Source organism: Pantoea sp. Morm (genome assembly GCF_016643525.1).
GTDB lineage: Bacteria > Pseudomonadota > Gammaproteobacteria > Enterobacterales > Enterobacteriaceae > Pantoea > Pantoea dispersa.
On record NZ_VOQX01000016.1, the window covers coordinates 1 to 55,987 of the forward strand.

Genomic DNA, 55,987 nt, shown 5'->3' on the forward strand with positions numbered 1-55,987 from the left:
CGGCGTGGCCTGGGCAGTCAACGTGTGCGTAGTGACGGGTCGGGGTTTCATATTCAACGTGAGAGGTGTTGATGGTGATACCACGAGCCTTCTCTTCTGGCGCGTTATCGATCTGATCGAATGCACGAGCCTGGCCGCCGTAGGTTTTAGCCAGAACGGTGGTGATGGCTGCAGTCAGAGTGGTTTTACCGTGGTCAACGTGACCGATGGTGCCCACGTTTACGTGCAGTTTGTTACGTTGAAATTGCTCTTTCGCCATGGCGATAATCCTTACGTTATGCCTTCATCAGTGATGAAGGCATCAGTTCACAATTTTTAAACCGTAGCCTTATTTGCTACGAGCTTCAATAACGGCCTGAGCGACGTTGTTCGGCGCATCATCGTACTTCAGGAACTCCATGGAGTAAGAAGCACGGCCTTTGGTCAGGGAACGCAACTGAGTCGCGTATCCGAACATTTCAGACAGCGGAACTTCAGCGTGAATCTGAACGCCAGTCGCGTTAGATTCCTGACCTTTCAGCATACCACGACGGCGGCTCAGGTCACCGATAACGTCACCGGTGTTCTCTTCTGGGGTTTCTACTTCAACCTTCATGATTGGCTCAAGCAGAACCGGCTGTGCTTTCTTAAAGCCATCTTTGAAGGCGATAGAAGCGGCCAGTTTAAACGCCAGCTCAGAGGAGTCAACGTCATGGTAAGAACCGAAGTGCAGACGCACGCCCAGATCAACTACCGGGTAACCGGCCAGTGGACCAGACTTCAGCTGCTCCTGGATACCTTTATCAACCGCAGGGATGTATTCACCAGGAATCACACCACCTTTGATATCGTTGACAAATTCGTAGCCTTTCGGATTCGAACCCGGCTCCAGTGGGTACATGTCGATAACAACATGACCGTACTGACCACGACCACCAGACTGCTTGGCGTGTTTACCTTCGATATCGGTAACTTTAGAGCGAATCGCTTCGCGGTAAGCAACCTGAGGTTTACCGACGTTCGCTTCAACGTTGAATTCACGCTTCATGCGGTCAACGATGATGTCGAGGTGCAGCTCACCCATACCAGCGATGATGGTCTGGTTAGACTCTTCGTCAGTCCATACGCGGAATGACGGGTCTTCTTTCGCCAGACGACCCAGAGCCAGACCCATTTTTTCCTGGTCAGCTTTGGTTTTCGGCTCAACGGCGATAGAAATTACCGGCTCAGGGAATTCCATACGCTCCAGAATGATCGGGTTAGAGGGATCACACAGGGTATCACCGGTGATCACGTCTTTCAGACCGATTGCTGCAGCGATGTCGCCTGCGCGAACTTCGCTGATCTCTTCACGTTTGTTGGCGTGCATCTGAACGATACGACCGAAACGCTCACGTGCAGATTTCACGGAGTTCAGTACGGTATCGCCCGAGTTAACCACACCCGAGTAAACGCGGAAGAAGGTCAGGTTACCTACGAACGGGTCGTTGGCAATTTTGAACGCCAGCGCAGAGAACGGCTCGTCGTCAGTTGCGTGACGCTCAGCCGGGGTATCTTTACCGTCGTCCAGGATACCGTTGATCGCCGGAACGTCAGTTGGTGCTGGCAGATATTCAACGACTGCATCCAGCATCGCCTGAACACCTTTGTTCTTAAATGCAGAACCACAGGTCACGAGGATGATCTCGTTGTTCAGTACGCGCTTACGCAGAGCAGATTTGATCTCTTCTTCAGACAGTTCTTCACCGCTAAAGAATTTCTCCATCAGCTCTTCAGAAGCTTCAGCAGCTGCTTCAATCAGCTTGCCACGCCACTCTTCAGCCAGTTCCTGCAACTCAGCACGGATATCTTCGTAAACGAAGGTAGTGCCCTGATCGGCGTCGTTCCAGTTGATCTCTTTCATCTTGATCAGGTCAACAACACCGGTGAAGTTCTCTTCTGCGCCGATAGCCAGCTGCAGTGGAACCGGAGTTGCGCCCAGACGTGATTCGATCTGACCAACTACTTTCAGGAAGTTCGCACCCATACGGTCCATTTTGTTAACGAACGCGATACGTGGAACTTTATATTTGTTTGCCTGACGCCATACGGTTTCAGACTGCGGCTGCACGCCACCTACTGCACAGTAAACCATTACTGCGCCGTCGAGCACACGCATAGAACGTTCTACTTCGATGGTGAAGTCAACGTGTCCTGGGGTGTCGATGATGTTGATGCGGTGCGGCTCAAACTGCTTCGCCATACCTGACCAGAACGCAGTGGTCGCTGCAGAGGTGATGGTAATACCACGCTCCTGCTCCTGCGCCATCCAGTCCATGGTTGCAGCGCCATCATGCACTTCACCGATTTTGTGGTTAACACCGGTGTAGAACAGGATACGCTCGGTGGTAGTGGTTTTACCGGCGTCAATGTGTGCGCTGATACCGATGTTACGGTAGCGCGCAATGGGTGTTGTACGAGCCATTTGATTCCTCTGATTCTCGGACGTTCAATGTAAGTCGACCCCAGCGGGTTGGCTGAATGAGCGCCCGCTGGTTTAACAACAACTACGTGGCGATTACCAGCGGTAGTGTGCGAACGCCTTGTTGGCTTCAGCCATACGGTGAACGTCTTCACGTTTCTTCACTGCAGTACCTTTGTTTTCTGCAGCGTCAGAAAGTTCGTTCGCCAGGCGGAGAGCCATCGATTTATCACCGCGTTTACGAGCAGCTTCTACGATCCAACGCATTGCCAGGGCATTACGACGAACCGGACGGACTTCAACTGGAACCTGGTAGGTTGAACCACCAACGCGACGTGACTTAACTTCGACAGTCGGACGTACGTTTTCGAGTGCAACTTCGAAAGCTTCCAGACCATCTTTACCAGCACGTTGAGCCAGGGTATCAAGTGCGGTATAGACGATTGATTCAGCAGTAGATTTTTTACCATCTACCATCAGGATATTTACAAATTTAGCCAGCAGCTCTGATCCGAACTTAGGATCCGGCAGAATTTTACGCTGACCAATGACGCGACGACGTGGCATGGAAATACTCCGTTGTTAATTCAGGATTGTCCAAAACTCTACGAGTTTATTTTGACATTAAAGTTAAAACGTTTGGCCTTACTTAACGGAGAACCATTAAGCCTTTGGCTTCTTCACGCCGTACTTGGAGCGAGCCTGCTTACGGTCTTTAACACCTGAGCAGTCCAGCGCGCCACGAACGGTGTGGTAACGCACACCTGGCAGGTCTTTTACACGACCGCCACGGATCAGGATCACGGAGTGCTCCTGCAGGTTATGACCTTCACCGCCGATGTAGGAGGTGACTTCAAAACCGTTAGTCAAACGCACACGGCAGACTTTACGCAGTGCGGAGTTTGGTTTTTTCGGGGTAGTGGTGTAAACACGAGTACAAACACCACGTTTTTGCGGGCAAGCTTCCAGCGCCGGCACGTTGCTTTTAGCAACCTGACGAACGCGTGGTTTGCGAACCAGCTGGTTAACTGTTGCCATTAAATAGCTCCTGGATTTAGCTTTTGCTTCGTAAACACGTAATAAATCGCCTCGTATTACTACGAGGAGGCAGAATTTTAGGGCTGTGCCCATAGGGTGTCAAGAAATAACCAGGTTTTACCCTTCACCAGGCCACTTGTTGTGGGTGCTTCGTCGTCAGCGTAACGAAACCAGTATAGTTCAGACGCGACACATTGGTCGAAATTTGCGCAGTCAGCCCGCGCGCCATCACGTCTTCTTCTAATACCCACAGCGTGGCAGGCGACGCCAGCAGCTGCTGCAGCTTCTGACTGCCTGCCAGCGCGGCCGTCACACCATCCTGTAACAGCAGCACGTCATCGCCCTCCTGTAACAGCAGCAGCAGGCTATCGAAATCGCATTGCCAGGGAGAGTGCAGCAGGGTGTAGAGCATGGTCAGTTCTCAGAAACGGAGGATACGGTCATAAGTTGCCAGCGTCTGGCGCAGCGCGGCAGGTTCCAGCAGCTGCGCATCCAGCACGCGCGCTGCCGTGAGACTCTGGCCACGTGCCAGCAGAGACGCCTGACAGATATAGCAGCGTTCGATGTCGTATAGCGCCAGCACGCCAAAGGTCGCAATATAGTCACGCGCCAGAATCTGCGCCGGCTGCTGATCGCGGTTGAGCTGCAGCACGCCGTCGCCAATAAAGAACAGGCCGATATCCTCACTCAGCGCGCCGGTCGCCAGCACAGCATCCAGCCCTTCCCGGCCAGCACTGCTGCCGTGCGGAGCCTGCGTAAACAGAAACGCCACACGGTTCATCAGAACTGCACCAGTCGATCGCAGCTCAGGGCGGCTTCCGCCAGCGCGCCCAGGCCGCTAAGGGTAAATCCGGGCTGCAGATTGCTGGCCGCCAGCTGCAGGCGCGCTGCCTCCTGCGCATCGGTCACGCCGCGCCGCAACGCGGCTGCCACACAGATATTCAGCGCCGCGCCACTGTCGTCGCGCAGCTGCTGCCAGGCGCGCACCATGTCCACTTCATCGCTGGCCGGCGCGCTGAGCTGGTTAGCATTCAGCACGCCCTCGCGGTAAAAGAACACGCTTTCCAGCTGATGTCCCTGTGCCAGCAGCGCACGGGCAAACAGCAGCGCGCTACTGGCGTGCTGTGTGCCGTAAGCCGGCCCGGTCACCAGCAGCGTGTAGCGCATTAGCGATCCTGCCCCTGCAGATCGCCACTCTTAAACTGGCGGATATACAGATACACGGTGTGCTTAGAAATATTGAGGCGATCGGCCACCTGGTTAATGGCGTCCTTAATATCGAAAATGCCCTTCTCGTACAGATTGAGGACGATCTGGCGATTCTTGGCGTTATTCGACACGTTGCGGTCGGCGCTCACCTCTTCAATAGTGAACTCCAGCGTCTGGGTGACCAGATCCTCTACCGAGCTGGCAAAGTTGACGTTGGAATCCACCTGCTGCGTTTCCGGCGGCATGAACGTCGACATAATCTGCGAAAACGGTACGTCCAGGTTCATATTGATGCACAGCAGGCCAATCACCCGCTGCTGCCGGTTACGAATCGCAATGGTTACCGACTTCATCAGTACACCACTTTTGGCCCGCGTGAAGTAGGCGCGCGACACATTGCTCTCCGCGCCGTGCATATCATGCAGCATGCGCAGCGCCAGATCGGTAATCGGGGAACCCACTTTGCGGCCGGTATGTTCGCCGTTGGCGATACGCACGGCGGAGCATTTAAGATCTTCCAGAGAGTGCAGCACGATTTCGCAGTGCGAGCCAATCAGCATCGCCAGACCGTCGACCACCGCTTCGTAGGATTTAAGAATATCGTAGTCTGCTTGTTCGAACGGACGCTGCTCCAGTAAATCGAAGTCAGTCAGTTCGCCGGGATTGAATGGATTAGACATCGAAGACATTACCCTAAATGGCTGGAGCCTGTCTCGACAGCATTGGGGCAGACTCATCTTATGATCATTGTGCAGGCGCTAGTCTGGCAAATGTCGCCGTTTTTAGCCAGAGCTTTACTCATCGCGCCGCAAATTCAGGATGAGCGAAAACAAAACCGCCGCCCGAAGGCGGCGGTGCAAGTCAGCTTACTGCGCTTTCTTGTCAGCAGCGGCCGGAGCCTGCGCTTTCTCATCGGCTTTCGGCGCCGGCTTGATGTCGAGCAGCTCAACATCGAACACCAGCGTTGAGTTGGCCGGAATACCCGGTACGCCGTTTTTGCCGTAAGCCAGGTTCGGTGGGATCACCAGCTTGATCTTACCGCCTTTCTTCACGTGCTTCAGACCTTCGGTCCAGCCCGGGATTACGCCGTCCAGACGGAACGACAGCGGCTCGCCGCGCGTGTAAGAGTTGTCGAACTCGGTGCCGTCAATCAGCGTACCTTTGTAGTTAACCACCACGGTATCGCTGTCTTTCGGGGTTTCACCGCTGCCCTCTTTCTCTACCTGATACAGCAGGCCAGATTCGGTTTTCTTCACGCCCTTCTCTTTGGCGAACTTGTCCGCGTAAGCGGTGCCTTTGTCGGCATTCTCTTTCGCGTCTTTTTCCATCTTCGCCTGAGCGGCCCCTTTCACGCGGCCTTCAAACGCCTGCAGCGTCTGCTCAATCTCTTCGTCAGACAGCTTGCTCTTGCCGCCAAACGCATCCTGAACACCGGCAATCAGCTGGTCTTTGTCCAGTTTGATACCCAGTTTCTCCTGCTCCTTCAGAGAGTTGTCCATGTAGCGACCCAGGGAGGCGCCCAGCGCATAGGCTGACTGCTGGTCTTCGTTTTTGAAGGCAGCATTTTTCGGCGCCTGTGGCGCAGCCTGCGCTGCGTCAGCCGGTGCCGCAGTGGTTTCTGCTGCCATTGCCAGCGGTGCATTCAGCGCGACGGCCATGGTGGTAGCTAACAATGTGACTTTAAACAGTGATTTCATCCTTTCTCCAAAACCGAAGCTTCAAAACCTCGGGAATCATTGCGGACAGTGGCCCACACTATAACTTTACGTGGCAGTGGCGAACACTCCCACAGTGTAATTACCCGGTCAACCTCCGACCTTTTTTGCTTCAGGAAGTTTCATCAGAGATATAGGCGCAACGCGGGAATTCAATGCATACGCCAGACCGAAGGTGAAATATCAGGTGATTCTGACACGAAAGACCGTAGAATCACGCCCGACAAGATCAACGCGCAGCACCGTGACAGGAGGAGTGATGATGCAACAACCAGAATGGGATCAACGCCTTGAGGCGCTGGAGAGCAAGCTGGCTTTCCAGGAACATACCATTGAGCAGCTCAATCAGACGGTGGTTCAGCACGAGCTGGAAATGAGTAAACTGCGTGAGCAGGTGCGTCTGCTGGTGGATAAAGTGAAGGCCGCCGCCCCGTCCATGGTCGCTTCGCAAGCGGAAGAGACCCCGCCGCCGCACTATTAATATCGCGTGCTTTGCTGCCCAATAAAAAGGCCACCCGCAGGTGGCCTTTTTACGCTTAGTGGTTGCAGCCACAACCACCGTGGCCGCCGCAGCCGCCGTGACCGTGCTCATGATCGTGACCATGGTCGTGGTCATGATCGTGATGATGGCCGTCAGCGCCATGAACGTGGCCGTGAGCGATCTCTTCTTCCGTGGCTTCACGGATAGCAACCACTTCTACATTGAAGTTCAGGTTCTGACCCGCCAGCATGTGGTTACCGTCAACCACCACGTGCTCATCTTCCACTTCGGTGATCTCGACCGGCACCGGGCCCTGGTCGGTTTCTGCCAGGAAGCGCATGCCAACCTGCAGCTCGTCAACGCCCATGAACACGTCTTTCGGTACACGCTGCACCAGGTTGTCATCGTACTGGCCGTACGCGTCGTTTGCCGGGATATGCACGTCAAACTTGTCGCCGACCGCGTGATTTTCCAGCGCTTTTTCCAGACCAGAAATCAGGGAACCATGACCGTGCAGATAATCCAACGGCGCACTCACCGGTGACTCGTCAACCAACACACCGTCTTCGGTACGAACCTGATACGCCAGGCTCACCACCAGGTCTTTTGCTACTTTCATGATATCTCCTAACCGTTGAGAACAAAGAATCCCGTCTCATTGGTCTATTCTCGCGTGCAATAACCAACCAGAAAGGTTCAGTACTGAGGATGCCAACAGTGCTGTTGGACCATACTGCTCAGCGTTAATGGCGCCGATTGTAGCGGAATTCAATACCGCTGTAAGGCTAAGCTTAAAAAAAGCTGCGCCATCGCGCTACTCCGGATGAAAAATGCCAATCACTTGCTCAGTGCTGCGAACCTGATCGCGCGCCTGCTTGTCCGCCTCACGCATCTGGTGGCCGCACTTCACGCACTCCACCACATCGACATTGTTTTCACGCCACATCGCCAGCGTGTCTTTCTCCTGACAGTGCGGACAAACCGCACCGGCAATAAAACGTTTACGCATAGTCTTTCCTGCCCGTCATCAGAACGGATACGTTAAGTGTAGCCTTACTCATCATCCCAGCCGTCAAACTGCCGTTTTTCATGCTGCATTTCACGCTGGAAAATGTCCTCCAGCTCGCGTCGCGCCTCACGCACGCGTGAAACCTGCACGCTGTCGTCGTGGCTCGGCACCAGCTCACGCAGCATGCGCATATCCAGCCGGCGGAAGTGCTGCTGCGCGCGCTGCGCCTGATGCGGATGCATGCCCAGCGATATCAGCGCTTTGCGGCCTAACTCCAGCGCGCTGGAGAAGGTTTCACGCGAGAACAGCGTGACGCCCGCCTGCAGCAGCTCATGCGCCTCGACACGACCGCGCGCCCGCGCCAGGATCTCCAGCTGCGGGAAGTGCTGCTGGCACAAGTGCACGATGGTCATCGAATCTTCCGGATCGTTACAGGTGATGACAATCGACTGCGCATTCTCCGCCCCGGCGGCACGCAGTAGCTCGAGCTCAGTGGCATCGCCATAGTAAACCTTGTAGCCATATTTGCGCATCAGGCTGACCGCCGAGATATCGCGCTCCAGCACGGTGATGCGCTTGTTGTTGGCCATCAGCAAACGCCCGACCACCTGACCAAAACGGCCAAAGCCCACCACAATCACCTGAGGCTGATCGTCCTCGACAAACGGCTTTTCGCCGTCCTCTTCCGGTTCGTTAAAGCGGCGCGCCAGAATCTTATCCACGCCCTGCATCAGCAGCGGCGTGGTCATCATCGACAGCGTCACCGTGACCAGCAGCAGCGGCAGCTGATCGCCGCTGAACAGTTTTGCCGACGACGCCGCCGAAAACAGCACGAAGGCGAATTCACCGCCCTGACTCAGCACGCCGGCAAACTGCAGACGCTCCGAACTGCGCAGGCCATAAATGCGCGCCAGCACATAGAGCACCAGCGTTTTCACCGCCACCAGCAGCACCACGCCGATCAGAATTTCGAGGATGTGGGTATAAAGCACGCCGAGGTTGAGCGCCATGCCCACCGAAATAAAGAACAGCCCGAGCAGCAGCCCTTTAAACGGCTCAATAGCGACTTCCAGTTCGTGGCGATACTCACTCTCTGCCAGCAGAATACCGGCGATGAACGTCCCCAGCGCCATCGACAGGCCCAGCGCATCCATAAACAGCGCCGAACCGAGCACCAGCAGCAGCGAGGCGGCGGTAAACACTTCCCGCACGCCGGACGCGGCGATGAAACGGAAAATCGGCCGCAGCAGATAGCGTCCGCCCACCAGCATGCCGGCGAATGCCAGCACCTTCATGCCCACCTTGAGCCAGTCGACGTGGCCACTGTCGCTGCCGGCCAGCAGCGGCACCAGCGCCAGCGCCGGGATCACCGCCAGGTCCTGGAACAGCAGCACTGAGAAGCCCAGCTGCCCCGCTTCGCTACGGTTCATGCCTTTGTCGCGCATCAGCTGCAGCGCCATGGCGGTCGAGGACATCGCCAGGCCAATACCGCCAATCACCGCGGCCTGCCAGCTGAAGTCGGTCAGCCACAGCAGCACGCCGAGAATCGCTGCCGATACCAGCACCTGCGCGGCACCGACGCCAAAAATAGAGCGCCGCAGCGCCCACAGCTTGGCCGGGTTCAGCTCCAGTCCGATGATGAACATCAGGAACACCACGCCAAGCTCCGAGAAGTGCAGAATCTCGTCCACATCGCTGATGAAGCCCAGCCCCCACGGACCGATGGCGATACCGGCCAGCAGATAGCCCAGCACCGCACCAATGCCGATCCGGGCGGCAATCGGCACCACCAGCACCGCCGCCACCAGATAAATCACGCCAGCGGTGAGTAACGTTTCGCCTTGCATCACACTCCTCCGTTCGGCAGTGGTGACGCCAGCCAGTCGCCATAGGCGCGCGCAAAGTTGCGCAGCACCTCGGGTGTCTGACGACGCGCCCAGTAAATCACCATCGGCGTCAGCCAGTGCATGCGACACATCTGCGCCGTCAGCTCAAACGGTCGCATAATGTCGCTCATCGGGTAGCGATTGAGGCCGCTGTGGTGATACGCCGTCTCCGGCTCACCGGTGGTCACCACGCTGCGCCAGTATTTGCCTTCCAGCGCATTACCGTCCTGGCCGCTGGCAAAGCCGCGCGACAGCACGCGATCCAGCCACTCTTTCAGCAGTGCCGGACAGCTATAGGTATAAAGTGGATGCTGAAACACCACGATTTGATGGTCGCGCAGCAGTTGCTGCTCATAATGAATATCAATAAAGAAATCCGGATAGTGGGCGTATAAATCGTGCACCGTGACGTGGTCCAGTTCCATAGCCGACTGCAGCAAAACCCGATTAGCAATCGAATCCTGTGATTCCGGATGGGCGTAAAGCAGCAATATTTTGGGCGGCTGCGACATCGTTCCCCTCCAAAGCGTCGTCACCGCGGCGGAATTCCGCTACCATGCTCGACGCAACAAACATTATCGAATTATGTTGCCGATAAATTAACATATTCTGACGATACGGCGCTTATGATTGTCTTTTCCGCATTACAAATCCGTCGCGGCACCAATGTGCTGCTGGATAACGCAACGGCCACCATTAACCCGGGGCAAAAAGTCGGCCTGGTGGGTAAAAACGGCTGCGGTAAATCCACGCTGCTGTCACTGCTGAAGGGTGAAATCAGCAGCGATGCCGGCAACGTCACCTTTCCCGGCAACTGGGCGCTGGCATGGGTGAATCAGGAAACCCCGGCGCTGAGTAAAGCCGCGCTGGAATATGTTATCGACGGCGACCGCGAATATCGTCAGCTCGAATCCGAATTAGCGGCAGCTAATGCGCGCGACGATGGCAACGCCATTGCGCTGCTGCACGGCAAGCTGGACGCTATCCAGGCGTGGAGCATACACGCACGCGCCGCCAGTCTGCTGCACGGATTGGGCTTCAGCCAGGAACAATTAATGCGGCCGGTGAGCGATTTCTCCGGCGGTTGGCGTATGCGTCTCAACCTTGCTCAGGCGCTGGTATGCCGTTCCGACCTGCTGCTGCTCGATGAACCGACCAACCACCTCGATCTCGACGCGGTGATCTGGCTGGAGCGCTGGCTGAAGAGTTATACCGGCACGCTGATCCTGATCTCGCACGACCGCGACTTCCTCGACCCGGTGGTGGACAAAATCATCCATATCGAACAGCAGACGATGTTCGAATACACCGGCAACTACAGCTCGTTCGAGCGTCAGCGTGTGGCCAAACTGGCGCAGCAGCAGGCGCTGTACCAGAGCCAGCAGGAAAAAGTCACGCACCTGCAAAAGTACATCGATCGCTTCCGCGCGCAGGCCACCAAAGCCAAACAGGCGCAGAGCCGCATCAAGATGCTGGAGCGTATGGAGCTGATTGCCCCGGCGCACGTCGATAACCCGTTCAGCTTCAGCTTCCGCGCGCCAGAAAGCCTGCCTAACCCGATCCTGAAAATGGAGCAGGTTTCGGCGGGTTACGGTGAGCGCGTAATTCTGGATGCCATCAAACTCAACCTGGTGCCGGGTTCACGCATCGGCCTGCTGGGGCGTAACGGTGCCGGTAAATCCACGCTGATCAAACTGCTGGCGGGCGAGCTGGAGCCGCTGGCGGGCAAAGTGGGTCTGGCGAAAGGGATCAAGCTGGGTTACTTCGCGCAGCATCAGCTTGAGTATCTGCGCGCCGATGAGTCGCCGCTGCAGCATCTGGCGCGCATCGCCCCGAAAACGCTGGAGCAGCAGCTGCGTGACTACCTGGGTGGCTTTGGTTTTCAGGGCGATAAAGTCAGCGAAGCCACCGAGCGTTTCTCCGGCGGCGAGAAAGCGCGGCTGGTGCTGGCGCTGATCGTCTGGCAGCGGCCGAATCTGCTGCTGCTCGACGAACCGACCAACCACCTCGATTTGGATATGCGCCAGGCGCTGACCGAAGCGCTGATCGACTTTGAAGGCGCACTGGTGGTGGTGTCGCACGATCGTCATCTTCTGCGTTCAACCACCGACGATCTTTACCTGGTGCACGACCGCAAAGTGGATGTATTCGAGGGCGATCTGGATGATTATCAGCAGTGGCTGAGCGACCTGCAGAAGCAGGAAACGCAGCAGGATGCCGCGCCGAAGCAGGACAACGCCAACAGCGCGCAGTCCCGCAAAGATCAGAAGCGCCGCGACGCCGAGCTGCGCGCGCAGACGCAGCCGCTGCGCAAAGAGATCGAAAAGCTGGAGAAGCAGATGGCCAAATGGCAGACGCAGCTCAGCGAAGCCGAAGCACAGCTGGCCGACAGCGCCATTTACGAGCAAAACCGTAAGGCCGATTTAACCGCCGCCCTGCAGCGCCAGGCGGAGAGCAAATCGGCGCTGGAAGAGGTCGAAATGGCGTGGCTGGAGGCGCAGGAGCAGCTGGAGCAGATGCTCGCGGGGTAAAGGTGCGCGATGAGGTCATAGAGGGTGCGCGATGATGCCCTCACCCTGACCCTCTCCCATAGGGAGAGGGAATAAACCTTACTCCCGCGCTGGAACAGCCTCCTCCCACAGGAGAGGGAACAAACCTTAATCCGCCTTACCTGCTACGCACGGTCGGCCCCCTCTCCCGCTGGCGGGAGAGGGTTGGGGTGAGGGCAATCAACGCTCCGAAATCACACCGGCACATCCCCTAACACCGTCGCGCGATGCATCACGCGCCGCGCCGGATAATAATCCGCATTGGCATAATGCTGCGTCACGCGGTTATCCCAGATTGCCACGTCGTTCGGCTGCCAGCGCCAGCGCACCTGAAACTCCGGTTTGGTGGCGTGCGCAAACAGATAGCCCAGCAGCGCCTCGCTCTCCTTCTCGCTTACGCCCAGCAGCCTGGTGGTAAAACCTTCATTAACAAACAGCGCTTTGCGTCCGCTCACCGGATGGGTGCGGATCACCGGATGCTGCACCGGCGGATGCTTCGCCACGGCCTGCTGCCAGCGCTGATGCTCCTCTTCCGTCTTACGGTACTTATACTCCTGGAACGATTTCTTAAAGTCGTGCTCCGCCTGCAGGCCACTCAGCAGCTGTTTGAACGGCTCTGACAGCGCCTCGTAAGCGGCAATCCCGCTGGTCCACAGCGTATCGCCACCGCTCTCCGGCAGCAGCTTTGAGGCCAGAATGGCGATCGCCGGCGGCGTCTGAATAAAGGTGACGTCGGTATGCCAGTTATCGTTGTCAGGCGGATTATCCTGATGCGTATCCAGCACGATAATCTCTTCCACGCCTTCGGCATGCGGATAAACCGGATGAATGTGCAGATCGCCGAAGCGGATCGCCAGCGCGCGCTGCTGCTCCGGCGTAATGCGCTGATCGCGCAGAAACAGCACCTGGTGACGCAACAGACCATGGTAAAGCTGCTCAAACTGCGCATCACTCAGCGGACGGCTGAGATCGACATCGCTGACCTGCGCCCCGATATACGGACCCAGCGCGGTAAAATTCACTCGTTCGTTCATTGCTGTTCTCCATTCCAGGGCGTCAGCCGGCGCTGTAGCGCACGTAAACCCAGTTCTAAACTAAAGGCAATCAGGGCGATCACCGCGATGCCCGCCAGCACCACATCGGTGGCGAGAAACTCCCCAGCCGACTGCACCATAAAGCCCAGTCCGCGCGTCGCGGCAATCAGTTCGGCCGCCACCAGCGTGGACCAGCCCACGCCAAGACCAATGCGCAGGCCGGTGAGAATCTCCGGCAACGCACCGGGCAGAATGACAAAACGCAGCAGCTGCCAGCGCGTCGCCCCCAGCGCCTGAGCGGCACGGATCCGCACCTGCTGCGTATTCTTCACGCCAGCCAGGGTGGATAAAGTCACCGGCGCGAAAATTGCCAGATAAATCAGTAAAATCTTTGAGGTTTCGCCAATGCCAAACCAAATCACCATCAGCGGCAAATAGGCCAGCGGCGGTACCGGTCGATAGAGTTCAATCAGCGGATCGAGCAGCCCGCGCACCGCCGGGCTAAGCCCCATGGCAATGCCCACCGGAATGCCGATCAGCGCGGCAAAGAACAGCGCCACCAGCATGCGCGTCAGGCTGGCACCAAGGTGCTGCCATAGCGTGGCATCCATAAAGCCCTGCGGACCGGCAATAACCAGCAGCTTATGCAGCACCTGCTGCGGCGGCGGCAGAAACAAGGGCGCAATCAGCCCCAGCGCGGTCACGCCCCACCACAGCAGCAGCAGCACGGCTACGCTCAGCAGGCTCAGCGACAGCTGGTGGGAAAAGGGCCAGCGCAGGCGACGAACGCTGGACGTCCGGCGCTTGTCATCAATAACGGCACTCATACAAACGCCTCCCGCTGCGCGAACACCTGGTTCAGGACATACTCACGTCGTTCGATAAATGCCGGATCGGATTTGATGCTGCGGCACGGCTCGCCTGCGGCGAAGCGCTGGCCAAAGTCGAGCTTCAGGCGTTCCACTACGCGACCCGGACCCGGCGACAGCAGCACCAGTTCGCTGGCGAGAAAGACGGCTTCTTCGATGTCATGGGTGATCAGCAGAATCTGCTTGCCGGTATCGCGCCATAACGTCAGCAGCAGAGTCTGCATCTGCTCGCGCGTGAAGGCATCCAGCGCACCGAACGGCTCATCTAACAGCAACAGCTGCGGATCAGCGGCCAGCGCACGGGCAATCCCCACGCGCTGACGCTGCCCCCCAGAGAGCTGCCAGATAAAACGCTTTTCTGCGCCCTCGAGCCCGACCTTACGGATCAGACGGCGGGCGATCGCGTGCCGTTCAGCTTTTGCCATGCCCGCCAGCTGCAGGCCGAACGCCACGTTATCGATGACGTTACGCCACGGCAGTAGCCCTTCGTTCTGAAAGACCACGCCGCGCTCTGCGCCCGGTCCGCGTACCGGCTTGCCATCCAGCGTGATACTGCCGGACTCCAGCGGCAGAAAGCCGGCTATCAAGTTCAGCAGCGTGGTTTTGCCACAGCCGGACGGCCCCAGCACCACCAGCAATTCGCGGCTGGCCAGCTGCAGATTGATATCCTGCAGCGCCGGTTGCCCGGCGTAACGTGCGTTGAGATGGGTGATGCTGAGCATAAGGCCTCCGTTATTTGGCTAAGGGGGCAACAAAGCGCGTGGTGACAAAGCTGCTGTAGTCACTGGCGGCATCCGGCACTTTGCCCTGCTCTTTCAGAAACTGTGCGGTATCGACAATCGCCTTGTTGACCGGTTTGCCCAGCTGTTCCAACTGCTGCTGCGCCGTCAGGTAGGTATTGCCTTTCACCAGTCCAGGGACGTCACTTTCCGGCACGCCGCTCAGGCGCGACAGCTTGCTGAGGTTATCCGGCTGCTGCAGCCACTGTTCCGGGTTGGCGATATAAGCCTGCTGGGCGGCAATCGCGCTACGGGCGAAAGCGGTGACTACTTCAGGATGCTGCCGGGCAAAATCCTTGCGCACTACCCAGACGTCGAGCGTCGGTGAGCCCCACTGCCCGACCTGCGACGAGTCGGTCAGCACCTTGCCGTCTTTCTCCAGTTCATTGACGGCGGGCGCCCAGACGTAAGCGCCGTCGATATCACCACGCTGCCAGGCAGCAATGATCGCCGGCGGCTGCAGATTGACCAGTTGCACCTGGTTGGGTTTGATGCCCCAGTGTTTCAGCGCGGCCAGCAGGCTGTAATGGGTGGTGGAGATGAAGGGAACGGCAATGCGTTTGCCGATCAAATCTTTGGGCGAGCTGATGTCTTTTTTCACCACCAGCGCTTCAGAATTGCCCAGCTGTGAAGCCAGCAGGAAAGCTTCAATCGGCAGCTGCTGCGTGGCGGCCACCGCCAGCGGGCTGGAACCGATGTTGCCAATTTGCACATCGCCCGAGGCTAACGCACGCAGGACGCTGGCGCCGCTGTCGAATTTGCGCCAGTCAACCGTGGCACCGCTCTCTTTGGCAAAGGTATTGTCAGCCTGCGCCACTTTGGCCGGTTCCGCCGACGTCTGATAAGCCACGGTCACATTGACCGCCTGCGCCTGAAAGGTCATCAGCGCTAACGCAGCTGCTACCGCGCTTATTGTTTTGGTTACTGCCATCATCATGCACCCCAATGTTGAGTCGTGACGGCAGTGTCGCCAGCAGCAATGATTTCATAAAGGAATTAAAAATTATCCCTAATAAAAATCGGTTCTTAGATCAACATCGGGTAACGCTATGCAAAAAGTGCAAATACAAAACCGCTGGTGTGGAAGAAATATGTCAGGCGCTCACATGCCGACTGTGGTATTGATCTCGTCTTGATTTTTTCCCCCTTTTACAGCGGTACTGGCCTCCATGTCGATTGAGAAAGTTGCGCGCCTCGCGGGCGTGTCGAAAGCCACGGTTTCACGGGTGTTAAACCAGCATCCTGGCGTCCGGCCAGATACGCGTAAACGGGTGCTGGCCGCAATTAATGTGTGCGAATACCAGCCTAACCTGCTGGCGCGCCAGCTGCGTACCGCGCAAAGCAACATGTTGCTGGTGCTCATTTCCGATATCACCAATCCGTTCTGTTCACGGGTGGTGCAGGGCATTGAGGCGGAGGCCGAAGCGCACGGTTATCACATCCTGTTATGTAATTCCGCCTCACAGCTGCGGCGCGAAACCGCCTATCTGGCGCTGCTGGCCGGCAAAGTGGTAGATGGGGTGATCACCATGGACGCCGCGGCCTGTCTGCAGGGACTGAAAGAGTTGATTGGTGATGCGCCGTGGGTGCAGTGTGCGGAGTACGATCCCTCGGTGAACGCCTCCAGCGTCACCATCGATAACCGTCAGGCGGCCTATGACACGGTGCATTATCTGGCCGGCAAAGGGCGTCAGCGCATTGCGCTGGTCAACTGTGATATGCGCTATCTCTATTCGCACCAGCGCGAAAGCGGCTATCGCGACGCCATCACGCAGCTGGGGCTTGACTGGCACGGCGTCGCTTACGCCAGCGACATCTCCTGCGAAGCGGGCAGCGCGGCGCTGCGCGAACTGCTAACACAGCCAGAGCGGCCGGATGCGGTGTTTGCGGTATCAGACGTGCTGGCGGTTGGCGTGATTCACGCTGCTCTGGAGGCCGGACTGCGCGTGCCAGAGGATCTGGCGGTAGTGGGTTTTGACGGCATTCCGTTCACCAGCAGCATCAACCCGCCGCTGACCACCATTGCCCAGCCGATGAACCAGATGGGTGCCCGCAGCGTGCAGCTGCTGCTGGCGCGCATCCGTCAGCGCCAGGCGGCAGTGGTGCATGAAGTGCTGCCATGGACGCGTATTGAGCGCGCCTCCAGCTGACTCAGTGCCAGATCAACAGCACGCAGGCTGCGGTCAGCGCACCCATGGCGAGGTTGAAGATTTTCCACGCGCGCGGGCTGCGCAGCAGGCGGCCAATCAGCGAGCCGAAACCCATCCAGATCACGCCGGAAACCACGTTCACCAGCGCCATGCCGATGCTGATCGCCACCACAGAATGCAAATAGGCGCTGCCGGCAAGGCTAAAGCTGGCGACCGCACCCAGCGCCATCAGCCACGCTTTCGGGTTGATCAGTTGCAGTAACCCGCCCTGCCAGAAAGGCATCTGCTTCACGCTGGCATCGTCGGTCTCCAGCGTTTCGTATTCGGCGGTGGCAATTTTCCACGCCAGCCACAGCAGGTAGAGGCTACCGGCCACTTTCAGTACCAGATGCAGTGAGGGATAGAGCAGAATCAGGCTGCCGATGCCAAACGCCACCATCAGCAACATCACCTGCATGCCAATCATGATACCAATCAGCAGTGGAAAGGTGCGCAGGAAGCCAAAATTAGCACCTGAGGCGGTAAGTAACATATTATTGGGCCCTGGCGTGATGGCCGCGACCCAGAGAAAGCCCAGCATTGATAAAAAAAGACTCAGTTCCATGTATATTCGGGTGCTCCTCACCCAGAAAAGCGAACAACCCATCGAAGCTATCAGCGAGTTATGCATCAGACAAGTACTATCCCAGGCTATTTTGATCGCCCGAGCGGCGAGCGCTTTACCCCGCTGCGCGGCTTCGGCAATGCGCATCTGCAAACGCTGCTGCCGCGCCTGCTGCGCCGGCGCGTCACGCTGCGCCCGCACTGGCAGCGCCTCGATCTGCCGGACGGCGACTTCGTCGATCTAGCGTGGAGCGAAGATCCGGCACAGGCACGTCACAAGCCGCGCATGGTGCTGTTCCACGGGCTGGAAGGCAGTTTCCGCAGCCCGTATGCCCATGGGCTAATGCAGGCGTGTCAGGCGCGCGGCTGGCTGGCGGTGATCATGCACTTCCGCGGCTGCAGCGGCGAGCCTAACCGTCTGCAGCGCATCTATCACTCCGGTGAAACTGAAGATGCCACCTATTTTCTGCACTGGCTGCAGCGCGAATGGGGCACGGTGCCGACGGCGGCGGTCGGCGTTTCGCTTGGCGGCAATATGCTGGCCTGTCTGCTGGGGCTGCAGGGCACGTCGGCCCCGCTGGATGCCGCGGTCGCCATCTCCGCGCCGCTGGCGCTGGAGCCGTGCAGCCAGAAGCTGGACGTGGGCTTTTCACGCTTTTATCAGCACTACCTGCTAACCCAGCTGAAGAAAAACGCCACGCGCAAACTGCGCGCCTGGCCGGGCACGCTGCCGGTCGATCTGACGCAGCTGCGCGCCTTCCGCCGGCTGCGTGAGTTTGATGATGCGATTACCGCCCGCGCCCACGGGTTTATTGATGCGCGCGACTATTATCAGCGCGCCAGCGCCATGCCATTGCTGATCGACGTGCGCAAGCCGCTGCTGATCATCCATGCTAAAGACGATCCCTTCATGACCGATGCGGTGATCCCGCAGCCGCAGCAGTTGTCTGCCACAATTGAGTATCAGCTGACGCAGCAAGGCGGTCACGTCGGCTTCGTGGGCGGCAGCCTGCTGCGCCCCAAAATGTGGCTGGAGCAGCGCGTGCCGGACTGGCTCTCAACTTATCTGGATATGTAATTGTGATTATTCCCTGGCAAGAACTCGACCCGACAACGCTGGAAAACCTGATAGAAAGTTTTGTGCTGCGTGAAGGCACCGATTACGGCGAGCAGGAGCGCAGCCTGACGCAGAAAGTGGCCGACGTGCGCCGCCAGCTTGAGCAGGGCGAGGTGGTACTGGTGTGGTCAGAATTGCATGAATCGGTCAATATTATGCCGCGGCGGGAATTTCGCGGCTGATGCGTCAGGCGGCAATTCGTGGTAACAATGCTCATCGCCGGACTTCACAGGGAGCGCTGTTATGTCAGCCAGGCATCCAGTCATAGCCGTTACCGGTTCCAGCGGCGCCGGAACCACCACCACCAGTCTCGCCTTCCGTAAAATTTTCCAGCAGCTGGATCTGCACGCGGCGGAAGTAGAAGGCGACAGTTTCCATCGCTATACCCGTCCGGAAATGGACATGGCGATTCGTAAGGCGCGCGACCTCGGGCGTCACATCAGCTACTTTGGCCCGGAAGCCAACGACTTCGGCCTGCTGGAGCAGACTTTTCGCGACTATGGCCAGAGCGGACTCGGCCAGTCGCGCAAATATCTGCACACCTACGATGAAGCGGTGCCGTGGAATCAGGTGCCGGGCACCTTCACACCCTGGCAGCCGCTACCGGAAAACACCGATGTGCTGTTCTATGAAGGCCTGCACGGCGGCGTGGTGACGCAGCAGCATAACGTGGCGGAACACGTCGATCTGCTGGTTGGCGTGGTACCGATTGTTAATCTGGAGTGGATTCAGAAACTGGTGCGCGACACCAGCGAGCGCGGCCATTCGCGCGAAGCGGTGATGGATTCGGTGGTGCGTTCGATGGAAGACTACATCAACTACATCACGCCGCAGTTTTCCCGCACGCACCTCAACTTCCAGCGCGTGCCGACCGTGGATACCTCGAACCCGTTTGCCGCGCGTGAGATCCCGTCGCTGGATGAGAGCTTTGTGGTGATCCATTTTCGCGGCCTGGAGGGCATCGCTTTTCCTTATCTACTGGCGATGATCCAGGGCTCGTTTATTTCCCACATGAATACGCTGGTGGTGCCGGGCGGCAAGATGGGACTGGCGATGGAGTTGATCATGACGCCGCTGGTGCAGCGGTTGATTGAAGGAAAACGTATTGAATAGCGCAGGCTAAAGCGCCAGTTTCGCCGGAAGGAACTGAGATCGGGAGCGCAGGGCCGCGCTCCCGGCTGGATTACAGCTCCACCACTTCGTAGCTGTGCGTTATCTCGACGCCTTTGCCCAGCATGATCGCGACCGAGCAGTACTTCTCCGCGGACAGATCCACCGCGCGCGCCACCGCTTTATCGCTCAGCGCTTTGCCGCTGACAATAAAATGCAGATTGATATGCGTAAAAATGCGTGGCGCTTCTTCGCGGCGTTCCGAGGTCAGTTTGACTTCACAATCGGCGACATCGTTGCGCCCCTTTTGCAGAATCGACACCACGTCAATCGCGCTGCAGCCGCCCGCAGCCATCAACACCATCTCCATCGGGCTGGGCGCTTTATCACCGGAATTGCCGTCCATTAATACCTGATGACCGGATGAGGATTCTCCGAGAAAGGTCAGCCCTTCCACCCATTTCACTCGTGCCTGCATTATTCTTTCTCCTGAAGCGGCGGTTTTGCCGCCAGAGTACGCTTTCACCTGACAAACAGCAATGCAGACGCATCCCCCACCTGCTGAAGCGAGACAACAGGAGACAGGTTGCAAAAGCTATGCTACAAACAGTGCTGAAAATATTTTCGTCACGAAAGACGAAAGCGGGACGAATCAAAAGCATCGCTTACGAATCCACCCCCGAATAACTGTCCCTCACGGGAAACGCTGGACGATTTCACCGCCTGACAGGGAAAACTGCCCCCTGTATTTTGGGCACGATTACAACAGAGGATAATAGCGAATGGTTCTCGGCAAACCGCAAACAGACCCTACACTCGAATGGTTCCTGTCCCATTGCCATATTCACAAATATCCATCCAAAAGCACCCTCATCCATCAGGGTGAGAAAGCGGAAACGCTGTACTACATCGTGAAAGGTTCCGTCGCGGTACTGATTAAAGATGAAGAAGGCAAAGAGATGATTCTCTCCTACCTCAATCAGGGGGATTTCATCGGTGAGCTCGGCCTGTTTGAAGAGGGCCAGGAGCGTAGCGCCTGGGTACGTGCGAAAACCGCCTGCGAAGTGGCTGAAATTTCCTACAAAAAATTCCGTCAGCTGATTCAGGTCAATCCGGATATTTTAATGCGCCTGTCGGCGCAGATGGCGCGTCGCCTGCAGGTAACATCTGAAAAAGTCGGCAACCTTGCCTTCCTCGATGTGACCGGCCGTATCGCGCAAACGCTGCTCAACCTGGCGAAACAGCCTGATGCAATGACGCACCCAGACGGTATGCAGATTAAAATCACCCGTCAGGAGATTGGTCAGATCGTGGGCTGCTCACGCGAAACCGTGGGTCGTATCCTGAAAATGCTGGAAGATCAGAATCTGATCTCCGCACACGGCAAAACCATCGTCGTTTACGGCACCCGCTGATTTCTTCTCACCCACGGCGTGATGGCAACATCGCGCCGTTTCTGTTTACGATGAGCTGATGTGGCGTCGAATCATCTATCATCCGGAAGTTAACTATGCGCTGCGGCAAACGCTGGTGCTGTGCCTGCCTGTGGCGCTCGGCTGGCTGTTTGGCGATCTGCAAAAAGGGCTGCTGTTCTCCCTGGTGCCGGCCTGCTGCAACATCGCCGGTCTGGATACGCCACATAAGCGGTTCTTCAAACGGCTGATTGTCGGCGGCGCACTGTTCGCCAGCGGCAGTTTTCTGATTCAGTACCTCACGGCTTACGCTGTGCCGCTGCCGCTGATTCTGCTGGTGTTGCCGCTGCTGGTGGGCGTGACCGGTGAAATCAGCCCGCTGCATGGTCGTTTGCTGCCCGGCACGCTGATCGCCGCCATCTTTACCTTAAGCCTCGTCGGCCGTATGCCGATGTGGGTCCCGCCGCTGCTGTATATTGGCGGGACGCTGTGGTACGGGCTGTTTAACTGGTTCTGGTTCTGGCTGTGGAAAGAGCAGCCGATGCGCGAGACCCTCAGCCTGCTGTACCGCGAGCTGGCCGATTACTGCGACGCCAAATACACCCTGCTGACGCAGCTGACCGATCCGGAAAAAGCGCTGCCGCCGCTACTGGCGCGCCAGCAGAAAGCGGTCGATCTGATCACCACCTGCTACCAGCAGATGCATATGCTGTCCGCCAGCCGTGATAACAGCCATAAACGCCTGACGCGCGCTTTCCAGGTCGCGCTCGATCTGCAGGAACATATCTCGGTCAGCCTGCACCAGCCGGAAGAGGTGCAAAAGCTGGTGGAGCAAAGCCACGCCGAGGCGGTGATCCGCTGGAATGCGAAAATCATTTCGGCACGGCTACGCGTGCTGGCCGATGCCATTCTCTATCACCAGCTGCCGGAACGCTTCCACATGGAGAAGCCGCTCGGCGCGCTGGAGAAAATTGCCCGGCAGCACCCGGATAATCCGGTCGGTAATTTCTGCCTCTACCATTTCAGCCGCATTGCGCGCGTGCTGCGCACGCAGAAGCCGCTGTATACCCGCGACCTGATGGCCGATCGCCAGCGACGCCTGCCGCTGTTGCCGGCGCTGCGCAGCTACCTGTCGCTGAAATCTGCCGCGCTGCGGACGGCGGCGCGCTTCGCCGTGATGCTGATGTTCGGCAGCGCGCTGGCGCTGTTCTTCAATATTCCCAAGCCTTACTGGATTCTGATGACCATCATGTTTGTCAGCCAGAACGGCTACAGCGCCACGCGCGTGCGCATTCAGCACCGCGCGCTCGGCACTTTCGCCGGCTTGCTGATCGCCGCGGCGTCGCTGCGCTTTGCCGTACCGGAGTCGATTGCCCTGCTGACCATGCTGGTCATCACCCTCGCCAGCTATCTGATCACGCGTAAATATTATGGCTGGTCGATGATTGGCTTTACCGTAACGGCGGTGTATTCGCTACAGCTGCTGTCACTGAATGGCGCGCAGTTCCTGCTGCCGCGCATGATGGATACGCTGATGGGCTGTCTGATTGCCTTCGCCGGTATGATCTGGCTATGGCCGCAATGGCAGAGCGGGCTGCTGCGCAATAACGCGCACGATGCGCTGGAGGCTTATCAGGAGGCGCTGCGCCTGCTGCTCGGTCCGGAGCAGGCGCCGGAGAAGCTGGCGTATCAGCGCGTCAAGGTTAACCAGGCGCACAACGCGCTGTTTAACTCGCTCAACCAGGCGTCTACCGAACCGGGCTTTAACTTCCAGTATCTGAAAGATATGCGCCTGTGGGTGACTCACAGCCAGTTTATCGTCGAGCACATCAACGCCATGACCATTCTGGCGCGCGAGCACACCATGCTGACGCCAAAGCTGGCGGAGCGCTATTTGCAGTCCTGTGAAATTGCGCTGCAGCGCTGTCAGCAGCGGCTGGCTTACGACGGGCCGGGCAACGACAGCAATATTCTGGAAGCGCCGGAGAATCTGAATGAGGGGCCGGTGACGATTGTCGAACAGCATGTGAAGCGCATTCTGCAGCACCTCAATGTGATGCACACCATTTCTTCACTGGCGTGGAGCCAGCGCCCACATCACGGCCGCTGGCTCAGCGTGCTGAAGCCGAAAGGTTAGTTCAGGACTTTCGCGATCGCCCGGGCGAAGCGCGCCATGCCTTCTGCGATATCGGTCGGCTCAATCACCAGCGACGGCACAAAGCGAATCACATCGCTGCCGGCGGTCAGTACCATCAGACCTTCAGCGGCGGAAGCGTTGAGGATATCGCGCGCTTTGCTGGCGTGCTGCGCGTTGAGTACGGCACCCAGCAGCAGCCCTTTGCCCCGAATTTCACTGAAGATGTCGAACTGCTGATTGATCTTCTGCAGCGCCGAGACAAACTGCTCACGACGCGCGTCGACACCATTCAGTACCTCGGGCGTATTGATGATATCCAGCGCGGTTTCGGCAATCGCACAGGCCAGCGGGTTGCCGCCGTAGGTGGTGCCATGCACGCCCGGCGCCATCACCGAGGCGATTTCATGGGTGGTCAGCATCGCGCTCACCGGGAAACCGCCGCCCAGCGCTTTAGCGGTGGTGATGATATCTGGCTTGATACCATAGTGTTCGTAAGCAAACAGCTTACCGCTGCGGCCCATGCCGCTCTGCACTTCATCCAGCACCAGCAGCGCGTTGTGCTGATCGCACAGCGCACGCAATCCCTGCATGAATTCCGGCGTTGCCGGCATCACGCCGCCTTCCCCCTGAATCGGCTCCACCACAATCGCGCAGGTGTGGTCGTCAATTACCGCCTTCACCGCGGCCAGATCGTTAAACGGCACATGGACGATATCCGCCGGCTTCGGGCCAAAGCCATCGGAGTATTTTGGCTGACCGCCCACCGAGACGGTGAACAGCGTGCGGCCGTGGAAGGCGTTGTGGAAAGCGATAATTTTGCTTTTGAACGGGCTGTGCTTTTTGCAGGCGTAGTAGCGCGCCAGTTTGAACGCCGCTTCGTTCGCTTCGGCACCGGAGTTACCGAAGAATACCCGCTCGGCGAAGGTCGCCGCGATCAGTTTACTGGCGAGGCGCAGCGCCGGCTCATTGGTGAACACGTTACTGGTGTGCCACAGGGTTTCGCCCTGGCTTTTCAGCGTTTCCACCAGCGCCGGATGACAATGGCCAAGCGCAGTGACCGCGATACCACCGGAGAAGTCGATATACTCTTTGCCCTGCTGATCCCACACGCGGCTGCCTTTGCCTTTGACCGGTACAAACTGCGCAGGTGCATAAACAGGCAAAATAACGTTATCGAACGTTTCCCGGCTTACCGCTAGATTTTCCGCTGCCATTGATGACCTCATCGGGTTATTTGTTGAGCTGATGTGAAATTATAATCACAAAATATGCATAAAAAATCATGCGATGGCAAACGGAAGTTACGTATTGAGGAAATTCGCCAGCAGCTGATGCCCCTGCTCGCTGAGAATGCTCTCAGGATGGAACTGCACGCCCTCGAGCGGCAGCGTACGATGGCGGAAGCCCATGATCTCATCGGCAACGCCGTCGCGCAGGCTCCAGGCGGTGACTTCAAACTCCGGCGGCAGCGTGTCGCGCGCCACAATCAGCGAGTGATAGCGCGTGACGGTTAGCGGATTATTCAGGTTGCGGAACACACCCTGGCCGGTGTGCTGCACCGCAGAGGTTTTGCCGTGCATCACCTGGCGCGCGCGCACCACCTGTGCGCCGTAGGCCTGGGCGATGGCCTGATGGCCCAGGCATACCCCGAGAACCGGCAGCCGTCCGGCAAAGTGGCGAATGGCTTCGAGCGAAATGCCGGATTGATCCGGCGTACAGGGGCCCGGCGAGATCACCAGATGACTCAGCGGCAGCGCCGTCATCTCTTCCAGCGTCATCGCATCGTTGCGCACCACGCGCACCTGCGCGCCCAGTTCACAAAAGTACTGGTAAAGATTCCAGGTAAAGGAGTCGTAGTTATCAATTAGCAGCAGCATAATGCCCTCAGGCCAGTAAAACCGCCGCTATTCTACGCATTTTAACGCGCCGGACTCACCACTTTCGCAAACTGCGCGTTGAGCGGCGCGAGATCGCCGCCGACGCCGGCGACGATGGCCTTGTGCCAGCTTTCAGGCTCCAGCGTATCCCAGTTCAGCAGATAGCCCGCGTGCAGCGCCAGCTGTTCGAAAAAGATGCGCTGTGCCCGCCCGTTACCGGCACGGAACGGATGCAGGACATAGATTTCACAGTAGTAATGCGCGATGCGTGCCACGAAGGTCTGCGGGTCGAGGTCGCACAGGCCCTCTTCCTCTTCCAGTGCGCTCATCAGCGCATTGCCCTCGTTCTCGATGTACTCGCAGTGGCAATAGGGCGTGTCGTCGCGCCAGATGTCGATGGTACGCAGTTCGCCGGCCCAGCTGTAGATATCCTGAAACAGCGTGCGGTGAATCTGGCGCAGGTGCGGCAGGCCAGGCGTGGCCGGTCCGAGCGCCAGCGTGGCCAGCCGCGCCGCGCTGAATGCCAGCTCGGCTTTACGCAGCTGTGCCACGTCGTGAATTTCCAGCAGGTTTTTCAGCACGTCATCGTTGTGCCACAAGTAGGGATCGCGCACCGCCAGGCTGTTATCCGCCATATTGCCTCCTCAGCGATGCCAGACGATCGTCCGCCTGGGCGCTCTCGACGGCAGGTTCATTCAGCGTATAACCGGCCAGTTTGCAGCTGGCCTGATAATTGGCCGCACGGGTTTGCTGCCACAACGTGATTTTCTGTTTTTCGGTGAGTTTGCTGCTCATAGCGCCTCCGGCAAGCAGGATGTGCCCTAAGTATAAGAGCAAATTTCAGCTTTGCCGGAGCGCGGCAGACGGCGCCACCCAGGGGTGGCGCGCAGAGGGATTACGGCAGGACTTTCGCGGAAGTGATAACAATCGGTTTTGACGGCACATTCTGGTATGGTCCGACATCTTTGGTCGGCACCTGGGCGATCTTGTCGATCACATCCATGCCTTTCACTACTTTACCAAACACCGCATAGCCGAAGTCGCGCTGGCCGTGGTCAAGAAAAGCGTTGTCCGCCACGTTCAGGAAGAACTGGCTGGTGGCACTGTCTTTCTCAGCGGTACGCGCCATAGAAATGGTGCCACGCAGGTTGCGCAGGCCGTTATCCGCTTCGTTTTTGATCGGCGCGTTGGTCTGCTTCTGCTGCATATCCGCCGTGAAGCCGCCGCCCTGAATCATGAAACCCGGGATCACACGATGGAAAATGGTGTTGTTGTAGAAGCCGTTATTCACGTAATCCACAAAGTTTTTTACTGAAACCGGGGCTTTCTGATTATCCAGTTCAAGTTCGATATTGCCCGCAGAGGTGGTGAGCAGCACGTGCGTATCCCCTTTCGCCGCCAGAGCCGAAGCAGATACAGAAGAGAGCGCTAACAGGGCAACCGCCGCTGTCAAAGTACGTTTAAGCATGAAAGATTCCTTACCTTGGAGAGCAAGCTCAAAAACGAGATTGATTGTAAAGAGCATGTAATACAAGAGCCAGCGTTTTACCTATATTTACGCTGATGTTGCTATCGTCATACTTTTCCCGTCGCGCAATCATTTGCGTGACGAAAATCACACTATTAATGAAATATTTCTCGCACGTTTCACTGCTTGTTTATTACGATCACAGATCCATTTACAATTCATGACACTTTTTGCCACGTCGGCGCATCACAGGTTCAGAACATGACAAACCGTAATCGCATTGGCCTTACCTGGATCAGCTTTTTCTCCTATGCGCTCACCGGCGCACTGGTGATCGTTACCGGTATGGTGCTGGATAATATTGCCCAGTATTTCCAGCTGCCCATCTCAGAGATGAGCAACACCTTCACTTTCCTTAACGCCGGTATTCTGGCGGCGGTGTTCCTGAACGCCTGGCTGATGGTGATTGTGCCACTCAAGCGCCAGTTGATCTTTGGCTTTGTGCTGATGATCCTCGCCGTGGCCGGGCTGATGACCAGCCATAACCTCACGGTGTTCTCGCTGTGCATGTTCGTGCTCGGCGTGGTCAGCGGTATCACCATGTCGATCGGCACCTTCCTGATTACCCATCTGTACGATGGTCGCCAGCGCGGTTCCCGTCTGCTGTTTACCGACTCGTTCTTTAGCATGGCCGGCACCATCTTCCCGATTATCGCGGGCATTCTGCTGGCGCGCGCGCTGCCGTGGTACTGGGTTTACGCCTGCATTGGCGTGATCTACGTGGCGATCTTCATCCTGACGCTGATGGTCGAGTTCCCGGTACTGAAGAGCGAAGCCGCGGTGCAGGGCGGCGAAAAAGAGAAGTGGGGCATCGGCGTGCTGTTCCTGTCGATCGCGGCACTGTGCTACATCCTCGGCCAGCTCGGCTTCATCTCCTGGGTACCGGAATACGCCACCAAATCAATGGGCATGGATATCGCCGCCGCCGGTCAGCTGGTCGGTAACTTCTGGACCGCCTATATGGTCGGCATGTGGGCGTTCAGCTTCCTGCTGCGCTTCTTCGACCTGCAACGCATTCTGGTGGTGCTGGCGCTGCTGGCCACCGGCCTGATGTTCTGGTTCGTGAAAACCACCGATGCCAGCATGCTGCACTGGATCATTATGTCGCTTGGCTTCTTCTCCAGCGCCATTTACACCACCATCATCACGCTGGGCTCGCTGCAGACCAAAGCGTCATCGCCGAAGCTGGTGAACTTCATCCTCACCTGCGGCACCGTCGGCACCATGCTGACCTTCGTGGTCACCGGCCCGATTGTGGCGAAAGGCGGCGCGCACGCGGCGCTGTCCACCGCGAACGCGCTGTACGCGGTGGTGTTCGTGATGTGTGTGCTGCTCGGCTTTGTCACTAAACATCGCCAGCACGCTCACCAGACTGCCTGATCCCCGAGCGGCGCGAAGCCTCGCGCCGCTATTCCCCTTCCCGCTCCCTTAACGCCGGAACGTCACCGCTTCGGTAGCACCGAGATAAATTTCACTGCTTGCCGGCTGTGTGGCCGCCACCAGCACGCCCTTACGCAGCGAATAGCGCACCGGCACCTGACGGCGCAGCGCATCGAACCCGTTATCAGCAGGCAAAATAATCAGGCTGGCCGCGTTGCCCACCTGCACGCCATAATCCGCCAGCTGCATAGTTTTCGCACTGTTGTGCGTGATGAGTTGCAGACCGCTGTCGATCTGCTCATAGCCCATCAGCTGACAGACGTGCAGCCCCATGTGCAGCACCTGCAGCATGCTGGCGGTACCGAGCGGATACCAGGGATCGAACACATCATCATGGCCGAAGCAGACGTTGATACCCGCCTCCAGCAACTCTTTCACCCGCGTCACGCCGCGCCGTTTCGGGTAGCTGTCAAAGCGTCCCTGCAGATGAATATTCACCAGCGGATTGGCGACAAAGTTAATCTGCGACAGCTTCAGCAGGCGGAACAGCCGCGAGGTATACGCGTTATTGTACGAATGCATCGCCGTGGTGTGGCTGGCGGTGACGCGCGCGCCCATGCCCTCGCGGTGCGCCAGCGCCGCCACGGTTTCGACAAAGCGTGACTGCTCATCATCAATCTCGTCACAGTGCACGTCCACCAGCCGGTCGTAGCGCTGCGCCAGAGCAAACGCCTTGTGCAGTGATTCGACGCCGTATTCGCGGGTAAATTCATAATGCGGGATCGCGCCCACCACGTCGGCACCGAGGCGCAGCGCCTCTTCCAGCAGCGCTTCGCCGTTGGGATAAGAGAGAATGCCTTCCTGCGGAAAGGCCACGATCTGGATATCGATCCACGGCGCCATCTCCGCTTTCACCTCCAGCATCGCGGTTAAGGCGGTCAGCGTGGGATCGGACACATCCACGTGGGTGCGCACGTGCTGAATGCCGTTGGCAATTTGCCACTTCAGCGTCTGCCGCGCGCGCTGCTTCACATCTTCATGGCTAAGCAGCGCCTTGCGTTCAGCCCAGCGCTCAATGCCTTCAAACAGCGTGCCGGACTGATTCCACGCCGGTTCGCCGGCGGTTTGCGTGGTGTCGAGATGAATATGCGGCTCGATAAACGGCGCGCTCGCCAGCCCACCGGCGGCATCCAGCGCATCCGGCTGGGCGGCCGCGTGCGGCGGCTGCGGAATGATGGCGCTGATGTTGCCGTGGCGAATTTCGATCTGCCATAAACCCGGTTGGCCTGCCAGGCGCAGGTTGTTTATCCACTTAAACGCTTGCTGGGTCATATCCTTCTCCGCTGAAAACGCAACATCTTAAGCTAGCACGAAAAACGGCCGCGCCGCTGGCAACTTTTCTGCCGCCATTGGGTAATTTTCAGCCAAATAAAAGACTTAGATAAAAACACGTAAAATCAGCAACATACCTCTAAATGGGTATATAAAGCCGCAGTTGATGTACGTCAATAAGCGCCAGAAACAGCGCGCTAAGGTAGGCGCAGATCCCGCAAATTTTGAGGCAAGCATGAGCAAGCACAGTGTCGTTATTATTGGCAACGGCATGGTTGGCCACCGCTTTATCGAAGAACTAATCGACAAAGCCGCCCCTGAGCAGTTCGCGATAACCGTTTTCTGTGAAGAGCCCCGCGTCGCCTATGATCGCGTCCATCTCTCCGCCTATTTTTCCCACCACACCGCCGAAGAACTCTCACTGGTGCGCGAAGGCTACTACGAAAAGCATCAGGTCAATCTGCTGCTTGGCGAGCGCGCCATTACCCTCAACCGTGAGGAAAAGCTGATTCACTCCAACACCGGTCGTGCGGTGCATTACGACACGCTAATTCTGGCCACCGGTTCTTATCCGTGGATCCCGCCGATCGCCGGCGCGGAGGGCAGCGACTGCTTTGTCTATCGCACCATCGAAGATCTCAACGCGATAGAAGCCTGCGCGCGCCGCAGCAAACGCGGTGCGGTGATTGGCGGCGGTCTGCTCGGACTGGAAGCGGCGGGCGCGCTGAAAAATCTCGGCATTGAAACGCACGTGGTTGAGTTTGCACCGGTGCTGATGGCGGAACAGCTGGATACACAGGGCGGCGAACAGCTGCGGCGTAAGATCGAACAGATGGGCGTGCAGGTCCATACCGGCAAAAATACCCGGCAGATTGTGCATCACGCTAAAGGCGGTAAAACGCTGGCGTTCGCCGATGGCAGCGCGCTCGACGTCGACTTTATCGTGTTCTCCACCGGCATTCGCCCGCAGGATAAGCTGGCGCAACAGTGCGGCCTGGCGCTCGGCCAGCGCGGTGGCGTTGCCATCAACGATCGCTGCCAGACCAGCGATGCGGCGATCTACGCGATTGGGGAATGCGCCGCCTGGCAGGATCGGATTTACGGTCTGGTGGCGCCGGGCTACAAAATGGCGCAGGTCGCCAGCGATGCGCTGGTCGGGCGTGACAGCGTCTTTGCCGGTGCCGATATGAGCGCCAAACTCAAGCTGCTGGGCGTGGACGTCGGCGGCATTGGCGATGCGCACGGCCGCACGCCGGGCGCGCGCAGTTACATCTGGCTCGATGAACAGCAGCACGTGTATAAGCGCCTGATCGTCAGCGAAGACAACAAAACTCTGCTCGGCGCGGTGCTGGTGGGCGACACCAGCGACTACGGCAATCTGCTGCAGCTGGCGCTCAATCACATCGCCTTATCGGAAAACCCGGCGCTGCTGATTCTGCCGGCGGGCAGCGGCGAAAAACCGGCGCTGGGCGTCGATTCGCTGCCGGACAGCGCGCAAATCTGCTCCTGCTTTGACGTCAGCAAAGGCGATATCGTTAACGCGGTGCAGGCGGGTTGCCACACCGTGGCGGCGCTGAAAGCCGAAACCCGCGCCGGTACCGGCTGCGGCGGCTGCATCCCGTTGATTACGCAAGTGCTGAACGCTGAGCTGAGCCGTCAGGGCATCGAAGTCAATCATCACCTGTGCGAGCATTTCGCCTATTCGCGCCAGGAGCTGTATCACCTGATCCGCGTGGAGGAGATCAAGTCGTTTGACGCGCTGCTGGCGAAGTATGGCCAGGGTTACGGCTGTGAAGTGTGTAAACCGACCGTCGGATCGCTGCTGGCCTCCTGCTGGAACGAATACATCCTCAAGCCGCAGCATACGCCGCTGCAGGACAGCAACGATCTCTATCTCGGCAACATCCAGAAAGATGGCACCTACTCGGTGATTCCGCGCACCGCCGGCGGTGAAATCACGCCGCAGGGGCTGATGACGCTGGGCGAAGTGGCGCGGCAGTACAACCTTTACACCAAAATCACCGGTTCACAGCGCATCGGCCTGTTCGGGGCGCAGCGCGATGACCTGCCGGCCATCTGGTCACAGCTGATTGCCGCCGGCTTTGAAACCGGACAGGCTTATGCCAAAGCGCTGCGCATGGCGAAAACCTGCGTCGGCAGCAGCTGGTGCCGCTATGGCGTTGGCGACAGCCTCGGCTTCGGCATTGAGCTGGAAAACCGCTACAAAGGCATCCGCACGCCGCACAAGATGAAGTTTGGCGTCTCTGGCTGTACCCGTGAATGCGCCGAAGCGCAGGGCAAAGATGTCGGCGTCATCGCCACCGAAAAAGGCTGGAACCTGTACGTGTGCGGCAACGGCGGCATGAAACCGCGCCACGCCGATCTGCTGGCGGCTGACCTCGACCGCGACACGCTGCTGCAGTATCTCGACCGCTTCATGATGTTTTACATCCGCACCGGCGACCGCCTGCAGCGCACTTCGCTGTGGCTGGAGAGCATGGACGGCGGCATCGACTATCTGCGCAGCGTGATTATCGACGATCGGCTCGGCCTTAACGCGCAGCTGGAACAGGAGCTGACGCGTCTGCGCGCTGACGTCCGCTGTGAATGGACCGCCACGGTTAACGACCCGCAGCAGCAGGCGCACTTCGCCACGTTTATTAACAGCCCGCAGCGCGACCCGCTGGTGCAGCACGTCAGTGAACGCGAGCAGCATCGCCCGGCGCGTCCGGCGGAGCGCATCGCGATTACCCTGATCGAGGAGGCTGACGCATGAGCCAGTGGTACACCGTGTGTGAACTCACACAAATCCTGCCCGCTACCGGCGTGTGCGCGCTGGTTAACGGTCAGCAGATCGCCATCTTTCGCCCGCGCGACGATGCGCAGCTGTACGCTCTGAGCAACATCGACCCGTTTGCTGAAGCCAGCGTGTTGTCGCGCGGCCTGATCGCCGAACACCAGCACACGCTGTGGGTCGCCAGCCCACTGAAAAAACAGCGTTTTCGCCTGAGTGATGGCGTTTGTCTGGAAGATGAAAGCCGCTCGGTGGCGAGCTATGCGGTGCGCGTCAGCAACGGCCAGGTCGAAGTCTGCGCCTGACAGAATTCCTTCACTTTATGAGACGTCACTATGTTTTCTGACACCCTGAACACCTGCGCCGCCAATGCGGCGCGCATTGTACGCACCGCACAGCACAGCCCGCTGGCCTTCTGGATCGGATCGGCGATGGCCGGCGCTTACGTTGGCCTGGCGATCATCCTGATCTTCACCCTCGGCAACCTGGCGGACCCGGCATATCGTCCACTGCTGATGGGCGCCACCTTCGGTATTGCCCTGACGCTGGTCATCATCGCCGGTTCCGAGCTGTTTACCGGTCATACCATGTTCCTCACCGTGGGCGTCAAAGCCGGCACCATCAGCCACGGCCAGATGTGGTGCGTGCTGCCGCAAACCTGGTTGGGTAACCTGATCGGCTCAGTGTTTGTCGCCCTGCTCTACTACTACGCCGCTGGTGCGCTGCTGCCGAACGCCGGCTCGCTGATCCACAGCGTAGCGCTGGCAAAAACCACGCAGACGGCGATGGCGCTGTTCTTTAAAGGCGCGCTGTGCAACTGGCTGGTGTGTCTGGCGATCTGGATGGCAGTGCGCAGCGAAGGGGCCGCGAAGTTCATCGCTATCTGGTGGTGCCTGCTGGCGTTTATCGCCTCCGGTTACGAGCACTCCATCGCCAACATGACGGTATTTGCGCTGTCGTGGTTTGGCCAGCACAGCGCCGACCTGACGCTGAGCGGCATCGGCCACAACCTGCTGTGGGTGACGCTCGGCAATATGTTCTCTGGCATGGTGCTGATGGGCCTCGGCTACTGGTATGCCACGCCGCAGGCGCAGCGCCCGCAGACGCAAGCCCAGGCTTCGCCGCTGAAATCGGTATAATCCCTTCCACAGCCCGCACCGTGCGGGCTTTTTTTCAGGATTCGCTATGGATTACTTTCCGCTGTTTTGTCGGCTGCAAGGCAAGCGTTGTTTACTGGTTGGCGCAGGCGATGTGGCTGAACGCAAAGCGCGTTTGCTGCTGGAGGCCGGCGCAGAGCTGTACGTCGGCGCGCGGGATTTTTCCCCGGCATTTCAGCTGTGGGCTCAACAGGGAAAAGTGACGTTACTGCACGGCGCCTTTGCCGATGACTGGCTGGATGAATGCTGGCTGGCGATTGCGGCCACCAATGATGATGCCGTCAATCAGCAGGTGGCTGACGCCGCCGAACAGCGCCGCCTCTTCTGTAACCTGGTGGATGCGCCACAGCAGGCCAGCGCCATTATGCCGTCGATCATCGACCGCTCGCCGCTGATGATCGCCGTCTCTTCCGGTGGCCGCGCGCCGGTGCTGGCGCGTCTGCTACGTGAGAAGCTGGAGGCGATGCTGCCCCAGCATCTCGGCGAACTGGCTGCGCTGGCGGGCTCACTGCGCGAGCGCGTGAAGCAGCATTTTAGCGCCATGGCGCCACGCCGCGCCTTCTGGGAGCGCTTCTTTACCAGCGATCGGCTGGCCCAAACGCTGGCCAACGGCGATCGGGCACGCGCTGCCGCACAGGTCGATGCCTTGTTTGCGGCGCCGCTGACGCAGCAGGGCGAAGTCGTGCTGGTCGGCGCCGGGCCGGGTGATGCCGGTCTGCTAACGCTGAAAGGGTTGCAGGCTATCCAGCAGGCTGATGTGGTGGTGTATGACCGGCTGGTATCGGAGCCGATTCTTAATCTGGTGCGGCGCGATGCCGAACGCCTCTTCGTGGGTAAACAGGCGGGCCATCACTGCGTGCCGCAGGAACAAATCAACCAGTTGCTGCTGGAGCAGGCGCAGCGCGGCAAGCGTGTGGTGCGTCTCAAGGGCGGCGATCCCTTTATTTTTGGCCGCGGCGGCGAAGAGCTGGAGGTGCTGGCGCAGCATAACATCCCGTTCAGCGTGGTGCCGGGCATCACCGCCGCCTCCGGCTGTGCCGCCTACAGCGGTATTCCCCTCACCCACCGCGACCATGCCCAGAGCGTGCGCTTCGTCACCGGCCATCTGCAGCAGCACGGCGAAATGGAGTGGGGCAAACTGGCGGCGGAGCAGCAGACGCTGGTGTTTTATATGGGCCTCAGCCAGGCGGCCGACATTCAGCAGCAGCTGTTACGGCACGGGATGGACGCAGCGATGCCGGTGGCTATCGTGCAGCACGGCACCACGCCGCAGCAGCGCGTCGCCTGCGCCACGCTGCAGGAGCTGGCAACGCTGGCACAGCAGTTTGCCAGTCCGGCGTTGATCATTGTGGGCCGCGTGGTCAGCCTGCGCACGCAGCTGCGCTGGTTCTGATGCGGTAAAATACTGTACAGCACTGCGCTTTGCCGCCAGACTGAGCAGCCAAATCAATCACAAGGAGTTTCCATGCGCATTATTTCTCTGGCCGCGGCGCTGCTGATGCCGCTGAGCGTGGCGGTGAGTGCCGCCCCGGTGACGTGGTCAACGGTCACGGGCGAATGGCAGGTGGTTGCCGTGACGCCGAAAAAGGAGAACGGCCAGATTTACATCAAAAACGATCCGCAGTTTATGGGCGCGCGCGTGGCGTTTAAACCCAATGCGATCAGCTGGACGCGCGGCACTGCCGAACGCGGCATCAATCCGGCGACCGACAATTGCCAGGGAAAACCGCGCCTGAGCGCCGCCAGCGGGGCCGGACAGGATCGTGATTTCAGCTTTCGCTATGGCTTCAACGTGCATTGTGGCAATCAGGCGTGGGGACCGGCACCGGGCGCGGTACTGAGCGTGCTGGCCGACGGCAATGCGCGGCTATTCTGGGATGGCGCAGAGCTGACGCTGCATCGGGTGAAGTAAAGCCTGCGGGGCGCGTTGTGCTGCGCCCCGGCAAACCGGCTTATGGCTGCGCCACGAAGCCTACGGCGTCATACACTTTCTTCAGCGTTTCCTGGGCATGCGCACGGGCTTTCGCTGCGCCATCGCGCATTACCTGGTTGAGGAACGCTTCGTCATTGCGGAAACGATGATAGCGCTCCTGCAACTCAGTCAGCATCTCAGACACAGCATCTGCCACCGCGCCTTTCAGGTGACCATACATTTTGCCTTCGAACTCCTGCTCCAGCTGCGCAATCGACTTACCGGTCACGCCTGACAGGATATCCAGCAGGTTAGACACGCCCGCTTTCTCTTTGATGTCGTAGCGCACCACCGGCGGCTCTTCCGAGTCGGTCACTGCACGCTTAATCTTCTTCACCACCGATTTGGTGTCTTCCAGCAGACCAATCACGTTGTTGCGGTTGTCATCGGATTTCGACATCTTCTTCGTCGGCTCCAGCAGCGACATCACGCGCGCGCCGGACTTCGGAATAAACGGCTCAGGAATTTTAAACACGTCGCCGTACAGCGCATTGAAGCGCGCGGCGATATCGCGGCTCAGCTCAAGGTGCTGCTTCTGATCTTCGCCGACCGGTACCTGGTTAGTCTGATACAGCAGAATATCGGCCGCCATCAGCACCGGATAATCGAACAGGCCGGCGTTGATGTTCTCTTCGTAACGTGCCGATTTGTCCTTGAACTGCGTCATGCGGCTCAGTTCGCCGAAGTAGGCGTAGCAGTTCAGTACCCAGCTCAGCTGGGCGTGCTCCGGTACGTGCGACTGCACGAAGATGGTGCTTTTTTCCGGATCGATACCGCAGGCAAGGTACAGCGCCAGCGTATCCAGCGTGGCTTTGCGCAGCGCGGCCGGGTCCTGACGAACGGTGATGGCGTGCAGATCGACGATGCAGTAAATGCAGTGGAAATCATCCTGCATCTGCACCCACTGACGCAGCGCACCCATGTAGTTGCCAATGGTCAGTTCACCGGAAGGCTGGGCGCCGCTGAAAACGATGGGTTTGCTCATGTTATGTCCTGATAATCACAGCCCGAGAACGGGCAAAAGTTCGCTAAAAGTATCGAGAGTTAAATCGGGCTGGCTGGTGGCAATCGGCTCACCGTAGTTGTAGCCGAAGGTCATCGCAACGTTTGGCACGCCCGCCGCCTGGGCAGCGAGAATATCATTGCGCGAATCACCGACAAACAGCAATTGTCCTGGAAGCACGCCGAAACGGCCGAGAACGAGGAAAATCGCCGCCGGATGTGGTTTTTTCACCACCACATCGTCGCCGCCGATGATCAGAGAAAAGTAGTCGGCAATGCCGAGCGACTGCAGCAGCGGAGCAACAAACGGTGTAGGTTTGTTGGTGACGATGGCCAGCGGCAGACCGCTGGCGTGCAGCGCGGCCAGCGTCTCCTGCACCTGTGGAAACAGCGTACTGCCGGCTTCCACCGTTGCGGCGTAATGTTTGTCGAACAGCGCACGCGCGTCGCGCTGCTCGTCGGCCTGCGGCTCACGGCCCAGCGCCCAGCTGAGCGCCCGCGCCATCATGATGTCCGCACCGTTGCCAATCCAGGTTGAGACGCGCTCAACGCCCGCAGGCGGCAGCTGCAAATCGGCCAGCGCCAGATCGATCGCCTGTGCCAGGCCTGGCGCGCTGTGCACCAGCGTGCCATCGAGATCGAACGCCAGCGCGCGGATATCAGTGAAATGAGCCATTAACTTTCTCCAGTTCGCTGCGCATCTCATCGATCACCTTCTTGTAATCCGGATGACCGAAGATCGCCGAGCCCGCAACAAACATATCAGCCCCGGCCGCCGCGATCTGACCGATGTTATCGATCTTCACGCCGCCATCCACTTCCAGACGGATTTGGTAACCGCTCTGGTCAATGCGACGACGCGCTTCGCGCAGTTTATCCAGCGTGCCTGGAATAAAGGACTGGCCGCCGAAGCCGGGGTTGACCGACATCAGCAGAATGATGTCGAGCTTATCCATCACGTAATCGAGATAGCTGAGCGGCGTTGCCGGATTGAACACCAGACCGGCTTTACAGCCGTGCTCTTTGATCAGCTGCAGCGTACGGTCAACGTGCTCGCTGGCTTCGGGATGGAAAGTAATGAAGCTGGCACCCGCTTTGGCGAATTCCGGAATCAGCGCATCGACCGGTTTGACCATCAGATGCACATCGATGGGCGCGGTGATGCCGTAATCGCGCAGCGCTTTCAGCACCATTGGCCCCATGGTCAGATTGGGAACATAGTGGTTGTCCATCACATCGAAATGCACCACGTCGCCACCCGCTTCCAGCGCTTTAGCGGTATCTTCGCCCAGGCGGGCAAAATCAGCGGCAAGGATTGATGGGGCCAGTAAAAATTGTTTCATCCGAATCTCCCAATTTTGTGCGCCAGCCGGAGCTGGCGTGATGCGTTGGTCGCGGACGAAACAGGCTAGCGGAAAAGCGCCAGCAGTTCGTCAACCTGAGTGCGACCACTTATGCTTCGGCTGATGGAACGCCGGGCTTTAACTACGTGTAAATCCGCATGCTGATACCACTCGCGCGTCAGCAGGGTATCGTGGTTTGAAATCAGTACCGGGATGCGGCTCTCCTGCGCCAGCTTACTGGCCAGTTCCGCCAGATGCTGCTGCTCGCGCAGGCTAAAGCTGTTGGTGTGGTAAGCGGTAAAATTAGCCGTCGCCGACAGCGGCGCGTACGGCGGATCGCAATAAACCACTGAGCCTGTAGGGGCGTTGCCCAGAGTAACATCGTACGATTCACAGACAAAGGTGGCTTTTTGCGCGCGCTCGGCGAACCATAACAGTTCGGCTTCCGGGAAGTACGGCTTACGATAGCGACCAAAGGGCACATTAAATTCACCGCGCAGATTGTAACGGCACAGGCCGTTGTAACCATGGCGGTTGAGATAAAGAAACAGCACGGCGCGCTGATAGGTATCCGTGCTGGCGTTGAACGCCGTACGCTGGGCGTAATAGGTTTCCGCCGTATTGCCGTTGGCGCTGAACAGCTGGCGCGCGTCTTCAATAAACGAAGCGGTGCGCGTTTTGACGATATTGTAGAGATTGATCAGATCACCGTTGATGTCCGCCAGGTGATAACGGTCATAATCGGTGTTGAGGAATACGGAACCGGCGCCGACAAAAGGTTCGATTAAACAATCACCTTGTGGCAGATGACGACGGATATCGTCAAGCAGCGGGTATTTCCCTCCGGCCCATTTCAGGAAAGCGCGATTTTTCTTCATGCTGTCGTTGCTATTACATCTTAATTATTGGCTGTGGCGAAACCGACAGCAGATCTGCGCTTAGAACGGGGCCGCAGCAGCGCGGCCCCACATCACTTACTGGCTCTCTTTCTTCACCTGGCTGAGCGGTTTAACCCACGGGTTCGCCGCACGCACTTCCGCCGGCAGTGAAGCTACTGCACGTTTGGCTTCGGCCGGTGTGGCATAAGCGCCGCTCACCAGCACGTACCACGGCTGGCCGTTACGCGTGGTTTTATACACGTGATAACCGCTCAGATTCTGTTTCTTCGCCCAGGCGTTCAGGCTCGCTTCTTTCGACGCACCGCTCAGCTGCAGCGTGTAGTTGCCGCCCGATGGCAGCGACTTGCTGGCACCGCCACTGCTGGCCGGTGCGCTGTTGTGCGCGGTGGTGGTGTGCGTTTTGTTCTCTTTCACTGCGGCCGGTTTGCTGGCAGCCGGGGTTCTGTGGCTGCTGCTGGCACCGAGGCTGCGCGGTGGCGTCTCAGCGCGTACCGCCGACGGCGTGACCGCTTTGCCGGCGCTGCCGCTGACCGTTGCCGGTGCGGTAGGCAGCGAACTGTTGCCCTGTGCGCCCTGCGCCGCGGCATCAACGGAACCCTGCTGATTGTTCAGCGCGGTATTGAGATCGCCCGGCAGCGTTACGCGCTGCTGGTTGGCCGGTGTGTCAACCGGTGCTGCCTGAGTCGGCGTGGAGGAGACAGACGGCATGGAGATTGACTGACCGTCACTGCCGGCAGGTGCGGCGTTACCGGCGGTATTCTGCGGCGCACTGCCCTCAGCCGACGGCGTGGCATTCTGCTGGCCGCTCATGGTGGTTGAACCTGACAGGTCGATATTCTTTTCACTGCCGCCGCCAGCCGGTGCCGCGCTACCGGTGCTGGCGCTGTTGCTGGCCGGTTTCTTCTCGTCCGGGCCGGTCAGCGCGGAGCCAATGCCCAGCACCAGAATCAGCAGCACCAGAATGCCGATGCCCATCATCATATGCTGACGGGAAACCGGTACTTTCGCTTTCGGCGCAGAAGACGATTTGCGAGGCCGCGTGGGACGGCGGTCACTGGCGTCAGGTTTTAACTCGTCTTCCGGTTTGAACTCATCCATTTAGCCTCCTCCGTAAAACGGCACGCTTCCCACGTGCCGCATCACTGCTCACTGTTCCCCGCCGGACAGCAGCCCGACGTAGTCCGGGGATAATCAAGATACTTTGCAATCGTTAATCGCAGCCAGCACCATATCATGCGCCACGCCGCCACGCACTTCGGAGCGGCCAATAGCGAGAGGCAGCACCAGACGCAGCTCGCCGCCGAGCACTTTTTTATCGCGCATCATGTGCGGCAGATAGGCTTCTGCCGTCATGCTGGCCGGGCCGTTAACCGGCAGGCCAGCACGCTGCAGCAGCGCAATAATGCGGTCAGTATCGGCAGCGCTGAACTGACCCAGACGCTCAGCGGTGCGCGCCGCCATCACCATGCCCGCCGCGACCGCTTCACCGTGCAACCAGTTGCCGTAACCCATATGCGCTTCAATCGCATGGCCAAAGGTATGACCGAGATTGAGCAGCGCACGCAGGCCGGTTTCACGCTCGTCGGCCGCCACCACGTCGGCTTTCAGCTCGCAGCAGCGGCGAATGCAGTAAGCCATGGCGGTGTTATCCAGCGCCAGCAGCGCATCAAGATTCTGCTCCAGCCACTGGAAAAACTCACCGTCGAGAATGATGCCGTATTTGATCACTTCCGCCAGACCGGAGGCCAGCTCGCGCGGCGGCAGCGTGGTGAGGCAGTCGGTATCCACGATCACCGAAGCCGGCTGGTAGAAAGCACCGATCATGTTTTTACCGAGGGGATGGTTCACCGCAGTCTTGCCCCCGACCGAGGAGTCAACCTGCGACAGCAAGGTGGTCGGCACCTGAATAAAGCGTACGCCGCGCTGGTAGCTGGCAGCAGCAAAGCCGGTCAGATCGCCAATCACGCCACCGCCCAGCGCAATCAGCGTGGTGTCACGGCCGTGCGGCTTCTGCAGTAGCGCGGTGAAAACCTCGTCCATCACCGCCAGCGTTTTGTACTGCTCACCGTCGGGCAGAATCACCTGATCCACTTTCACCCCGGCGTTGCTCAGCAGCGTCGCGAGTTTGTCCAGATAGATCGGTGCCAGCGTCTGATTCGTCACCAGCATGGCATTGTCGCCGGCTTTCAGCGGCCAAAAAGAAGCCGGATCGTTAAACAGTCCGGCAGCGATGGTGATGGGGTAACTGCGATCCCCCAGTGAGACAGTGATCTTCTCCATGATGACCGATACCTATTGCTGAGCCCTCAGGGTGCTGGATTAATTTTTTTCCAGCATGTTGATGATCTGATTGGCGACAACTTTTGCACTTTGATCGTCAGTGCGAATGGTGACGTCAGCGATCTCTTCATAAAGCGGATTACGTTCGCCAGCCAGCGCTTCCAGTACTTCGCGCGGCGGTTCGTCAACCTGCAGCAGCGGACGCTTTTTATCACGCTGAGTGCGGGCAAGTTGCTTTTCGATGGTGGTTTCGAGGTAGACGACCACACCGCGGGCGGAGAGACGATTACGGGTTTCACGGGATTTGACGGAGCCGCCACCGGTCGCCAGGACAATGCCCTGTTTCTCGGTCAGCTCGTTGATGATTTTCTCTTCACGATCGCGAAAACCGGCTTCGCCTTCCACATCAAATACCCAGCCTACATCCGCTCCGGTACGTCGCTCAATTTCCTGATCGGAATCGAAAAATTCCATATTGAGTTGCTGAGCTAACTGACGACCAATAGTGCTTTTGCCGGCACCCATCGGCCCAACCAGAAAGATATTGCGTTTCTCTGCCATTTTGTCGGTATTACTAAGAATTCGTTGATGATACCCCGCGTTCAGCACATTGCTGGCGGGACAGGAACTGAGACCTCATGAGCGTTAGCAAGAGTCAGACGGAAAATTATCTCAACACTCATGGCCGTTTGGCAACCGAATAAATTGCCCCCGGCGACCTTCAAACAGGACCGGTCTGTGGTTCGCGAGACGGTAACGCTCTTCCTTTTTTGCCATCCTTGTGCGCGCTACAGGTGCGCTGGCTGGGCCTGTCGCTCCCGACAGCTTACCTGCGTAAACTGTGGAATAGGTGCCGTTGCTGACGTCCTGTACCACCCAAAATTCGGGCATATTTCTTTCGATGCCAGTATCGCTTGTCACTGACACCCGCCGGAAGGTTATCCTGCCGCGTTCCGTTACACCGTTTTAAAATCGCTAAACCTTGTATGCTAATTCCTGCCCTGCGTCAACGCAGTTGGTCATATGGAGCGAATTTTCCGCTTTATCCGGCGGTAAGCGCTGCTTCCCTGACCAGTCGCGGCGTGATGAAGATCACCAGCTCACGTTTTTTGCGCTCGTCGGTCTGCTGACGAAACAGACTGCCGAGCAGCGGCACCTCGCCCAGCCACGGCACGCGCTTTTCGCCCTGGGTGCGCTGCTGCTGGAAAATACCGCCCAGCGCCAGCGTTTCACCGTCACGCAGCGTCACCTGAGTGGCGATTTCCTGCTTATCGATGCTCAGCACCTGACTTTCCCCCATCGTCAGGCTGCGACCCGGCATGTTCTGGCTCAGCCGCAGCGTGAGCTGAATACGCCTGTTGCCCAATACTACTGGCGTCACCTCCATGCCCAGCACCGCCTCTTTGAACTCAATTGCCGTCGCACCGCTGTTACCGGATTTCACCTCGTAGGGAATTTCGGTGCCCTGCTTAATGGTGGCGGTCTGCTGGTGCGAGGTAAACAGCCGCGGGCTGGCGATGATTTCGATCTGGTTCTCCTGCTCCAGCGCACTCAGCTCCAGATTAAGCAGTTCGCCGTTCATCGGTCCGAGCGTGACGCCGGCGCGTATCGCCGGATTGCTCACCGCCAGCGGCACCAGCAGCTGCGGATTGCGCAGCGCCCCGGTGACGACATCGCCGGGTGCGGTGCTCCAGCTGACGCCGAGCTCGCGCAGATGCTCTTCATTGATGGTAACAATGTGCGCTGACAGCTCAACCTGCTCCAGCGGCAGATCCAGCGCCTGCAGCCAGCGCTCGGTGTCGCGCAGCGCCTGCGCGCTGTCCCGCAGCAACAGGCTGTTGGTACGGCTATCCACCGTCACGCTGCCGCGCGGCGTCATCAGCGAGCGTTCCGCCTGCAGGCTGCGGTAGACATCGCTGGCGCTGGCGTAGTGCAGCGTGACGGTGCGCTGCTCAAGCGGCGCCTGCAGCTGCTTCTCTTCACGCTCCGCCTGTGCCTGCTGTGCCTGTCGCTGCTGCCAGCTCTCCGGATAGACCAGCAGCACGCCCTCCTCCTGGATCACCGTGAGTTTCGCCAGCCGCGTGACCAGCGCCAGTGCACGCTCCCAGCCGACGTTATCGAGTCGCAGCGACAGCCGCCCCTCCACGCCCGGCGCGATCAACAGGTTGGTTTGCTGATAGTCAGCCAGCGCCTGCAGAATGCGCTCGACCGGCGCATCATCAAATACCAGGCTCAGGGGCTGATCAGCGGCGTGCAGCGGACTGCTCAGCGCCAGCCACAGCAGCAGCGTCATCCTTTTCATAAAATCCTCCTTTTATTACCCATGTGATGTGCTGCGGCGGACAGCTTTGCGTGGCGCTCAGTACCAGCGTATGTGCACTGAGCTGGGTTACCTGCCACGGTGCCACCGGAAAAGCAGCCGGTGCACTCAGCCGCTGACGTTTGCCCTGCGGTGAAACCAGCCAGGCCACAAAGTGCGGCGCGCGACCAATGATGCCCTGTAATCGCCAGCCGTGCGGCACAGCAGCAGGCGCCTGACACTGGCTGGCAGCCAGCGGCTGGAACGGATCGCGCGCCAGCGCCCAGCTGCTGCACAGCAGTAACACCAGTGCGCTACTCCGCATCGTCACTCTCCAGCCAGAACTCGCTGTGTAACACGCCCTGCTCCGCCTGCAGCTGAAAACGCTGTGGCACCGCTAACGCCGTCGCAGCCAGCCCGCTGAACAGCGGCAGAAACTGCGGCCAGCTCAGGCGCAGCGCCAGCTGCTGTGGCTGGCTGTCCGGATGCCAGGCCTCGAGCAGATTGCCGCGCGCCGCCACCAGTTGCTCTAACGATACGGACGCCGCCGTTGCCGCTGGCTGCAGCGTTGCGATCTCCGCCTGAAGCTGTTCGATGGCCGGTCGCGCGTCCAGCTGCTGCTGAAGTTGCTGGTGCTGCTGCGCCAGTTGTGACAGCTGCTGTTGCAGCGTGCTGAATTGCTGCTGTTGCGGACGCAGCAGCAGTAGCCACGCCAGCCCGAGTAGCAGCAGCGCCAGCAGCTGCAGGCTGGCTATCCGCCACGTCAGTGCCAGCTGCAGCCAGCGCTGGATGAGTTCATTCATCGGTCGCCTCCTGCAGCCGGGCACGCAGCGCGAAGCGGTAATCTCCCTGCGCCTGACGCTGTACGCTGCCCTGCTTCACCGCCGCAAATAACGGTTGCGTCTGCAGTTGATGGCGGAACGCGCTGACATCAGCCAGGCTTTGCGCCAGACCGTCCAGCACCAGTTGCCCCTGACGCCGCTCCACGCGACTCAGCCACAGCGTCTCCGGCATCAGTGCGGGCAGTTGCTGCCAGAACTGCTGCCAGCGTTGATGCTGCTGCAGCCGCTGTTGCTGCGCCTGCTGCCTGCGTAACAGATCATCCCGCTGCGCCATCAGCGTTTGCTGTTGCGCCAGCCGCTGCTGGATCTGCTGGAGCTGCATGGTCATATCGGCCTGCTGCCGGGCTGCCTGCTGGAGCCGCTGTTCAGCGCGCCACCACAGCAGCAGCGTGAGTAACAGCGTTACCAGCAGCACGACAACCAGCAACGCCACGCTGTGCTGGCGGCGTAGCAGCAACTGCTGTGCCCGCCACGGGAGCAAATTGACCGCCAGCATCAGTAATCCTCCGGACGTAGCGCCAGGCCTAGCGCAATCGCCAGCGCGCCCGCCTCTGCCGGTAGCGGCGGTTGCAGATAGTGCAACAGCGCCAGCGGCTTGCAGCGCTGTACTTCCGCCTCCGGCAACGCCTGCGGTGAGGTGCAGAACACCGTTTGTGCCTGGGGAAAGGTGTCACGCAGATGGGCGAGCGTCAGGGGTTCGGTTGCCGCACCGCAGGCGCTATTTTCGCCGGCCAGCGTCCACAGCCAGTGGTCGCAGAGCGGATGGATCAGCAGCTGATGCGGGCGCAGCGGAACGCGCATGGCGATCTGCGTCAGCGCCAGACTGCTCAGCTCAAACACGTCGGGGCGCAGTCCGGCCTGCTGCAGCGGCGCCAGCCACTGGGCGATGACGTCACGGCGCGCGGCGGTGACGTGCAGCTGGCTGGCGCTGCCGCCCAGCCGGTAATCCAGCGACAGCGAGGCGGCTTCGACCGGGAACAGACGCGATGCGGACGCGTTAACGTAGCGGCTGAGCGCCGGCTCGCGCAGTGAGGTCTCTGGCAACGGCAGCGTACGCTGCAGCACCAGCTGCGGCGGCAGGCCAACGCGCAGTGAGTAGCGCCTGGGTAAATGACGCTGCCAGCGCACCAACATCTCCTGTAACACTGGCGAGGTTTGCAACACGCCGTTGCGTAACGTATCGTGCGGCAGCGGCTGCTGCCACCAGTGTCGCAGCTGCCATCCGTGACGGCGTCGTTCAATGCCAAGGGCGCAGAGTTGCCCGTTCTGGATGTCCAGTCCAATTTGCCAGCGCTGAAAAGCCATGCGCGCGATCTCCTTATCGTTACAGGAAAAAGGATGATTACCCGCATTGCATGAAGAATGACGGGTATATCAAAGCGTCAGGCTTGCCTTTATACTACCGCGCGATTGTTTATAAACTGCCCAAACGCCAACAGATGGGAATTCTCAGGTGAAGTTCGTAAAGTATTTATTGATCCTTGCAGTGTGTTGCATTTTGCTGGGAGCCGGCACGGTTTATGGTTTGTACAAATACATAGAGCCGCAGCTGCCTGATGTGAACACATTGAAAGATGTGCGCCTGCAAACCCCGATGCAGGTTTACAGCGCGGATGGCGAGCTGATCGCCCAGTACGGTGAAAAGCGCCGTATCCCGCTCACCCTGCAACAGATGCCGCCTGAGCTAATCAAAGCGTTTATCGCCACCGAAGACAGCCGCTTTTATGAGCATCACGGCGTCGATCCGGTGGGGATTTTCCGCGCCGCCAGCATCGCGCTGGTCTCCGGCCACGCCTCGCAGGGCGCCAGTACCATTACGCAGCAGCTGGCGCGTAACTTCTTCCTCAGCCCTGAACGCACGCTGATGCGTAAAATCAAGGAAGCCTTCCTGGCGATTCGCATCGAGCAGTTGCTGAGTAAGGATGAAATCCTTGAGCTGTATCTGAATAAAATCTATCTCGGCTATCGCGCTTACGGCGTCGGTGCGGCGGCGCAGGTGTACTTCGGTAAACCGGTCGATCAGCTGTCGCTGAGTGAGATGGCGATGATCGCCGGCCTGCCGAAAGCGCCGTCGACCTTTAACCCGCTCTATTCACACGCCCGTGCGCTGGCGCGCCGTAATGTGGTGCTGGCTCGCATGCTGGATCAGAACTACATCACGCAGCAGCAGTATAACGACGCGCGCAACACGCCGCTGACCGCCAGCTATCACGGCCCGGAAATTGCCTTCTCTGCACCGTATCTCACCGAGTTAGTGCGTCAGGAGATGGTGAAACGCTACGGCGACAGCGCCTATGACGATGGCTACAAGGTGTATACCACCGTGACCCGCCATCTGCAGGAAGCCGCACAGCAGGCGGTGCGTAACAACGTGATGGCGTACGATATGCGTCACGGCTATCGCGGTCCGACCAACGTGCTGTGGAAAGTGGGTGAAGCCAGCTGGGATCACACCCGCATCGTCAATACGCTGAAAAATCTGCCGGTCTACGGTCCGCTGAATGCCGCCGTAGTCACCAGCGCCAGCGCCGACGAAGCCACCGCCATGCTAAAAGATGGCAGCAGCGTTTCGCTGACCTTAGCCGGCGTGCGCTGGGCGCGTCCGTATAAATCCGACACTCTGCAGGGCCCGACGCCGCGCAGCGTCACTCAGGTGCTGCAGGCTGGCCAGCAGATTTGGGTACGTAAAGTCGGGGATGCATGGTGGCTGGGACAGGTGCCGCTGGTGAACTCGGCGCTGGTGTCGCTTAATCCGGAAGACGGTGCGGTACGCGCGCTGGTGGGCGGTTTTGACTTCAACCAGAGTATGTTCAACCGCGCCACCCAGGCGCTGCGTCAGGTCGGCTCGAACATCAAGCCGTTCCTGTATACCGCCGCCATGGACCGCGGCCTGACGCTGGCCTCCATCCTCAACGATGTGCCGATTTCACGCTGGGATGCCGGTGCCGGCGCAGACTGGCGACCAAAAAACTCGCCGCCGACTTATGCGGGTCCGATTCGTTTACGCCAGGGGCTGGGTGAGTCGAAAAACGTGGTGATGGTGCGCGCGATGCGTGCCATGGGCGTTGATTACGCCGCTGAGTATCTGCAGCGCTTTGGCTTCCCGGCGCAGAACATTATCCATACCGAGTCGCTGGCACTGGGCGCCGCATCCTTCACGCCAATGCAGGTGGCGCGCGGCTATGCGGTGATGGCCAACGGCGGCTTCCTGGTTGATCCTTACTTCATCGCCAAGATTGAGAACGAACAGGGCGGCGTGATTTTCCAGGCGCAGCCGAAGATCGCCTGCCCGCAGTGCAATCTGCCGGTGATCTATGGCGACACCAAAAAGTCGGTGGCGCTGAATGAAGAGAGCGTGGAAAACGTTGCCACCTCGAATCAGCAGCAGAATCAGACCGTGCCGCAGCCCGAGCTGGAGCAGGTACCGGCGCAGCCGCAGCCGGCCGGCGATCAGCAGTATGCACCGCACGTGATCAACACGCCGCTGGCGTTCCTGATCAAGAGCGCGCTGAACTCTAACATCTTCGGTGAACCGGGCTGGATGGGAACCGGCTGGCGTGCCGGCCGCGATCTGAAGCGTAACGATATCGGCGGCAAAACCGGTACCACCAACAGTTCCAAAGACGCCTGGTTCTCCGGTTATGGTCCGGGCGTGGTGACGTCGGTGTGGATTGGCTTCGATGATTCGCGCGCGCTGGGTCGCACCACGGTATCGGGTGCGATACCGGATCAGATCTCCGGCTACGAAGGCGGCGCGAAGAGTGCGCAGCCGGCATGGGATGATTACATGAAAGTGGCGCTGGATGGTGTGCCGGTGCAGCCGCTGACACCGCCGGACGGCGTGGTGACGGTGACCATTGACCGCAGCACCGGCAAGCTGGCCAACGGTGGCGGCAACACCCGTCAGGAGTACTTCATTAACGGCACCCAGCCGACCGAATATTCGGTGCATGATGTGGGCACCACCATCATGGACAACGGTGAAAGCCACGAACTGTTTTGATCAAAAAAGCCGGGGGAAATCCCCGGCTTTTTGTTTTTACCCCGTGCGACTTTCCGCGCCTTTTATTGCGCCGCCAGGTGTCCTCAATAACTCAACCGCCCCTGCTTCACCAGCCACTCACGCACCATGAACAGCGCGCTGACGTTACGCGCCTCGCGAAAATCCGGCTCTTCCAGCAGCGCCAGCAGATTGCTGAGCGGCCAGCGGCGTACAATCAGCGGCTCCGGCTCATCCCCTTCCAGCTTCTCTTCGTACAACCCTTCAGCTACCACGATATTCATCTTGCTGGAGAAATAGGACGGCGCCATGGTGAGTTTGCCCAGCGCTTCCAGCTGATGCGCGCCAAAGCCCACTTCTTCTTTCAGCTCACGGTTGGCGGCTTCAAAAGCGCTTTCACCAGGATCGATTAAACCCTTCGGGAAGCCCAGCTCATAGGTTTCCAGTCCGACGGCGTACTCCTGGATCAGAATCACGTCATCGCCAATGATCGGCACAATCATCACCGCTTCACGATCGGAGGGCTTCATGCGCTCATAGACGCGACGCGCACCGTTGCTGAAGGCGAGATCAACCGCTTCGATGGTAAACAGGCGGGAGCGGGCCACCGCTTCCACGTTGAGGATGTCAGGTTTTTTCAGGGGAGTGGTCATATCAGCCTCAAACTTAGCACAGCCTTGTGAAACGCGATGACGTCAGCATACCGAAGCCCGCGGCATTGTGCGACACGCAGCACGGGTCAATCATGGTGACATACATTTGCCCGCTGCCGCTAACAACTTCTTGTTATCTGCACAGTAAGATTTTCACAATAAGTCAACGGGGTAGCAGCAAATTCGGATAATACCGATGTTTAATTGAGGGACTTGTGAGTACCATCCCGTTAAGGAATAATCTAACAAATTTATAATACAATGATTTTGCGCGGTATTTTGTTTCATTTGCCTCTTGTCAGAATGACTTCTGCTCGCCAAAATTGACTCGTATTGCAGGTTTTACCGGGAGCACATCGTAAACGTGACGGCAGTTTTTTGGCTGGATTGAGCAAAGCATGAGCACTCTTATCGTCATTCTGGCTGTCATGCTGGCCTGTTCGTTAGTGGCCGGAATCGGCTACTGGTACGCTATGCGGCATCGTCCGCCGTTGGCGAAACCACTGCCGTTTATCAGTCCGCCCTGCCGTAAACTCACCGATGAAGAACGCGCTGCCGTTGAGAAGTATATTGCGTCGCTGGGTAAAGCGCGTCAGCACAGCAGTGGGCGATCGACCCGATCGTCACGGGAACCCGAAGCGCTGGCGCTGACCGCACAGAGCAATAATGTTTATCCCGTTACCCGCTCCATCACCCGTTACGGCCTCTCCACTGACGATCCCCACAAATGGCGCTACTACCTGGATGAAGTCGAGGTGCATCTGCCGCCGCTGTGGGAGCAGTACATCGCTGAAGAAAACTACGTCGAGCTGATCCGCACCCAGACCCTGCCGCTGGTGATCTCGCTCAACGGCCACTCGCTGGTGAACTATGCGGTGGAACAACCGGCGCTGCCGCCGCTGGTGCGGCCAATGTCGACCAACGCTTCGATTCGTAAAGAGGAGAGCGAAAACGTCGAGCTGCTGCAGGTGCGCAAAGAGTCGCCGGAAGAGTATCAGCTGTCGCGCGCCGACGGCACGCGTGAAGCGAGCGCTATTTGCTGCGCCTTCCTGCTGTTTTTCCTCAGCCTGGTGCTGCCCGGCAGCCTGATGCTGTGGATTGCGCTGCCCGCCGGCGCGATCGTCGCTGTCAGCCTGTGGTTTATGTACCGATTCCCCGGTGAAAAAGGGCTGCGCGATGTGCACTGTCTGCGCGGCGCACCGAAGCGCTGGGGCCTGTTTGGCGAATCCAACCAGGAGCAGAGCAACATCTCGCTCGGCATCATCGACTTAATCTATCCGGCACACTGGCAGCCTTATGTGGCGCACGACCTGGGCCAGGTGACGGATGTGGATATCTACCTGAATCGTCAGGTGGTACGCCAGGGGCGCTTCCTGTCGCTGCAGGATGAAGTCCGCAACTTCCCGGTACAGCGCTGGCGTAAAAACCTGGTGCTGGCGTGCGGTTCGCTGCTGGTGCTGGTGATGCTGGTGAGCTGGATTCCGCTCAGCATGCCGATCAAACTCAGCCTCGCCTGGCTGAAAGGCACCGAAAGTGTGGAAGTGAACAGCGTCGATAAACTCACTGCCCTGCCGCTGCACATTGGCGATAGCCTGAAAGTGAACGGCACCGGCATGTGCTCGGTTCCGGGCAATTACCAGAGCAACCGCAGCTACGGCTACATGCCGTTCGACTGCTCGGCGATTTACTGGAACAACGCTGCGCCGCTGCCGCTGCCGCAGTCCGACATCATCGACAAAGCCGCCGCGCTGCTGGAGACCACCACGCAGCAGCTGCATCCGGAAACCAACACCGACCCGAAACTTAACCCGCAGCTGGCGTCGGCGATCCAGAAATCAGGCATGATCCTGCTGGATGATTTCTCCGATCTGGTGTTGAAAACCCAGCAGCTGTGCAGCCAGCAGCAGGACTGCGTGCGCCTGAAAAATGCGCTGGTTAACCTCGGTAACGCCAAAGACTGGGATACGCTGATTCACCGTGCGGATTCCGGCAAGCTCAACGGCATGAACGTGCTGCTGCGTCCGGTTAGCGCCGAAGCGCTGGAGAATCTGGTGAACACCGCCACCTCGACCTTCTTCTCGCGGGAGACGCGTCGCGCGGCGGAAACCCTTAACAGCCCGCCGCCGGGCGGATTCCTGATCATTAGCGATGAAGGCCGGCAGATGGTGAACCAGCCGCAGCCGTCGGTGGCGCTGTTCGATCTCGACGCTCCTTCACAGTGGCACGAACTGCAGCGCCTGTCCGGCATGCTGCTGCACACACCGTTTGCCGCCAGCGGTATCATTACCAGCATTACCACCGATGCCAACGGCACGCGCCATATCGCCCTGCACAACGAGCCCGACGCCATGGCGCAGTGGCGCTATCTCGGCACCGCGCTGCTGATGCTGGTGCTGATTGTCAGCGCCGTCAGCAACGGCCTGCTGGCGCTGCGCCGCATCCACCGCAACCGCCTGCGTATGGCGCAGATTCAGCAGTATTACGACAAGTGCTTTAACCACAACCTCAGCACTATGCAGAGCGTGCGCTCGCTGTTCTGACCCTCCGCCTTCTGTGCTACCCTGTCGCCCTGTTTTTCAGGGCGGAAAACAAAATGCCGATTACGCTTAAGGGATTGGCGATGGATCGGCAGCCCGCAACGGCACCTCGCCCTTGATTTATCACGTTGTACCCATACCTTTGGGTATCCGGCACCGGCCCGATCCATCTTTCCGGCGTCATGCGACCGTGTGCGACCGATCGCCACACGGCGCGACGCAGCGTAACAGCAGGAGCCGCAATGAAAGAGAAAACCAGTGAAGGCGTCCGCCTTGATAAATGGCTGTGGGCCGCGCGCTTCTATAAAACCCGCGCGCTGGCTCGCGACATGATTGAAGGCGGCAAAGTGCATTACAACGGCCAGCGCAGCAAACCGGGCAAAGTGGTCGAACTGCAGGCCGAGCTGACGCTGCGTCAGGGCAACGATGAGCGCACGGTGATCATCACCGCCATCGGCGACCAGCGGCGTCCGGCCAGCGAAGCGCAGCAGATGTACGCGGAGACGGCCGCCAGCATCGAAAAGCGCGAAAAGAACGCGCTGGCGCGCAAAATGAATGCCCTGACCATGCCGCATCCCGATCGCCGCCCGGATAAAAAAGAGCGCCGCGATCTGCTGAAATTTAAATTGTCGGGCGATGAATAACTCGCGCCCCCACGAGAGAAACCTTATGTCTGTTCAAGATCAACTGCATCGTTACCTGTTTGAAAACGTCGCCGTGCGCGGCGAGCTGGTCAACGCATCTCAAACCTGGCGCGACATCGTGCAGAACCACGACTACGCCGAGCCGGTCAAAACGCTGCTGGGCGAACTGCTGGTCGCCACCAGCCTGCTCACCGCTACGCTGAAATTTGACGGCGATATCACCGTGCAGCTGCAGGGCGATGGCCCGCTGAGCATGGCGGTGATCAACGGGAATAATCGCCAGGAGCTGCGCGGCGTGGCGCGGCTGAAAGAGGATGCGGAGATCGCCGTAGGCAGCAGCCTGAAGCAGATGGTGGGTAACGGCTATCTGGTGATCACCATTTCGCCTGAGAAAGGCGAGCGCTATCAGGGCGTGGTCGGCCTGGAAGCCGATACGCTGGCGGGCTGTCTGGAAGATTACTTCATGCGTTCCGAGCAGCTGCCAACCCGCCTTTTCATTCGCACCAGCGAGAAAGGCGCAGCCGGTATTCTGCTGCAGGTGCTGCCCGCGCAGGAGCCCAACCTGGATGACTTCAACCATCTGGCCACGTTAACCGAAACCGTGAAGAGCGAAGAGCTGATTGAGCTGCCCGCTACTGACGTACTGTGGCGTCTCTATCATCAGGAAGAAGCCACGGTTTACGATCCGGCGCCGGTCAGTTTCAAATGCACCTGCTCGCGCGAACGCTGCGGTGAAGTGCTGAAAACGCTGCCGCCAGAGGAAGTGGATGAGATTCTGGTCGAAGACGGCAAAATTGATATGCACTGCGACTATTGCGGCACGCACTATGTGTACGACGCAGTGGATATTGCTGCTATTCGTAACGCTCCCTCCGGCAATAGCGATCAACTGCATTAATCAGCAAACGGGCGGTGACGCCGCCCGTATTTTCCGCCGGCGTAGCGCTATGATTTTTCACGGAAATTAACTAATTTACGCTAACTTTAGTTTCATAAGTGGCAGATTTCTCTACTTGTCACGTTCCAGCTCGCATTTTTAACTCTCTTCACTTTTCCACCTCGCTCAGACGTGTACACTGCGCGCGATCTGCCCTGTGCGGCTATGCGCAGCAGGACGCAGAAACCCTCATAAAAAATGCCATGAAGTACCGATTTAAGGAGCAGTCACATGCGCGTTAACGGCCTGACATCGCAAGACCTCGAAACGCTCGGAATTAGCGGCACCACCGAGGTGGTGTACAACCCTGATTACGCCACGTTATTTCAGGAAGAAACCCGCCCGGAGCTGGAAGGTTACGCGCGCGGCACCCTGACGCAGAGCGGTGCCATTGCCGTGGATACCGGCATCTTCACCGGACGTTCGCCGAAAGATAAATACATCGTGCGGGATGACACCACGCGTGACACGCTGTGGTGGAACGACGTTGGCAACGGCAAGAACGACAACCAGCCGCTGTCACAGGAAACCTGGCAGGCGCTGAAAGATCGCTGCACGCAACAGCTTTCCGGCAAGCGTCTGTTTGTGATTGACGCCTTCTGCGGCGCCAACCCGGACACCCGCCTCAGCGTGCGTTTCGTGATGGAAGTGGCGTGGCAGGCGCATTTCGTCAAAAACATGTTTATCCGTCCGACTGAAGCCGAACTGGCTGAGTTTACGCCGGATTTCGTGGTGATGAACGCGGCGCAGTGCACCAATCCGGACTGGCTGGCGCAGGGGCTGCATTCCGAGAATTTTGTCGCCTTTAACCTGACCGAACGCATGCAGCTGATCGGCGGTACCTGGTACGGCGGCGAGATGAAAAAAGGCCTGTTCGCCATCATGAACTATCTGTTGCCGCTGAAGGGTATCGCCTCGATGCACTGCTCGGCCAACGTCGGCAAAGCGGGCGACGTGGCGGTGTTCTTTGGCCTGTCCGGTACCGGTAAAACCACCCTCTCTACCGATCCGGATCGTCAGCTGATCGGCGACGATGAGCACGGCTGGGACGACGACGGCGTCTTTAACTTCGAAGGCGGCTGCTACGCCAAAACCATCAATCTGTCAGAGCAGGCCGAGCCGGAGATTTACCGCGCGATTCGCCGCGATGCGCTGCTGGAGAACGTGGTGGTGCGCGCCGACGGCACGGTCGATTACGCCGACGCCAGCAAGACGGAAAACACCCGCGTGTCTTACCCGATCGAGCACATCGAAAACATCGTGCAGCCGGTGTCGAAAGCGGGCCATGCGAAGAAGGTCATCTTCCTGACCGCCGATGCCTTTGGCGTACTGCCACCGGTTTCGCGTCTGACGCCGGAGCAAACCCAGTACCACTTCCTGTCCGGCTTTACCGCCAAGCTGGCTGGCACCGAGCGCGGTGTGACGCAGCCCACCCCAACCTTCTCCGCCTGTTTTGGCGCGGCGTTCCTGACGCTGCATCCAACGCAGTACTCGGATGTGCTGGTGAAACGTATGCAGGCGTCCGGCGCGCAGGCCTATCTGGTGAATACCGGCTGGAACGGCAGCGGCAAGCGCATTTCGCTGAAAGACACGCGCGCTATCATCAACGCGATTCTGGCCGGTGAGCTGGATGAAGCGGAGACCGTGACACTGCCGGTGTTTAATCTGCAGGTGCCCACCACGCTGGCACAGGTGGACGATGCCATTCTCGATCCGCGTCGCAGCTGGCCTGACGCCGCCGCCTGGCAGCAGGCGGCCGAAGCGCTGGCGCAGCGCTTTATCACCAATTTCGAGAAGTACACCGATAACGATGCCGGTAAGGCGCTGGTGCAGGCCGGCCCGCAGCTGTGAAGTAGCCCAGCCGCCACAACGGCGGCTTAGCGATGGCACATTTCGTCGCGGCGCGATTTATCGCGTATGCCTGCAGCGGTAATATCGCTGATGGATGCGCAATAGATTGCGCCGCTACGGTTGGTGCGGAAATTTAACTAACGTTACTGCTTACTGCCGTCGTGGCGCTGTTTTCCGGGATCGGTAACCACGCGCGGATACGTAATCCGCCGCGTTCGCTGTCGCCAATCTCCAGCGATCCGTCATGCGCATCGATAATACGCTGCACAATCGCCAGGCCCAGACCGGTGCCGCTGGTGCTGCGCGCGCTGTCGCCACGCACAAACGGCTGGAACAGATGCTGTAACTGATCCGGCTTAATGCCCGGACCATCATCCTCCACCTGGAACCATGCGCGATTCAGTTCCTGACCGCTGCTGACTTTAATCCAGCCATTGCCGTAACGTGCCGCGTTGACCACCAGATTAGCCACCGCGCGTTTAATCGACAGCGGGTTAATGTCCAGCATCAGCTCGGCGTCCATCACCGCATTCTCAATCTCGCGCTCGTAGCCGCTCTCCGCCGCCACCACTTCGCCCAGCACGCTATTCAGATCGGCGCGCTCGGTTTGCATCTCCTGCCCGGTGCGCAGGTAATCGATGAACTGCTCGATGATGGCGTTGCACTCTTCGATATCTTTGTTGATCGACTCGGCCAGGTAGCCATCTTCCTCGCCCATCATCTCGGTGGCGAGACGGATGCGCGTCAGCGGCGTGCGTAAATCATGGCTGACGCCGGCCATCAGCAGCGTACGGTCATCGGCCAGCTGCTTCACGCCCGCCGCCATCTGGTTGAAGGCGCGCGTCACCGAACGCACTTCCGAAGCACCGTATTCGCGCAGCGGTGGCGGAATAATGCCTTTCCCCACCTGCAACGCAGCGTGTTCAAGATCGACTAAGGGTCGGTTTTGTATTCGGATAAACAGCCAGGCGCCGCCAATCGCCAGCAGCATAATCGCCAGGGTATAGCGGAACAGCGGTGAGAAGTCGCCCTGATGGATTTCGGTCAGCGGCACGCGCACCCAGATATCCGGTGACAGCCAGGTTTTCAGCCAGACCACCGGCGAGTTTTTGTTAACCTCAA

Annotated in this window: 58 protein-coding genes (1 of these 58 cut by a window edge); 19 read left to right on the top strand and 39 right to left on the bottom strand. The window is 58.8% G+C overall.

The genetic code is table 11. The features are described from left to right. From FT726_RS07920 to fkpA, 9 genes are all read right to left on the bottom strand, one after another. Nucleotides 1-259 (bottom strand): GTP-binding protein (locus FT726_RS07920; RefSeq protein WP_288424542.1); only part of this gene is annotated, 259 nt, incomplete at its 3' end. Between the two features lie 69 nt (nt 260-328). Then, nucleotides 329-2,443, bottom strand: a complete 2,115-nt coding sequence (gene fusA, locus FT726_RS07925; protein WP_021507461.1) for an elongation factor G — start codon at nt 2,441-2,443, stop codon at nt 329-331. A gap of 93 nt (nt 2,444-2,536) precedes the next feature. Next, nucleotides 2,537-3,007: a 30S ribosomal protein S7 gene (gene rpsG / locus FT726_RS07930; protein ID WP_007886246.1), complete on the bottom strand. Its 471-nt coding sequence runs from the start codon at nt 3,005-3,007 to the stop codon at nt 2,537-2,539. A 96-nt stretch (nt 3,008-3,103) separates the two neighbouring features. After that, complete coding sequence (gene rpsL / locus FT726_RS07935) at nt 3,104-3,478, bottom strand: 30S ribosomal protein S12 (protein WP_010616440.1); 375 nt, start codon at nt 3,476-3,478, stop codon at nt 3,104-3,106. Between the two features lie 124 nt (nt 3,479-3,602). Beyond that, entirely contained in the window at nt 3,603-3,890 is a 288-nt protein-coding gene (gene tusB, locus FT726_RS07940; RefSeq protein WP_021507460.1) for a sulfurtransferase complex subunit TusB, read from the bottom strand. Nucleotides 3,891-3,899: 9 nt separating this feature from the next. Further along, on the bottom strand, nt 3,900-4,259 hold the full coding sequence (gene tusC / locus FT726_RS07945) for a sulfurtransferase complex subunit TusC (RefSeq protein ID WP_159378040.1): 360 nt from the start codon (nt 4,257-4,259) through the stop codon (nt 3,900-3,902). Beyond that, nucleotides 4,259-4,645, bottom strand: a complete 387-nt coding sequence (tusD, locus tag FT726_RS07950; RefSeq protein WP_159378039.1) for a sulfurtransferase complex subunit TusD — start codon at nt 4,643-4,645, stop codon at nt 4,259-4,261. Before tusD ends, tusC begins: the two co-directional genes overlap by 1 nt. Continuing rightward, nucleotides 4,645-5,367 carry a transcriptional regulator gene (locus FT726_RS07955; RefSeq protein WP_021507457.1) on the bottom strand — a complete coding sequence of 241 codons (723 nt, stop codon included), beginning with the start codon at nt 5,365-5,367 and terminating at the stop codon, nt 4,645-4,647. The genes tusD and FT726_RS07955 overlap by 1 nt, the downstream gene beginning before the upstream one ends. 186 nt (nt 5,368-5,553) lie before the next feature. Beyond that, entirely contained in the window at nt 5,554-6,384 is an 831-nt protein-coding gene (fkpA, locus tag FT726_RS07960; RefSeq protein WP_021507456.1) for an FKBP-type peptidyl-prolyl cis-trans isomerase, read from the bottom strand. A gap of 280 nt (nt 6,385-6,664) precedes the next feature. Here fkpA and FT726_RS07965 point away from each other — a divergent pair, with 280 nt between their 5' ends. Next, complete coding sequence (locus FT726_RS07965) at nt 6,665-6,883, top strand: SlyX family protein (protein ID WP_010616434.1); 219 nt, start codon at nt 6,665-6,667, stop codon at nt 6,881-6,883. A 55-nt stretch (nt 6,884-6,938) separates the two neighbouring features. On the opposite strand, the gene slyD is transcribed toward FT726_RS07965, so the two are convergent. The 4 genes from slyD to kefG all read right to left on the bottom strand — a co-directional run bounded on the left by slyD (nt 6,939) and on the right by kefG (nt 10,290). Continuing rightward, on the bottom strand, nt 6,939-7,502 hold the full coding sequence (slyD, locus tag FT726_RS07970) for a peptidylprolyl isomerase (protein ID WP_021507454.1): 564 nt from the start codon (nt 7,500-7,502) through the stop codon (nt 6,939-6,941). A gap of 195 nt (nt 7,503-7,697) precedes the next feature. Beyond that, nucleotides 7,698-7,892 carry a YheV family putative zinc ribbon protein gene (locus FT726_RS07975; RefSeq protein WP_021507453.1) on the bottom strand — a complete coding sequence of 65 codons (195 nt, stop codon included), beginning with the start codon at nt 7,890-7,892 and terminating at the stop codon, nt 7,698-7,700. A gap of 44 nt (nt 7,893-7,936) precedes the next feature. After that, nucleotides 7,937-9,739, bottom strand: a complete 1,803-nt coding sequence (gene kefB / locus FT726_RS07980; RefSeq protein WP_125309842.1) for a glutathione-regulated potassium-efflux system protein KefB — start codon at nt 9,737-9,739, stop codon at nt 7,937-7,939. Beyond that, on the bottom strand, nt 9,739-10,290 hold the full coding sequence (gene kefG, locus FT726_RS07985; RefSeq protein ID WP_021507451.1) for a glutathione-regulated potassium-efflux system ancillary protein KefG: 552 nt from the start codon (nt 10,288-10,290) through the stop codon (nt 9,739-9,741). Before kefG ends, kefB begins: the two co-directional genes overlap by 1 nt. 114 nt (nt 10,291-10,404) lie before the next feature. On the opposite strand from kefG, the gene FT726_RS07990 reads away from it, so the two are divergent. Further along, nucleotides 10,405-12,309 carry an ABC transporter ATP-binding protein gene (locus tag FT726_RS07990; protein WP_021507450.1) on the top strand — a complete coding sequence of 635 codons (1,905 nt, stop codon included), beginning with the start codon at nt 10,405-10,407 and terminating at the stop codon, nt 12,307-12,309. A gap of 212 nt (nt 12,310-12,521) precedes the next feature. Here the strand turns inward: FT726_RS07990 and tauD are convergent, their stop codons facing one another. The 4 genes from tauD to tauA are packed head-to-tail and all read right to left on the bottom strand — an operon-like array spanning nt 12,522 to nt 15,943. Next, nucleotides 12,522-13,361: a taurine dioxygenase gene (gene tauD / locus FT726_RS07995; RefSeq protein WP_021507449.1), complete on the bottom strand. Its 840-nt coding sequence runs from the start codon at nt 13,359-13,361 to the stop codon at nt 12,522-12,524. Then, nucleotides 13,358-14,188: a taurine ABC transporter permease TauC gene (gene tauC / locus FT726_RS08000; RefSeq protein ID WP_262256928.1), complete on the bottom strand. Its 831-nt coding sequence runs from the start codon at nt 14,186-14,188 to the stop codon at nt 13,358-13,360. The genes tauD and tauC overlap by 4 nt, the downstream gene beginning before the upstream one ends. Then, nucleotides 14,185-14,952: a taurine ABC transporter ATP-binding subunit gene (gene tauB, locus FT726_RS08005; RefSeq protein WP_021507447.1), complete on the bottom strand. Its 768-nt coding sequence runs from the start codon at nt 14,950-14,952 to the stop codon at nt 14,185-14,187. Before tauB ends, tauC begins: the two co-directional genes overlap by 4 nt. A 10-nt stretch (nt 14,953-14,962) precedes the next feature. Then, complete coding sequence (gene tauA, locus FT726_RS08010) at nt 14,963-15,943, bottom strand: taurine ABC transporter substrate-binding protein (RefSeq protein ID WP_407075056.1); 981 nt, start codon at nt 15,941-15,943, stop codon at nt 14,963-14,965. 235 nt (nt 15,944-16,178) lie between these two features. On the opposite strand from tauA, the gene FT726_RS08015 reads away from it, so the two are divergent. Beyond that, nucleotides 16,179-17,159, top strand: coding sequence for a LacI family DNA-binding transcriptional regulator (locus FT726_RS08015; protein ID WP_021507445.1), 981 nt, complete (start codon nt 16,179-16,181; stop codon nt 17,157-17,159). Nucleotide 17,160: 1 nt separating this feature from the next. On the opposite strand, the gene FT726_RS08020 is transcribed toward FT726_RS08015, so the two are convergent. After that, the gene (locus FT726_RS08020) at nt 17,161-17,763 is read right to left on the bottom strand and encodes a LysE family translocator (protein WP_031279689.1); all 603 of its coding nucleotides are present in this window, start codon (nt 17,761-17,763) and stop codon (nt 17,161-17,163) included. Nucleotides 17,764-17,823: 60 nt separating this feature from the next. Between FT726_RS08020 and FT726_RS08025 the strand changes: the two genes are divergently transcribed. The 3 genes from FT726_RS08025 (at nt 17,824) to FT726_RS08035 (ending at nt 19,992) form a co-directional block, all read left to right on the top strand. Then, entirely contained in the window at nt 17,824-18,840 is a 1,017-nt protein-coding gene (locus FT726_RS08025) for a hydrolase (protein ID WP_346302654.1), read from the top strand. 2 nt (nt 18,841-18,842) lie between these two features. After that, nucleotides 18,843-19,061, top strand: a complete 219-nt coding sequence (locus FT726_RS08030) for a YheU family protein (protein ID WP_021507442.1) — start codon at nt 18,843-18,845, stop codon at nt 19,059-19,061. A 61-nt stretch (nt 19,062-19,122) separates the two neighbouring features. Continuing rightward, nucleotides 19,123-19,992: a phosphoribulokinase gene (locus tag FT726_RS08035; protein WP_021507441.1), complete on the top strand. Its 870-nt coding sequence runs from the start codon at nt 19,123-19,125 to the stop codon at nt 19,990-19,992. A gap of 70 nt (nt 19,993-20,062) precedes the next feature. Here FT726_RS08035 and FT726_RS08040 read toward each other — a convergent pair whose 3' ends face one another. Then, nucleotides 20,063-20,467, bottom strand: coding sequence for an OsmC family protein (locus tag FT726_RS08040; protein ID WP_021507440.1), 405 nt, complete (start codon nt 20,465-20,467; stop codon nt 20,063-20,065). Nucleotides 20,468-20,771: 304 nt separating this feature from the next. Here FT726_RS08040 and crp point away from each other — a divergent pair, with 304 nt between their 5' ends. Together crp and FT726_RS08050 are read left to right on the top strand one after the other, a co-directional pair. After that, a complete protein-coding gene (gene crp, locus FT726_RS08045; RefSeq protein ID WP_000242755.1) occupies nt 20,772-21,404 on the top strand; it encodes a cAMP-activated global transcriptional regulator CRP in 633 nt (210 codons plus the stop codon). Between the two features lie 58 nt (nt 21,405-21,462). Beyond that, nucleotides 21,463-23,538: a YccS/YhfK family putative transporter gene (locus FT726_RS08050; RefSeq protein WP_021507439.1), complete on the top strand. Its 2,076-nt coding sequence runs from the start codon at nt 21,463-21,465 to the stop codon at nt 23,536-23,538. Here the strand turns inward: FT726_RS08050 and FT726_RS08055 are convergent. From FT726_RS08055 to ppiA, 5 genes are all read right to left on the bottom strand, one after another. Further along, the gene (locus FT726_RS08055; RefSeq protein WP_058759292.1) at nt 23,535-24,752 is read right to left on the bottom strand and encodes an aspartate aminotransferase family protein; all 1,218 of its coding nucleotides are present in this window, start codon (nt 24,750-24,752) and stop codon (nt 23,535-23,537) included. The two genes, FT726_RS08050 and FT726_RS08055, sit on opposite strands and share 4 nt — an antisense overlap. 87 nt (nt 24,753-24,839) lie before the next feature. Further along, entirely contained in the window at nt 24,840-25,415 is a 576-nt protein-coding gene (locus FT726_RS08060; RefSeq protein ID WP_088517938.1) for an aminodeoxychorismate synthase component II, read from the bottom strand. Between the two features lie 41 nt (nt 25,416-25,456). Next, complete coding sequence (locus FT726_RS08065) at nt 25,457-26,050, bottom strand: putative adenosine monophosphate-protein transferase Fic (RefSeq protein ID WP_125309850.1); 594 nt, start codon at nt 26,048-26,050, stop codon at nt 25,457-25,459. Beyond that, a complete protein-coding gene (locus FT726_RS08070) occupies nt 26,040-26,210 on the bottom strand; it encodes a YhfG family protein (protein ID WP_021507436.1) in 171 nt (56 codons plus the stop codon). The genes FT726_RS08065 and FT726_RS08070 overlap by 11 nt, the downstream gene beginning before the upstream one ends. A 100-nt stretch (nt 26,211-26,310) precedes the next feature. Then, nucleotides 26,311-26,883: a peptidylprolyl isomerase A gene (gene ppiA / locus FT726_RS08075; RefSeq protein ID WP_021507435.1), complete on the bottom strand. Its 573-nt coding sequence runs from the start codon at nt 26,881-26,883 to the stop codon at nt 26,311-26,313. Between the two features lie 261 nt (nt 26,884-27,144). Between ppiA and tsgA the strand changes: the two genes are divergently transcribed. After that, on the top strand, nt 27,145-28,323 hold the full coding sequence (tsgA, locus tag FT726_RS08080) for an MFS transporter TsgA (protein ID WP_021507434.1): 1,179 nt from the start codon (nt 27,145-27,147) through the stop codon (nt 28,321-28,323). A gap of 48 nt (nt 28,324-28,371) precedes the next feature. Here tsgA and FT726_RS08085 read toward each other — a convergent pair whose 3' ends face one another. After that, entirely contained in the window at nt 28,372-29,655 is a 1,284-nt protein-coding gene (locus FT726_RS08085) for a cytosine deaminase (protein ID WP_058759296.1), read from the bottom strand. 235 nt (nt 29,656-29,890) lie between these two features. Between FT726_RS08085 and nirB the strand changes: the two genes are divergently transcribed. From nirB to FT726_RS08110, 5 genes are all read left to right on the top strand, one after another. Continuing rightward, nucleotides 29,891-32,431 carry a nitrite reductase large subunit NirB gene (gene nirB / locus FT726_RS08090; protein WP_282995579.1) on the top strand — a complete coding sequence of 847 codons (2,541 nt, stop codon included), beginning with the start codon at nt 29,891-29,893 and terminating at the stop codon, nt 32,429-32,431. Beyond that, entirely contained in the window at nt 32,428-32,754 is a 327-nt protein-coding gene (nirD, locus tag FT726_RS08095) for a nitrite reductase small subunit NirD (RefSeq protein ID WP_021507431.1), read from the top strand. Before nirB ends, nirD begins: the two co-directional genes overlap by 4 nt. A gap of 30 nt (nt 32,755-32,784) precedes the next feature. After that, entirely contained in the window at nt 32,785-33,588 is an 804-nt protein-coding gene (nirC, locus tag FT726_RS08100) for a nitrite transporter NirC (protein WP_058780172.1), read from the top strand. A gap of 46 nt (nt 33,589-33,634) precedes the next feature. After that, the gene (gene cysG, locus FT726_RS08105; RefSeq protein WP_346302655.1) at nt 33,635-34,999 is read left to right on the top strand and encodes a siroheme synthase CysG; all 1,365 of its coding nucleotides are present in this window, start codon (nt 33,635-33,637) and stop codon (nt 34,997-34,999) included. A 72-nt stretch (nt 35,000-35,071) separates the two neighbouring features. Next, nucleotides 35,072-35,518 (top strand): hypothetical protein, encoded by a 447-nt coding sequence (locus FT726_RS08110; RefSeq protein ID WP_058759299.1) that lies wholly within the window; start codon nt 35,072-35,074, stop codon nt 35,516-35,518. Nucleotides 35,519-35,558: 40 nt separating this feature from the next. On the opposite strand, the gene trpS is transcribed toward FT726_RS08110, so the two are convergent. The 12 genes from trpS to pilM all read right to left on the bottom strand — a co-directional run bounded on the left by trpS (nt 35,559) and on the right by pilM (nt 45,548). Next, on the bottom strand, nt 35,559-36,563 hold the full coding sequence (trpS, locus tag FT726_RS08115) for a tryptophan--tRNA ligase (RefSeq protein ID WP_058770971.1): 1,005 nt from the start codon (nt 36,561-36,563) through the stop codon (nt 35,559-35,561). A gap of 15 nt (nt 36,564-36,578) precedes the next feature. Then, a complete protein-coding gene (locus FT726_RS08120; protein WP_021507426.1) occupies nt 36,579-37,256 on the bottom strand; it encodes a phosphoglycolate phosphatase in 678 nt (225 codons plus the stop codon). Further along, the gene (rpe, locus tag FT726_RS08125) at nt 37,240-37,923 is read right to left on the bottom strand and encodes a ribulose-phosphate 3-epimerase (RefSeq protein ID WP_021507425.1); all 684 of its coding nucleotides are present in this window, start codon (nt 37,921-37,923) and stop codon (nt 37,240-37,242) included. Before rpe ends, FT726_RS08120 begins: the two co-directional genes overlap by 17 nt. Nucleotides 37,924-37,988: 65 nt before the next feature. Then, on the bottom strand, nt 37,989-38,801 hold the full coding sequence (dam, locus tag FT726_RS08130; RefSeq protein WP_215480637.1) for an adenine-specific DNA-methyltransferase: 813 nt from the start codon (nt 38,799-38,801) through the stop codon (nt 37,989-37,991). 96 nt (nt 38,802-38,897) lie between these two features. Further along, nucleotides 38,898-39,920 carry an SPOR domain-containing protein gene (locus FT726_RS08135; RefSeq protein ID WP_215480638.1) on the bottom strand — a complete coding sequence of 341 codons (1,023 nt, stop codon included), beginning with the start codon at nt 39,918-39,920 and terminating at the stop codon, nt 38,898-38,900. A gap of 93 nt (nt 39,921-40,013) precedes the next feature. Beyond that, complete coding sequence (aroB, locus tag FT726_RS08140; RefSeq protein WP_021507422.1) at nt 40,014-41,102, bottom strand: 3-dehydroquinate synthase; 1,089 nt, start codon at nt 41,100-41,102, stop codon at nt 40,014-40,016. Nucleotides 41,103-41,141: 39 nt separating this feature from the next. After that, the gene (gene aroK, locus FT726_RS08145; RefSeq protein ID WP_010617392.1) at nt 41,142-41,663 is read right to left on the bottom strand and encodes a shikimate kinase AroK; all 522 of its coding nucleotides are present in this window, start codon (nt 41,661-41,663) and stop codon (nt 41,142-41,144) included. 481 nt (nt 41,664-42,144) lie between these two features. Then, complete coding sequence (gene hofQ, locus FT726_RS08150) at nt 42,145-43,404, bottom strand: DNA uptake porin HofQ (RefSeq protein WP_264441903.1); 1,260 nt, start codon at nt 43,402-43,404, stop codon at nt 42,145-42,147. Next, complete coding sequence (locus FT726_RS08155; RefSeq protein ID WP_104094151.1) at nt 43,346-43,726, bottom strand: HofP DNA utilization family protein; 381 nt, start codon at nt 43,724-43,726, stop codon at nt 43,346-43,348. The genes hofQ and FT726_RS08155 overlap by 59 nt, the downstream gene beginning before the upstream one ends. Then, nucleotides 43,716-44,204: a hypothetical protein gene (locus FT726_RS08160; protein ID WP_282995581.1), complete on the bottom strand. Its 489-nt coding sequence runs from the start codon at nt 44,202-44,204 to the stop codon at nt 43,716-43,718. Before FT726_RS08160 ends, FT726_RS08155 begins: the two co-directional genes overlap by 11 nt. Beyond that, nucleotides 44,197-44,739: a PilN domain-containing protein gene (locus FT726_RS08165; RefSeq protein ID WP_282995582.1), complete on the bottom strand. Its 543-nt coding sequence runs from the start codon at nt 44,737-44,739 to the stop codon at nt 44,197-44,199. The genes FT726_RS08160 and FT726_RS08165 overlap by 8 nt, the downstream gene beginning before the upstream one ends. Next, a complete protein-coding gene (gene pilM / locus FT726_RS08170; RefSeq protein ID WP_058780181.1) occupies nt 44,739-45,548 on the bottom strand; it encodes a type IV pilus biogenesis protein PilM in 810 nt (269 codons plus the stop codon). Before pilM ends, FT726_RS08165 begins: the two co-directional genes overlap by 1 nt. A gap of 148 nt (nt 45,549-45,696) precedes the next feature. Between pilM and mrcA the strand changes: the two genes are divergently transcribed. Continuing rightward, on the top strand, nt 45,697-48,246 hold the full coding sequence (gene mrcA, locus FT726_RS08175; RefSeq protein WP_031279687.1) for a peptidoglycan glycosyltransferase/peptidoglycan DD-transpeptidase MrcA: 2,550 nt from the start codon (nt 45,697-45,699) through the stop codon (nt 48,244-48,246). 83 nt (nt 48,247-48,329) lie between these two features. Here mrcA and nudE read toward each other — a convergent pair whose 3' ends face one another. Next, nucleotides 48,330-48,896, bottom strand: coding sequence for an ADP compounds hydrolase NudE (nudE, locus tag FT726_RS08180; RefSeq protein ID WP_021507415.1), 567 nt, complete (start codon nt 48,894-48,896; stop codon nt 48,330-48,332). Nucleotides 48,897-49,294: 398 nt separating this feature from the next. Between nudE and FT726_RS08185 the strand changes: the two genes are divergently transcribed. From FT726_RS08185 to pckA, 4 genes are all read left to right on the top strand, one after another. Continuing rightward, nucleotides 49,295-51,436: an intracellular growth attenuator family protein gene (locus FT726_RS08185; protein ID WP_104094154.1), complete on the top strand. Its 2,142-nt coding sequence runs from the start codon at nt 49,295-49,297 to the stop codon at nt 51,434-51,436. A gap of 239 nt (nt 51,437-51,675) precedes the next feature. After that, complete coding sequence (gene hslR / locus FT726_RS08190) at nt 51,676-52,077, top strand: ribosome-associated heat shock protein Hsp15 (RefSeq protein ID WP_021507413.1); 402 nt, start codon at nt 51,676-51,678, stop codon at nt 52,075-52,077. A 25-nt stretch (nt 52,078-52,102) separates the two neighbouring features. Next, entirely contained in the window at nt 52,103-52,975 is an 873-nt protein-coding gene (gene hslO / locus FT726_RS08195; protein WP_150059651.1) for an Hsp33 family molecular chaperone HslO, read from the top strand. A 270-nt stretch (nt 52,976-53,245) separates the two neighbouring features. Beyond that, a complete protein-coding gene (gene pckA / locus FT726_RS08200) occupies nt 53,246-54,865 on the top strand; it encodes a phosphoenolpyruvate carboxykinase (ATP) (RefSeq protein ID WP_125309868.1) in 1,620 nt (539 codons plus the stop codon). Between the two features lie 133 nt (nt 54,866-54,998). Here the strand turns inward: pckA and envZ are convergent, their stop codons facing one another. Then, a protein-coding gene (envZ, locus tag FT726_RS08205; RefSeq protein WP_031279686.1) for a two-component system sensor histidine kinase EnvZ crosses the window boundary here: on the bottom strand, nt 54,999-55,987 show its 3' portion. The gene runs 370 nt beyond the window's last position; 989 of the gene's 1,359 nt are visible here — the last part of the coding sequence; its start codon lies off the right edge, out of view; its stop codon occupies nt 54,999-55,001.

Coding starts and splice junctions, on each gene's coding strand:
- fusA (WP_021507461.1), bottom strand. CDS start 2,443: ATGGCTCGTACAACACCCATTGCGCGCTACCGTAACATCGGTATCAGC.
- rpsG (WP_007886246.1), bottom strand. CDS start 3,007: ATGCCACGTCGTCGCGTCATTGGTCAGCGTAAAATTCTGCCGGATCCT.
- rpsL (WP_010616440.1), bottom strand. CDS start 3,478: ATGGCAACAGTTAACCAGCTGGTTCGCAAACCACGCGTTCGTCAGGTT.
- tusB (WP_021507460.1), bottom strand. CDS start 3,890: ATGCTCTACACCCTGCTGCACTCTCCCTGGCAATGCGATTTCGATAGC.
- tusC (WP_159378040.1), bottom strand. CDS start 4,259: ATGAACCGTGTGGCGTTTCTGTTTACGCAGGCTCCGCACGGCAGCAGT.
- tusD (WP_159378039.1), bottom strand. CDS start 4,645: ATGCGCTACACGCTGCTGGTGACCGGGCCGGCTTACGGCACACAGCAC.
- FT726_RS07955 (WP_021507457.1), bottom strand. CDS start 5,367: ATGTCTAATCCATTCAATCCCGGCGAACTGACTGACTTCGATTTACTG.
- fkpA (WP_021507456.1), bottom strand. CDS start 6,384: ATGAAATCACTGTTTAAAGTCACATTGTTAGCTACCACCATGGCCGTC.
- FT726_RS07965 (WP_010616434.1), top strand. CDS start 6,665: ATGCAACAACCAGAATGGGATCAACGCCTTGAGGCGCTGGAGAGCAAG.
- slyD (WP_021507454.1), bottom strand. CDS start 7,502: ATGAAAGTAGCAAAAGACCTGGTGGTGAGCCTGGCGTATCAGGTTCGT.
- FT726_RS07975 (WP_021507453.1), bottom strand. CDS start 7,892: ATGCGTAAACGTTTTATTGCCGGTGCGGTTTGTCCGCACTGTCAGGAG.
- kefB (WP_125309842.1), bottom strand. CDS start 9,739: ATGCAAGGCGAAACGTTACTCACCGCTGGCGTGATTTATCTGGTGGCG.
- kefG (WP_021507451.1), bottom strand. CDS start 10,290: ATGTCGCAGCCGCCCAAAATATTGCTGCTTTACGCCCATCCGGAATCA.
- FT726_RS07990 (WP_021507450.1), top strand. CDS start 10,405: ATGATTGTCTTTTCCGCATTACAAATCCGTCGCGGCACCAATGTGCTG.
- tauD (WP_021507449.1), bottom strand. CDS start 13,361: ATGAACGAACGAGTGAATTTTACCGCGCTGGGTCCGTATATCGGGGCG.
- tauC (WP_262256928.1), bottom strand. CDS start 14,188: ATGAGTGCCGTTATTGATGACAAGCGCCGGACGTCCAGCGTTCGTCGC.
- tauB (WP_021507447.1), bottom strand. CDS start 14,952: ATGCTCAGCATCACCCATCTCAACGCACGTTACGCCGGGCAACCGGCG.
- tauA (WP_407075056.1), bottom strand. CDS start 15,943: ATGATGGCAGTAACCAAAACAATAAGCGCGGTAGCAGCTGCGTTAGCG.
- FT726_RS08015 (WP_021507445.1), top strand. CDS start 16,179: ATGTCGATTGAGAAAGTTGCGCGCCTCGCGGGCGTGTCGAAAGCCACG.
- FT726_RS08020 (WP_031279689.1), bottom strand. CDS start 17,763: ATGGAACTGAGTCTTTTTTTATCAATGCTGGGCTTTCTCTGGGTCGCG.
- FT726_RS08025 (WP_346302654.1), top strand. CDS start 17,824: ATGCATCAGACAAGTACTATCCCAGGCTATTTTGATCGCCCGAGCGGC.
- FT726_RS08035 (WP_021507441.1), top strand. CDS start 19,123: ATGTCAGCCAGGCATCCAGTCATAGCCGTTACCGGTTCCAGCGGCGCC.
- FT726_RS08040 (WP_021507440.1), bottom strand. CDS start 20,467: ATGCAGGCACGAGTGAAATGGGTGGAAGGGCTGACCTTTCTCGGAGAA.
- crp (WP_000242755.1), top strand. CDS start 20,772: ATGGTTCTCGGCAAACCGCAAACAGACCCTACACTCGAATGGTTCCTG.
- FT726_RS08050 (WP_021507439.1), top strand. CDS start 21,463: ATGTGGCGTCGAATCATCTATCATCCGGAAGTTAACTATGCGCTGCGG.
- FT726_RS08055 (WP_058759292.1), bottom strand. CDS start 24,752: ATGGCAGCGGAAAATCTAGCGGTAAGCCGGGAAACGTTCGATAACGTT.
- FT726_RS08060 (WP_088517938.1), bottom strand. CDS start 25,415: ATGCTGCTGCTAATTGATAACTACGACTCCTTTACCTGGAATCTTTAC.
- FT726_RS08065 (WP_125309850.1), bottom strand. CDS start 26,050: ATGGCGGATAACAGCCTGGCGGTGCGCGATCCCTACTTGTGGCACAAC.
- FT726_RS08070 (WP_021507436.1), bottom strand. CDS start 26,210: ATGAGCAGCAAACTCACCGAAAAACAGAAAATCACGTTGTGGCAGCAA.
- ppiA (WP_021507435.1), bottom strand. CDS start 26,883: ATGCTTAAACGTACTTTGACAGCGGCGGTTGCCCTGTTAGCGCTCTCT.
- tsgA (WP_021507434.1), top strand. CDS start 27,145: ATGACAAACCGTAATCGCATTGGCCTTACCTGGATCAGCTTTTTCTCC.
- FT726_RS08085 (WP_058759296.1), bottom strand. CDS start 29,655: ATGACCCAGCAAGCGTTTAAGTGGATAAACAACCTGCGCCTGGCAGGC.
- nirB (WP_282995579.1), top strand. CDS start 29,891: ATGAGCAAGCACAGTGTCGTTATTATTGGCAACGGCATGGTTGGCCAC.
- nirD (WP_021507431.1), top strand. CDS start 32,428: ATGAGCCAGTGGTACACCGTGTGTGAACTCACACAAATCCTGCCCGCT.
- nirC (WP_058780172.1), top strand. CDS start 32,785: ATGTTTTCTGACACCCTGAACACCTGCGCCGCCAATGCGGCGCGCATT.
- cysG (WP_346302655.1), top strand. CDS start 33,635: ATGGATTACTTTCCGCTGTTTTGTCGGCTGCAAGGCAAGCGTTGTTTA.
- FT726_RS08110 (WP_058759299.1), top strand. CDS start 35,072: ATGCGCATTATTTCTCTGGCCGCGGCGCTGCTGATGCCGCTGAGCGTG.
- trpS (WP_058770971.1), bottom strand. CDS start 36,563: ATGAGCAAACCCATCGTTTTCAGCGGCGCCCAGCCTTCCGGTGAACTG.
- FT726_RS08120 (WP_021507426.1), bottom strand. CDS start 37,256: ATGGCTCATTTCACTGATATCCGCGCGCTGGCGTTCGATCTCGATGGC.
- rpe (WP_021507425.1), bottom strand. CDS start 37,923: ATGAAACAATTTTTACTGGCCCCATCAATCCTTGCCGCTGATTTTGCC.
- dam (WP_215480637.1), bottom strand. CDS start 38,801: ATGAAGAAAAATCGCGCTTTCCTGAAATGGGCCGGAGGGAAATACCCG.
- FT726_RS08135 (WP_215480638.1), bottom strand. CDS start 39,920: ATGGATGAGTTCAAACCGGAAGACGAGTTAAAACCTGACGCCAGTGAC.
- aroB (WP_021507422.1), bottom strand. CDS start 41,102: ATGGAGAAGATCACTGTCTCACTGGGGGATCGCAGTTACCCCATCACC.
- aroK (WP_010617392.1), bottom strand. CDS start 41,663: ATGGCAGAGAAACGCAATATCTTTCTGGTTGGGCCGATGGGTGCCGGC.
- hofQ (WP_264441903.1), bottom strand. CDS start 43,404: ATGAAAAGGATGACGCTGCTGCTGTGGCTGGCGCTGAGCAGTCCGCTG.
- FT726_RS08155 (WP_104094151.1), bottom strand. CDS start 43,726: ATGCGGAGTAGCGCACTGGTGTTACTGCTGTGCAGCAGCTGGGCGCTG.
- FT726_RS08160 (WP_282995581.1), bottom strand. CDS start 44,204: ATGAATGAACTCATCCAGCGCTGGCTGCAGCTGGCACTGACGTGGCGG.
- FT726_RS08165 (WP_282995582.1), bottom strand. CDS start 44,739: ATGCTGGCGGTCAATTTGCTCCCGTGGCGGGCACAGCAGTTGCTGCTA.
- pilM (WP_058780181.1), bottom strand. CDS start 45,548: ATGGCTTTTCAGCGCTGGCAAATTGGACTGGACATCCAGAACGGGCAA.
- nudE (WP_021507415.1), bottom strand. CDS start 48,896: ATGACCACTCCCCTGAAAAAACCTGACATCCTCAACGTGGAAGCGGTG.
- FT726_RS08185 (WP_104094154.1), top strand. CDS start 49,295: ATGAGCACTCTTATCGTCATTCTGGCTGTCATGCTGGCCTGTTCGTTA.
- hslR (WP_021507413.1), top strand. CDS start 51,676: ATGAAAGAGAAAACCAGTGAAGGCGTCCGCCTTGATAAATGGCTGTGG.
- hslO (WP_150059651.1), top strand. CDS start 52,103: ATGTCTGTTCAAGATCAACTGCATCGTTACCTGTTTGAAAACGTCGCC.
- pckA (WP_125309868.1), top strand. CDS start 53,246: ATGCGCGTTAACGGCCTGACATCGCAAGACCTCGAAACGCTCGGAATT.